Here is a 56,243-nt window from a genome sequence, read left to right on the forward strand (position 1 = left end):
GCTCCAGTTCCTTCATCCGCTGGGCCTCGCCGGTCGTGACGCCTTCACGCACGCCAGCATCGACCTCGGCACGCTTGACCCACTCGTTCAAGGTCTGTGGCACACATCCAATCTTCGGCGCGATGGACTCGATAGCCGCCCACAGCGACGGGTACTCCCCACGGTGCTCCTGCACCATCCTCACCGCGCGCTCACGCACCTCGGGTGAGAACTTGTTCGACTTGCTCATGGCTCAATCCTCTCAGAGTGTTGAGCCTCCTCAAAATCCGGGGCGATTCAACCATCAACCAGCCGACAAACGGCCGGGACTGCTCTCCAAACGCTCCCTCGCGAAACGCCACGTTCAAGTCATGCGAAGTGCCAAGGGCTTCTTCGGTCCGATTGTTGAAGTTGTTGCCAAAAGAAGGCCCAACCTGGCTCTTGAATTCGAGGGCCGCGATAAGGCGGCCACGATCCATCACCAATAGGTCCCACAGCTTCGTCGGTCGAAAATAGCCTGGTAAGGTCAGGGCTTTTCTCTTGAGGTGAATGTCTGCATGAGGTAGGCCGTTTGCCCTCACAATATCAATGGTCAACTCAGCAAAGGCATCCATGTTTTTGCCTGCCGTGACACCTGCACGCTCGCCTTGATCGGACTTGCCGGAGGCAGCCTGTTTGGCTTTTGCAGCCTCCCGACTGCTCCAAAAATTCTTGATAGCCTGCTTGGCCTTGTTTTCGTAGTCGCAAAGATCGAGCGGCATGATTCTCCTTTGGTGTCAGCCTTTGAGCTCCCTCATTTCCTCGTCTGAGAGCTTGTAAAGTTTAGCCGCCGCCGCATTGCACTCCGACAGATCCAACACTTCTGCAGCCCGGATCAAACTGGCCCGCAGTTCCTCGGAGACATCTGCCCAACGAGGGATCCGAATCCGCCTCAAGTATTGAGCTTGGAAGCGGAGGAAACCACCACGCATGGCTGTCGAATAGGATCGAATGAACTCCCTGGTGACGCAGGAGAGTAGAACAGCCTGCAATGCATGCAGGTTCCAATCTGTTGAGGTCACAAAATAGAGGTTGTGGTGGGGATAGAGATGGCCGGCATCGTAAGCAACCTGAGCCTCGCCCTTGATGTCAGGAATCAACAGTTTGGGCACAGCCGCAAGCGAAGGGGTGATTCGATCAATTGTGCGATACCAGCGATCTGGTGCTTTCTTCGCAACGTGGCGTTGCGAAATAGCGTCCCGATGTGTATCAAGGTGTTTGGCGAACTTGGGGTACCTCGCCAAATCAACCAACGTCCCATCATCTTCAAAAGGATTGATGACACCGAGTCCCTTCCAGACAACGTGCCCACTGGCAAGATCCTTGGTGGTGACCAATGGCAATTTTCGAGATGGCTCGACGTCGAGTTCGTCGAAGGGCGCAATAAACGCACGGTCAGCTCCAGTGGCAACTCCGATGCCCACCTTACACCCGACCTCTTCCAGCGTCGGCAGTTTCGCCTCAAGTCGTCGAATGATGTCGAGCTTGGTGCCCGAGGTCAGCAACCATGGAGAACTGCCTTGGACTGCGTTCGGAACGATTCGGACATACGGCAAGTCAACCTGCCCTCTTAAAGCTCCAGCCAACTCTGCCAACATCGGCGGTGAGATGGCAGGATTCTCCGCCACCATGGTCGGCTGTGTTGTCCTGCCTCGTTCGATCAAGGTGATGGCCGGGTAGGCAACCACATCGGTGTCAAAAGCTTGGGTCTCAGTCATATTGACAAAGGCTCGCAATGAGAACCCGCTGGAGACTTGGCACGCAGCGGACCGCCATACTTGTTCTTGGTCCAGCGATCGGCACAGATGAAGGTCATCTGTCCGCTCTCAGCCAGCAAGTTCAAAGATCGTTCAATGAAAGGCACATAGAGGTCGGCTCTGTCGTAGAGGGTAGAGAACCTGCGGCGATACTCCTCAAGCAAGGCCGCAGGAATCAATTCTTGGCGAACGTAGGGTGGGTTACCGACCACAAAATCAAATCGACCTGGTATCGGTGCAAGCAAGAAGTCGCCAAAGTGCAGCCACGCCTGCGTCAGTCTCGCGGCCTCAGCCGCCTCAAAGCCAAGCTCTTTAAGCTTAGCCCTGACCGACTCCCTGGTTGCCTCGAAGGTGCTTTGATGCAGCTCGACGGCATAGATGCACGCTGCCAGGTCCGCGACACATCCCCTCCTCTTCCAAGACTCCACAAGCCGAGCCACTGCTGCGACGACGAACTCGCCACCACCGAATGAAGGTTCTAACAACCTGGCAGAGGTTAGATCTTGGTCTGCACTGTAGCCAACGAGATCCAGCATGAAGTCAACGACTTCTTTGCGTGTGAAGATCGCGCCTCGCTCATCACGCCCCGAATCAGTAGCGAGTTGCTGCACAGCCTCTGCGATAGGACAAAGACCCGGCAGCGAGGTTTGCCCTACAAGAGCGATGTCGAGATCATTCATAGGGTTGAATTATCCTTCCTCACTCTGCTTTCAATCTGGCCGCCTATGCATGCGAAGTTCGATGTAGCAAGTGAACCCTGGCCTAAAGTCTATAGGCCTGTGCAAGCATCTCCCGTCCTGGCATTTCAGGGCGAGAAGTTCAGCTTGTCCTCGACTTGAGCCTAGCTTTTCACGCTCTCTGGCTCAATTCGGAACCTTCACTCGCATTTACCCCAAGGTGCGCATGCGCACCAGGTTGTAGGTTGCTTCAGTTGGCGTGTCAGACCCACCGTCTTCGCCCAACCAAAACCTTGTTCGATGAGCTTGTGCTTTCTCTGCGATTGAACTCAATCATCCTGCTTCGGGTCCAGCCCCGGAAACAGCACCTCGGTGAAGCCGAAGCGCGAGAAATCGCGCACCCGCATGGGGTAGAGCTTGCCAATCAGGTGGTCGCACTCGTGCTGCACCACCCGGGCGTGAAAGCCCTCCACCGTGCGTTCGATCGGGTCGCCATAGGGGTCCAGGCCGCGGTAGTGCAGGCGTTTGTAGCGGGGCACCACGCCGCGCAGGCCGGGCACCGACAGGCAGCCCTCCCAGTCGTGCTCTTCTTCGTTGCCCAGCGGGGTGAGCACCGGGTTGCACAGCACAGTGCGGGGGACAGGCGGGGCGTCGGGGTAGCGCGGGTTGGGGGCGTCGGTGCCGAAGATCACCAACTGCAGGTCCACACCGATCTGGGGTGCGGCCAGGCCGGCGCCGTTGACGGCGGCCATGGTCTCGAACATGTCGCGCACCAGCAGGTGCAGGGCGTCGCTGTCGAAGTCGGCCTCGGCCAGGGGTTGGGCGATGCGCAGCAGGCGCGGGTCGCCCATTTTCAGGATGTCTCGGATCGCCATGTTCAGTCTCCAGTCAGGGTGAAGGGCAGTTCGCCCTGGGGGGGCTCGGCGGAAGGGGGCGGCGCAGCATCCGCCACGGCGGGTGTCGCTGGTTTCGCTGGTGTTTTGGGCTCCGGCCCCGCCTCGGTCGGGGCCAGCAGGCTCAGCATGCCGGCCTCGTCAAGCACGGGCACGCCCAGGCTCAGGGCCTTGTCGAGCTTGCTCCCGGCCTCGGCGCCGGCCACCAGGTAGTCGGTCTTTTTGCTCACCGAGCCGGTCACCTTGGCGCCGGCGGCTTCCAGCAGATCCTTGGCCTGGTCGCGGCCCAGGGTGGGCAAGGTGCCGGTCAGCACCACGGTCTTGCCGGCCAGGGACGAGCGCGGGCCGGTGCTGGGGGCCGGCAAGGCGGCCAGCAGCTCGGCCCGGATCTGGTCCAGGGCCTGCAGCACGTCGGCCTGGCCGGGCTCGGCCACAAAGGCTTGCAGCGATTTGAGCACTTCGGACGGCAAATCGGCGGCGGTCTGCCAGGCGCCCTGCGGGTCCAGCAGATCGCCCAAGGCCTGCAGATGCGGGGCCAGCTGCTCAGCGCGCAGCGGTGTCAGCTTGGGCACCTTCAAGGCCCCCAGCAGGCTGGGCAGGCTGAGCTTGTCGGCCAGTGCCGGGTTGGGCAGGCCGGTGTCGGGCGGCACCACGCCTTGGTCGATCAGGGTGTCGATGACCTTGCGGTTGTGGTCTTCCTGCAAGAACTCATAGATCGAGGTGGCCACCACATCGCCCACGTCGGGCAGCACCCGCAGCAGGGGTAAAGGCGCGCGCCGCACCCAGGCCAGGCGACCCAGCCAGTCGGCCAGGGTCTTGCCGGTGGATTCGCCCACATGGCGGATGCCCAGGGCAAACAGAAAGCGGCCCAGCGGGCGCTGCTTGCTGGCGGCAATGCCGTCCAGGATGTTCTGCGCCCACTTGGTGGGCACCTCGTCACGGCCTTGCAGCTCGGCAGCCACGCCGTCGCGCTCGTCCACCCGGCGCTTCACGTCGAGAAACTGCTGCAGCGTGAGGCCGTACAGGTCGGCCACGCTGTGAATCTGGTCGTACTCGACCAGGTTGTCGATGTGGCGCTCGCCCAGGCCCTCGATGTCCATGGCGCGGCGGCTGGCAAAGTGGCGGATCGACTCCTTGCGCTGCGCCTTGCAGAACAGGCCCCCGGTGCAACGGGCCACCACCTCGCCCTCGTCGCGCATCACGTGCGAGCCGCACACAGGGCATTGGGTGGGCATCACAAAGCGCTTGTAGGGCTCGGGCAGCGGCTCGGCCGCCACGTCCAGCTCGGCCGGGCGGCGCTCGGTCACCACCGCCACCACCTGCGGAATCACGTCGCCGGCGCGGCGCACGATCACCGTGTCGCCCACCAGCAGGCCCAGGCGGGCGATCTCGTCCTGGTTGTGCAGGGTGACGTTGGACACCATCACGCCGCCCACAAACACCGGCTCCAGCCGGGCCACGGGGGTGATGGCCCCCGTGCGCCCCACCTGCACGTCGATGCCCAGCACGGTGGTCAGTTGCTCTTGCGCCGGGTACTTGTGGGCCACGGCCCAGCGGGGCTCGCGGGTGACAAAGCCCAGTCGGCGCTGCAGGGCCAGGCTGTTGACCTTGTAGACCACACCGTCGATGTCGTAGGGCAATTGGTCGCGCAAGGCGCCGATCTTCTGGTGGTAGGCCACCAGTTCGGCCGCGCCACGGGCCGTCTGGTCCAGCGCCTCGACCGGAAAGCCCCAGGACTTCAGGGTTTGCAGAATCTCGAAATGGGTCTGCCAACTCGGCCCGCCCTGCTCCGGCGGCGTGACCTCGCCCAGGCCATAGGCAAAAAAGCTCAGCGGCCGCTGCGCCGCGATGTTCGAATCCAGTTGCCGTACGGCCCCGGCCGCGGCATTGCGCGGGTTGACGAAGAGCTTGTCGCCACGGGCGCGCTGGGCCTCGTTCAGGCGTTCAAAGTCGGCGCGCCGCATGTAGACCTCACCGCGCACCTCCAGCACCGCGGGGGCGCTGGCTGGCAGGCGCAACGGAATCTGGCCGATGGTGCGGATGTTGCTGGTCACGTCCTCACCGAGTTCGCCATCGCCCCGGGTGGCGGCCTGCACCAGCACACCGGCTTCGTAGCGCAGGTTCATGGCCAGGCCGTCGAACTTGAGTTCGGCCACGTACTCGACGAGCTCGCCGCCCTCCCCCAGGCCCAGCTCGCGCCGGATGCGGGCGTCAAAGGCTTCGGCGCCACTGGCTTCGGTGTCGGTCTCGGTGCGGATGCTGAGCATGGGCACGGCATGGCGCACGCTGGCAAAGGCATCGAGCACACGCCCGCCCACGCGTTGGGTGGGCGAATCGGGCGTCAGCAGCTCGGGGTGGGCCGCCTCCAGGGCCTGCAGGGCCTGGAACAGACGGTCGTACTCGGCATCCGGGATCTCGGGTGCATCGAGCACGTAGTAGCGGTGGGCATGGTGGTGCAGCTGCTCGCGCAAGGCCTGGGCCTGCGCCACGGTGGCGGCGTCCGCGGGCGCCGTGGCAGCCCCGTTCGGGTCAAGGGTGGTCATGAAAAACGTCCGGCGGCGGGCCCAGACGCTGGGCCGCATGCGGCAAAAATTCTATACAAGATGGGGGCGGCTCAGGGCTTGGTGCCGGCTTGCCCGGCCACGGCTCAGGCCATCGCCCAAGCGGCCACCCATCCTAACGCAGCGGCGGGGCCTTCTTCCTGCCAAAGGCTTGTCAGCTCCTGTTCGATCAGCGCTGCCGGCTGCTGCGACAAGGCGGTGCGTTCATACAGCATCGAATCGATGCGCCCTCTCAAGGTGCGCACGCTCCAGCGTTCGGTGCAGGCCATCTGGGCGTAGAAATCACGTTGCAGCGGGTCTTTGAGGGGCAGCAAGGCAATGAAATGGGTCCAGCTCAATTGTCGTATCAGCGATACGACAATCTTTTCATCGCTGAACTGACTTGCAAACTGCACCATGCGGCGCAGGTTCTTTTCAGAAAAGCTCTGGCCATAGTCGCGCACCAACTGCAGGGCCAGTTTGGGCAGTACCTCCTGCCCGTATTCCGCACGTCGGCCCACCAGCACATGGGCATGGATTCTTTGCCCAACAGACCAATACAACAAAGTCAACTCGATGTTGACCGCTGCCGCAGCGCGTTGCCTGGAGCCATCGATCAGGTTTCTCAGGTCGGTGAGCAGGGAATCAGGCAGGTCGACCGATGTGGCTGAGGGGGTGGGCAAAGGCATGGAATGCGTCCTTCGGCAGGCGCCGCGGGCGCGGCGGGAAGAACAGCATGCAAGCCACCAGAGACCGGTGAGGGCCGGCCTGGCCAGAAGCTGCATCAATGCAGCCCTGCAATAGCCCGGCGGCAGGGCTGATCGGCTCAGCTGAAAGGACTTAGCTGAAAGGACTTAGCTGAAAGGACTTAGCTGAAAAGACGCCGCGCCTGGGGCGAGCCGGCGGCCAGGTCGCGGCTGTCGAGGGCGTCGTACAGCTGCTCCAGATCGACGCCGATGGCGTCCATGGCCTGGTCGGGGATCAGGTTGCCGTTCTGGTCGGTGACCACGCCGTCCATGGCTTCGGCCAGGGCCTGAGCCACCTGGCGCAGTTGGCGGAAAGGCTGCTCGCTGCGCGGCACCTGGGGCACGTCCAGGTGCAGCGAGATGTCGCGCAGGGCCGATTGTTCGGGGTCGTCGGCCATGGCGGCCTGGGCGTCGTAGGTCAGACCCAGCATGGGCGGCAGGCCAGCCACGGTCGAGGGCAACACCATGCGCCCCGGGATCACGCCGGGCACAAAGCCCAGGCGGGCCGCGTTCTGCTGCACATAGCCGGGGCTCCAGGCAGCCTGGCGGGCGCGCAGGCTGAAGGTCAGCTGGGCGTCGTGGTCGCTGGCGAACTGGTCCAGTTCGCGCCCGCGGGCCACCTCGTGCAGCATGTCGGGGAACTCGGGCAAGGCATTCACCGCATCGGCAAAGGCCTGGGCCTTCATCACGAACTCGGAGAACTCGATCTCGTTGAGCGCCCCGGTGCGGTTGGCCAGTTGCACGCCGGCCTGGAAGGCGCCATAGCGTTGGCCGGGCACGGGGGTTTCCCAGTGCTGGGTGGACTCGTTCAGGCCCTCGATGGCAAAGGGCTTGCTGCCGGCGCGGCGGGTGTGCGGCGAGGCGGCCAGCGCGGCATCGCCCGACACCACGCCCTCGAGCGTCATGGGGGCGATCACGTCGATCAGCGAATCCAGGCCGGGCTTGCGCTCGGGCACGGGCAGCGGCACGCCGAGGCCGGTCGGGGCTGCCCCTGCCTGGGCAGGCTCCAGCGGGTCGACCAGGGCCGCATCCAGGCCGGGCTCGCGGCGGGCCAGCGGGTCGGTCAGGTCGGTGCCGGCGTGCTGGCTGTCGGGTTCGGGCTCGGGCTTGCGCGGTTCGTTCTTTCGCGAAGTCCAGGTGTTGTAGGCCACCACCGCCGCCAGGATGGCGCCGCCGGCAATGGCCAGGCTGATTTGCAAATTGCTCATGGTTGCTTGGGGTTCCTGAGTCTCTGGGCGGGGTCAGGCGTGGTCGGCCATTGAGAGGGCCGACTCCATGTCGACCGCCACGATGCGCGAGACGCCCTGCTCCTGCATGGTCACGCCGATCAGTTGTTCGGCCATTTCCATCGCGATCTTGTTGTGGCTGATGAACAGGAACTGGGTTTCCTTGCTCATGCTGGCCACCAGTTTGGCATAGCGCTCGGTGTTGGCGTCGTCCAGCGGGGCGTCCACCTCGTCGAGCAGGCAGAACGGCGCGGGGTTGAGCTGGAAGATGGCAAACACCAGGGCGATGGCCGTCAGGGCCTTCTCGCCCCCCGACAGCAGGTGGATGGTCTGGTTCTTTTTGCCTGGCGGCTGGGCCAGCACCTGCACGCCCGAGTCGAGGATCTCCTCGCCGGTCATCATCAGCTTGGCATTGCCGCCGCCGAACAGCTCGGGGAACATGCGCCCGAAATGCTCGTTGACAGTGTTGAAAGTGCCGGCCAGCAGCTCGCGGGTTTCGCCATCGATCTTGCGGATGGCGTCTTCCAGCGTGTTCATGGCCTCGGTCAGGTCGGCCGACTGGGCGTCGAGGAAGGTCTTGCGCTCGCGCGCCACCGTCAGCTCTTCGAGCGCGGCCAGGTTGACCGCGCCCAGGGCGGCGATCTCGCGGTTCAGGCGGTCGATTTCGGACTGCAGGCCGGTCAGGCGCACGGCGCCCTGCTCGATCGAGGCGGCCACGGCAGCCAGATCGGCCCCGGCATCGGCCAGCAGGCCCTCGTACTGCTCGAAACCCAGGCGCGCGGCCTGCTCCTTGAGCTGGAACTCGGTGATGCGTTGGCGCAGCGGCTCGAGTTCGCGCTCCAGTTTCTGGCGCATTTCGTCGCTGGCACGCAGCTTGGTGGTCAGGTCGTCGTACTCGCTGCGCTTGGCCCCGAGGTTCTTCTCGCGCTCCAGCTTGAGGTGCAGGGCATCCTGCAGCCCGCCCTGGGCGGCGGCGTCGGACAGGCGGGCCAGTTCGTCGTGGGCACGCTGCTGCTCGGCCACCAGGCTTTCGGCCTGCTGGCGGGCGGTGTCGATGGTGCGCGAGAGCTCGCCGCGCCGCGCTTCGAGCGAGCGGCGGGCAAAGGTGGCTTCTTGGGCCTGGCGCTCCAGGGTGCGTTGCTGCTCGCGGCTTTCGGCCAGCTTGCGCTCGGCTTCGATCACACGTTCGTCGAGCTGGGCATGGCGCTCCTGGGTGTCGGCCAGTTGCAGGTCCAGCTCCTCGAAACGGGCCTCGGCGGTGATGCGGCGCTCCTGCAGTTCTTCCAGGGCGGCATCCACCTCGGCCAGGTCGGCCTGCAACTGCTCGCTGCGCTGGCGGGCCTGCTCGGCCTGCTGGCTCAGCCTCAGGGTTTCCACTTCGAGCTCGTGGCGGCGCCCCTGGGCCTCGGCGGCCTCGCGGCGCACGGCGACCAGGCGTTGCGAGGCATCGGCGTAGGCCGCCTCGGCACGCACCAGGGCGCTGCGGGCCTCTTCGCCCAGCAGCACCTGGGCACGCAGTTGTTTGTCGAGGTTTTCGATCTCCTGGGCCCGGGCCAGCAGGCCGGCCTGCTCGGAGTCGGGGGCATAGAAGGTGACGCCGTGGGCCGACACCGCGTGGCCACCGGCCACGTAGACCACCTCGCCCGGCTTCAGGCTGGCCCGCTGGGCCAGGGCTTCGTCCAGGCTGGGGGCGGTGTAGCAGCCGTGCAGCCAGTCGGCCAGCAAGGCGCTCAGGCCGGCATCGTTGAGGCGCAGCAGATCCGACAGGCGGGGCCAGGCACCGGCCGGTGCGGGCACGGCCGCGGTCGGCGGGCTGAAGAAGGCCAGGCGGGTGGGCGGCGCATCGGCCGGGCCCTGGCCCAGAAAGCCGCGCACCAGCTCCAGGCGTGAGACCTCCAGGGCGCCCAGGCGCTCGCGCAGGGCGGCTTCCAGGGCGTTTTCCCAGCCGGCTTCGATGTGCAGCCGGTTCCACAGGCCCTGCAGGTGGTCCAGCCCGTGTTTGGCCAGCCAGGGCTTGAGCTTGCCGTCGGTGCGCACCTTCTCCTGCAAGGCCTTGAGGGCCTCCAGGCGGGCCGACAGGTCGGCCTGGCGCGCGCTTTCGCTGTTCACGGCCTGCTGGCGGTGGCGCCGGTCTTCATCGAGGGCGGGCACGCTTTCCTGCAGCTCGTGCAGGCGGGCCTCGGCCTCTTCGGCCACGGCCTGGGCCTCTTCGAGTTCGGCGCGGCGGCTGTTCAGCAAGGCCTCGTCGGGCGCGGCCAGCGCCTTGCGGTCGGTGCTGAGCTTGTCGTGGCGCTGGTTCAGGCTGCGGCTTTGCTCATCGAGGCTGCGCTGCTCTGCGGCCAGCACCTGGATCTGCTGCTGCACCTGGCTGACCAACCCACGCTGTTCGTTGGCGCGCTGCTGGCTCAGGCGCAGGGCGTCTTCCAGCTCGGGCAGGCGCATGGCCTGCTCTTCAACCTGGGCGGCCAGCAGTTCGGCCTTTTCTTCGGCGCTGATGTCGTCCTCGGCCAGGGTTTCCAGTTGGGCTTCGGCGTCTTCACGGCGCAGCGACCACTGGCCGATCTGCTCGCGCAGCGTGGCCAGGCGCTGCTCCACCCGTTGGCGGCCTTCCACCACGAAACGGATCTCGGCCTCCAGGCGGCCGACTTCGGCACTGGCCTCGTACAGCGCGCCCTGGGCCTGGTTGACCTGGTCGCCCGCGGCGTAATGGGCCTGGCGGATGGTTTCCAGATCGGCTTCGATGTGGCGCAGGTCGGCGGTGCGCGATTCGAGGTCGTTCACGGCCTGGGCCGCGTCGGCCCGCACCTTGGCCTGATCGGCCTCGCTTTCGCGCCGCTTCAGAAACCACAGCTGGTGCTGCTTGAGGGTGACATCGCTCTGCAGCGCGTTGTACTTGCGCGCCACCTCGGCCTGCTTCTCCAGCTTGTCGAGGTTGGCGTTGAGCTCGCGCAGGATGTCTTCGACCCGGGTCAGGTTCTCGCGCGTGTCGGACAGGCGGTTTTCGGTCTCGCGGCGGCGTTCCTTGTACTTGGACACCCCGGCCGCCTCTTCGAGGAACAGGCGCAGTTCCTCGGGCTTGGATTCGATGATGCGGCTGATCGTGCCCTGGCCGATGATGGCGTAGGCGCGCGGCCCCAGGCCGGTGCCCAGGAACACGTCCTGCACATCCTTGCGCCGCACCGGCTGGTTGTTGATGTAGTAGCTGCTGTTGCCGTCGCGCGTCAGCACGCGCTTGACGGCAATCTCTTCGTACTGGTTCCACTGGCCGCCGGCGCGGTGGTCGATGTTGTCGAACACCAGCTCGACACTGGAGCGGCTGGCCGGCTTGCGCGTGGTCGTGCCGTTGAAGATCACGTCCTGCATCGATTCGCCGCGCAGCTCGCTGGCCTTGCTTTCGCCCAGCACCCAGCGCACGGCATCCATGATGTTGGACTTGCCGCAGCCGTTCGGGCCCACCACCCCCACCAACTGCCCGGGCAGCAGGAAGTTGGTCGGCTCGGCGAACGACTTGAACCCTGATAGCTTGATTGAATTGAGACGCACGAGAAACCCTGTTCGGCCTGTCGCCACGGGGGCGCCGCAGGCAGCTTGATGGCATGGGACCGACAGCACCCCGCAGGGCTTCGGTCCGGATGATCCGCGGGGCACGATGTTACCCGAGCGCACTCCTCTTCCACGGTGCAGCAGGCCACAGCGCCCATTTTTGCGCCCTCGCCCGCGTGATTTGGGTCACGGGCCCGCGTTTTTGCCCGGGGCCAGGCCCGGTGGCCTCGACCAAGGGCGCGTTGCAGCAGGCCACCGGCATCTCTAGCGCGCTCAGCTCATAAGCATATAAATATTGAATGATTGACCTGCATTAATGCGCAATGTAGATTCTTGGCATGGAAACTCGCCACCTCGAGGCCTTTTCGGCCGTCATGTCCAGCGGCAGCATCACCGGTGCTGCACGCTTGTTGGCGCGTTCGCAACCAGCCGTCACCCGGCTGATCCAGGAGCTGGAGGCCGAAATCGGCCACCCTCTCTTCCAGCGCCATGGCCCCCGCGTCACGCCCACCGAGCACGGTTTTGGCCTGCGCGGCGATGTGGAACGGGCCCTGGCCGGCCTGCGCCAGGTCGGTGAACGGGCGCGCCAGATCGCCAGCCGCGAGCTGCCGGCCCTGGAAGTGGCTGCCACCTCCGCCCTGGCCCTGGGCCTGCTGCCCCCCGCCCTGGCCCACCTGGAGCAAGGCCTGGGCCCCAGCCCGCTGCAATTGCGCACCAGCGTGCCCGAGCAGGTGCTGCAGGCGGTGCTGGGCGGCGAGGTCGATCTTGGCCTGTGCAGCCTGCCCCTGGAGCACCGGGGCCTGCAGGTGCACTGGATCGGGCAACTGCCCTGCGTGGCGGTGTTGCCGGCCGACGATGAGCTGGCCCGGCTCGCGGTGGTGCCCTTGCAAGCCTTGGGGCAGCGCCGGCTCATCACCATGGGCAACCCTTACCGGCTGCGCCATCGCCTGGAACACGCGCTGGGACCGACGCAGCAGCCTGCACTCATCGAAACCAATGCCTCGGCCAGCGCGCTGGCCCTGGTGCAGGCCGGGCTGGGCGTGGCCGTGCTGGAGCCGCTGACCCCGCACGGCCTGCAGTCGGCCGCCGTGGCCGTGCGCCCGCTGGACACAGAGGTGCCTTTCTTCTTTGGCGTGATCACCCTGCCGACCCGCCCGGTGGCACCGGCCCAGCAGCAGCGCACCGAAGCGCTGGTGCAGGCCCTGCTGGAGCAGGCCCGACGTCTGCCGGGCTTCCAGGAACACCCGCCCTCGGCCCACGCCCACCTCCTCGACGCGGACCATGGCCTGCCGGCCAGGACCACAGAGCCTGTTTCACTTTGACAAGAAGGTTTCAAATATGAGCACCTCAACCCCCTCTCTCGCCGGTTCCGGCGCAGCTTCACCCACCGGCCTGCCCGCCCTGGAGGCGCGCCTGAAGCAGGATCTGCAGTGGCTGTGCCTGCCCGCCAAGCCCTGGGTGCCCCAGCAGGCTGACCCCGAGGTGCTGGACGTGGCCATCATCGGCGGCGGCATGGCCGGCTTGGCCCTGTCGGCCTCGCTGCGCCACCTGGGCATCCGCAACCGCATCTATGACCAGTCGCCGGCCGGCTTCGAAGGCCCCTGGGCCACGACGGCGCGCATGGAAACCCTGCGCTCGCCCAAGGAGCTGACCGGCCCGGCGCTGGGCCTGCCCGCCCTGACCTTCCGCGCCTGGTTCGAGGCCCAGTTCGGCCTGGACGCCTGGAACGCACTCGACAAGATCCCGCGCCTGCAATGGGCCGACTACCTGCGCTGGTACCGCCAGGTGCTGGATCTGGAGGTGCTCAACCAGCACCGGGTGAGCGATGTGCTGCCGCAGGCCGACGGCACGGTGCAGATCGAACTGCAAGACCAACGCCAGACACCCGCCCGCGCCCTGACCGTGCGGGCCCGCCACCTGGTGCTGGCCACCGGGCGTGACGGCCTGGGCGGCGCCTGGGTGCCGGCCTGGGCGCACCAGGTGCCGCGCGACCGCTGGGTGCACTCCTCCGACGTCTGGGACGGCGAGCGCATGCGCGGCCTGCGCGTGGCCGTGGTGGGCGGCGGCTCGTCGGCCATGGACGTGGCCGCCACGGCGCTGGAATCGGGCGCACAGCGGGTCGACCTGCTGATCCGCCGCGCTGATCTGCCCCGCATCAACAAGGGCAAGGGCGCCGGCCACCCGGGCATGGTGCATGGCTACCCAAGCCTGCCGGACGAGTGGAAGTGGCGCTTTCGCCACTACATCAATGTGCAGCAGGTGCCGCCGCCGCACGGCAGCACGCTGCGGGTGTCGCGCCACGCCAACGCCCACTTCCACCTGGGCACGCCCATCCAGGGCGTGAGCCAGCGCAGCGACGGTTCGCTGCGGGTGGACACGGCCAAGGGCCCGCTGGCGGCCGATGTGCTGATCTTCAGCACCGGTTTCCGCACCGACTGGAGCCTGCGCCCCGAGTACGCCCGCCTGGCGCCCCATGTGCGCACCTGGCAAGACCGTTTCACCGCCCCGGCTGGGCAGGAAGACAGCGAACTTGACCAATCGCCCGACCTGGGCCCGCTGTTCGAGTTCCAGCAACGCACGCCGGGCAGCCTGCCGGGCCTGGAGCGGGTGCACTGCTTCTGCTATGCGGCTGCGCTGTCGCAAGGCGCGGGCGCGGGCGACATCCCACAGATCAGCGAAGGCGCCCAGCGCCTGGCGCGCGGCCTGGCCGCGCAGTTGCTGAGCGAAGACGCCGCGCAACACTTTGCCACCATGGAGGCCTTTGCCGACCCCGAGCTGGACGGCCAGGAATGGACCCCGGCCCCTGCCCTGCCCCCGTATGAAGAGGTGGACAGCGCGGCCGCCCCCAGCGCGCCTTCAGCCTCGGCGATCCCGGCATGAGCGGCTGGCTGCTGCGCCGCGTCGGCCAGGCCGCCTTGGTGGTGCTGGCCATGACGGTGATCGTGTTCGTGGGCCTGCACGCCGTGGGCAACCCGGTCGACATCCTGATCGGTGACGACCTGAACCAGCAGGAACGCCTGCAGGCCATCGCCCGCCTGGGCCTGGACCAGCCGCTGTGGCGGCAGTACCTGGCCTTTGTCGACGGCGCCCTGCATGGCAGCCTGGGGCGCAGCTTTGTGTACCAGGAAGACGCCTTCCACCTGATCCTGCAGCGCCTGCCCGCCACCCTGGAGCTGGCAGTGTCGGCCTTGCTGCTGGCGGTGCTGATCGGTGTGCCCCTGGGGCTGGTGGCCGGCATGTGGCCCGAGCACCCGCTCTCCAAGGCCTTGATGGCGGGCTCGATCGTGGGCTTTTCGCTGCCCGCCTTCTGGGTGGCGCTGATGCTGATCATGGTGTTCAGCGTGCAACTGGGCTGGCTGCCGGCCAGCGGCCGCGGGGCCACCCGGGAGTGGCTGGGGGTGGCCTGGTCCTGGCTCACGCTGGACGGGCTGCAGCACCTGGTGCTGCCGGCTGTCAACCTGGCGCTGTTCAAGATCTCGCTGGTGCTGCGCCTGACCCGGGCCGGCGTGCGCGAGGTGCTGCCGCAGGATTTTGTGAAATTTGCCCGCGCCAAGGGCCTGTCGCCCGCCCGGGTGCTGGTGTGGCACGTGCTGCGCAATACCCTGATCCCGCTGGTGACGGTGCTGGGCCTGGAGTTGGGCTCGACCATCGCGTACGCGGTGGTCACCGAAAGCATTTTTGCCTGGCCCGGCGCCGGCAAGCTGATCCTGGACAGCATCAACTCGCTGGACCGCCCCGTGGTGGTGGCCTACCTGATGGTGGTGGTGCTGATCTTCGTCACCCTGAACCTGCTGGTGGACGTGCTCTACAAGCTGCTGGACCCGCGCGTGCGGCTGGAGGGCGCGGCATGAGCCTCATCACACGCCAAGTCACCTCAACATCGGCCAGCCCACGGCGCGAGCACTCGATCTGGTGCCGCATGGCCGCCGACTTTGCCCGCTCGCGCATCGCCCTGGCCGGCCTGCTGTTGCTCGCCGCCGTGCTGCTGGTGGCCCTGGTGGCCCCCTGGATCACGCCGCAGAACCCCTACGACCTGATGCAGCTCGACGTGCTGGACGCCCGCCTGCCCCCGGGCAGCCCGCAGGGCAGCGGCCAGTACACCTACTGGCTGGGCACCGACGGCCAGGGGCGCGACCTGTACTCGGCCATCGTCTACGGCCTGCGCATCAGCCTGCTGGTGGGCGTGGGCTCGGCGGCCGTGGCGGCGGTGGTGGGCACGCTGATGGGCCTGCTGGCCGCTTACGCGGGTGGGCGCATCGACGCGCTCATCATGCGCCTGGTCGACCTGCTGCTGTCTTTCCCCACCCTGCTGATGGCCTTGATGATCCTGGCCTGGACCGGCAAGGGCGTGGGCAATGTGGTGCTGACCTTGGTGCTGCTCGAATGGGCCTATTACGCCCGCACCGCGCGCGGCCAGGCACTGGTGGAGGCGCGGCGCGACTACGTGGAGGCGGCGCGCGGCCTGGGCCTGCCCGACTGGCGCATCCTGCTGGGCCACATCCTGCCCAACTGCCTGCCACCCCTGCTGGTGATCGGTGCGCTGCAGGTGGCTCGCGCCATCACGCTGGAGGCCACCTTGTCCTTTCTGGGCCTGGGGGTGCCGATCACCGAGCCCTCGCTGGGGCTGCTGATCTCCAACGGCTACCAGTACCTGCTGTCCAATGAATACTGGATCAGCGTGTTTCCGGGCCTGGCCCTGCTGGCCACCATCGTGGCCATCAACCTGGTGGGGGATCAGTTGCGCGATGTGCTCAACCCCCGCCTCATGAAGTGAACGCCATGGCTTCCAATCATTCGACAGACGCCGGCGACATCACGCTGGAGGTGCGCGACCTGCACACCTGTTTCCACACCCGCGAAGGGGTGCTGCCGGTGGTGGACGGGGTGTCCTTCACGCTGCGGCGCGGCCAGGTGCTGGGCCTGGTGGGCGAATCGGGCTCGGGCAAGTCGGTCACCGGCTTTTCCATCATGGGCCTGATCGACCCGCCCGGCCGGGTGGAAAGCGGGCAGTTGCTGTTCCAGGGCCGCGAATTGCGCGCGCTGAGCCCGCGCGAGCGGCGCAGCCTGCAGGGCGACCGCATGGCCATGATCTTTCAAGACCCCATGGCCACGCTGAACCCGGTGCTGGACATCGCCACCCAGATGATCGAGGCAGTGCAGGCGCACCGCCGCGTGAGCCGGGCCCAGGCGCGGCAACTGGCCCGCGACACCCTGGCCAGCATGGGCATTCCCAGCCCCGACGAACGCCTGGACGCCTACCCGCACCAGCTCTCGGGCGGCATGCGCCAACGCGTGGCGATTGCCATCGCGCTGCTGCACGGGCCCGACCTGATCATTGCCGACGAACCCACCACCGCCCTGGATGTGACCCTGCAGGCGCAAATCCTGTCCGAGGTGCAGGCCCTGGTGCGCGAGCGCGGCACGGCGCTGATCTGGATCAGCCACGACCTGTCGGTGGTGGCCGGCCTGGCCGACCAGATCGCGGTGATGTACGCCGGGCGCATCGTGGAGCACGGCACGGTCGACCAGGTGCTGGACCACCCCCAGCACCCCTACACCCAGGGCCTGATCGGCAGCCTGCCCAGCGCCAACCAGCGCGGCACACGGCTGCGCCAGATCAGCGGCATGGCCCCCAGCCTGCTCGACATGCCCGCCGGCTGCGCCTTTGCCCCACGCTGCCCCCGAGCCAGCGCCACCTGCCAGCAAGCCCGGCCTGACATCAGCCAGCCGCGCCCCGAGGCGGCGGACCACGCCGTGCGTTGCCACCACCCAGGCGCCGCCCCTGCGGCCAGCCTCTCTCCCGAGGTCGCTGCATGAGCACACCGTCATTCAACATGCCTCTTGAGACTCCGCCGCCCCTGGTCGCCCTGCGCGACATCCGTCAGCACTTCGGCCAGCGCGCCCCGCGCGGCTGGCTGGGGCGTGGCCTGGACCGCCTGCTGCCGCCCGCGCCGCCCCGCATCACCCGCGCCGTCGATGGCGTGAGCCTGAGCGTGCAGGCCGGCGAGGTGGTGGGCGTGGTGGGTGAATCGGGCTGCGGTAAATCCACCCTGGGCCGCATCGCGGCCGGCCTGCTGCGGCCCACGGCCGGCGAGGTGCAGGTGCTTGGGCAATCGCTGGAGGCCCTGAACCCAGCCGAGCGCCTGGCCGCCCGGCTGCGCGTGCAGATGGTGTTCCAGGACCCCAACGCCAGCCTGAACCCGCGCCTGCGCGTGTCGCGCATCGTGGGCGAGGCGCCGCGCCACCACGGCCTGACCGATGCCGCCGGGCTGGACGACTATGTGTGCGCCCAGTTGCAGCGCGCAGGTCTTGACCCCAGCCTGCGCCACCGCTACCCGCACCAGTTCAGCGGCGGGCAGCGCCAGCGCATCGGCATCGCCCGCGCCCTGGCGGTGCAGCCGGCCATGCTGGTGTGCGATGAGGCGGTGGCCGCGCTGGATGTGTCGATCCAGGCCCAGATCCTGAACCTGTTCATGGACCTGCGCGACCAGCTGGGCCTGGCCTACCTGTTCATCAGCCACGATCTGGGCGTGATTCACCACCTGTGCGACCGGGTGGTGGTGATGTACCTGGGCCGGGTGGTCGAGACCGCCTCGGCCGAAGAGCTGTTTGCCCGGCCGGCCCACCCCTACACCCAGGCCCTGCTGGCCGAAATCCCTGACGTCGCCCAGCGGCGCACCCGCTTCACCGCCCTGGCTGGCGAAATCCCCAGCCCGCTGGCACCGCCGCCGGGCTGCCATTTCCACCCGCGCTGCCCCCAGGCCACCGAGCGCTGCCGCACCGAAGCGCCCACGCTGCGGGGCATTGCGGTGCGCCATGAGGTGGCCTGCCACCTGCACGACACGGTCTGAACCACCCACCCCACCCGGAAAGACGCCCATGAAAACCACCCTCACCGCCTTGGCCCTGGCCGCCAGCCTGGCCGGCCCCCTGGCCGGCGCGCAAACCCTGTCGATCGGCTATGCCGACCCGCTGTCGTCGCTGGACCCGCAGCTCAACAACCACGCGGGCGACCGCTCGCTGGCGCTGCACTTCTGGGATTCGATCATCAACTCGCGTGATGGCGGCAAGCTGGAGCCCGCCCTGGCCAGCAGCTGGAAGAGCCTGGACGAGCGCACCTGGGAGTTCAAGCTGCGCACCGACATCAAGTGGCAGGACGGCACGCCCTTCACGGCCGACGACATCGTGTTCTCGTTCCAGCGCGCCCGCAACGTGCCGGGCAGCGTGGCCTCGTACACCGGGGCGCTGCGCTCGGTCGAATCGGCCACGGCCCGCGATGCCCACACCGTGGTCATCAAGACCACCACCCCCAACCCCATGCTGCCGCTGGAGATCGCCTCGGTCTACATCGTGAGCAAGCACGTGGGCGAGAAATCCAAGACCGAGGACTACAACGCCGGCCGCGCCATGGTGGGCACGGGGCCGTACAAATGGGTCTCGCACGTGCCGGGCGACCGCACGGTGTTCGAGCGCAGCCCCAGCTACTGGGGCCCCAAGCCTGAGTGGGAGAAGGTGAACTACCGCTTCATCAACAACGGGGCGGCACGCACGGCCGCCCTGCTGGCCGGCGATGTGGACGTGATCGACAAGGTGGCCGTCACCGATGTCGAGAAGCTGCGCAAGAACCCGGGCTTCAGCGTCTACACCTACCCGGGCCTGCGGGTGCTGCTGGTGCAGCCCAGCTTCCGCGCCGGCCCCAATGAGTTCATCACCGACAACGCCGGCAAGCCGCTGGCACAGAACCCGCTGCTCGATGTGCGGGTGCGCCAGGCCCTGTCGCTGGCCATCAACCGCAAGGCGATTGCCGACCGCATCCTGCAAGGCACGGTGACAGTGGCCAACCAGTGGATGCCCAAGGGCAGCTTCGGCTTCAACCCCGACATCCCCGAGATCGCCAATGACCCCGAGCAGGCCAAGAAGCTGCTGGCCGCGGCCGGCTTTCCGCAGGGCTTCCAGATCAGCATCCATGTGCCTGGCGACCGCTACCCGCAAGGCCCCGAGACCGCCCAGGCGGTGGCCCAGTTCTGGAGCCGCATCGGCGTCAAGACCAAGGTCGAGGTGGTGCCCTGGTCGGTGTACGCCGGCAAGGCCAACAAGAACGAGTACGCGGTGAGCGTGCTGGCCTGGGGCAACGGCACTGGCGAAGCCAGCTACGGCCTGCTGAACGCCTTTGCCAGTGCGGACGCCAAGCGCGGCCGTGGCGCCTCGAACTGGGGCCGTTACAGCAATGAATCGGTCGACAAGTCGCTCGATGCCGCCACGGTCGAATTCGACGCCCGGCGCCGCGAAGCCATCCTGCGCCATTCGGCCAAGCTGGTGACCGACGATGTGGGCGCCATCCCGCTGTTCCACTACCAGAACATCTGGGCCGCCAAGAAGGGCCTGAAGGTGGTGCCGCTGCTGAGCGACCGCACCACCGCCATGCAGGTCAGCCGCGTGGGCAAGTAAGCCATGAGCGCCCCCGCCTGCCTCCACATCAGCCCGGCCGAGGCGCTGATCGACGTGCCGCGCCAGATCCAGGTGCAGGGCCTGCGGCCCGGCGAAGCCATCACGCTGCAAAGCCGCACCGTGCGCGGACCGGGTGTGGCCTGGGTGGCCACGGCACGCTACCAGGCCGATGCCGCCGGCCAGGTCGACCTGGGCCGCGATGCCCCGCTGCCCGGTTCGGCCTATGAAGGCGTGGACCCCATGGGCCTGATCTGGGCCCAGGCGCCCGAGCAGCCCGGCGCCTCGCGCGAGGTGTTTGGCACCGAGCCCGGGGCCGCGCTGCACACCCGCATCACCCTGCTGCGCGAAGGCCAGCCGGCCCTTGAGGCCTCTCTGGTGCAGCAGTTGGCGGCCCCCGGCGTGCAACGCCGCGAGATCCGCGAGCAAGGCCTGGTGGGCAGCCTGTGGACGCCCGCCGGCCCGGGGCCGCACCCGGCGGTGCTGGTGCTCAACGGCTCGGGCGGCGGCATCAACGAAGCCCGGGGGGCGCTGTACGCCTCGCGCGGCTACACCGCCCTGGCGCTGGGCTACTTCAAGGCGCCGGGCCTGTCGGACTACATCTCGAACACCCCGCTGGAGTACTTCGAGACCGCCCTGCACTGGATGCATCGCACGCTGCAGCCGGCCCACGGCTTTGTGGCCTTGAGCGGCCAGTCGCGCGGCGGTGAGCTGGTGTTGCTGTTGGGTTCGATGTTCCCGGATCTGGTGTCGGCCGTGGTCGGCTATGTGCCCTCGGCCGTGGTGAACTGCGCCCAGAACGCCTGCGACCCCGCCCTGGGGCGCGAAGGCTGGGCCTGGCTGTACCAGGGCCGCCCGATACCCCATGTGTGGGAGAGCAACCGCCATGCCACTTGGGCCCCCTGGGACGAGGGCCCCGAGCCGCGTCGCCACACGAACGCCTTGCTGACCTCGCTGCGCGACGCCGAGGCCGTGGAACGCGCACGCATCCGGGTGGAACGCATCCAGGGCCCGGTGTTGCTGCTGACCGCGGGCGACGATGGCTCCTGGCCCTCCAGCCTGTATGGGCGCATGGTGGTGGATCACCTGGCCCAGGCCGGGCACCCCTGGCCGGTGCAACAACTGGACTGGCCCGGTGCGGGCCACAGTGTGCTGTTTCCGACCGTGCCCACCACCCAGTTGGTCTATGCCCACCCGGTGTCGGGCCGGCTCAGCACCACCGGCGGCAGCCCGGCCGCCAATGCGCAGGCCGACCAGGCCTCCTGGGCCGGCGTGCTGGCCTTTTTACAACAAGCCGTGGCGGCCCAGGCCGACCACGCCCACCCCTGAGAAAGCCCCCTATGAGCACTGATCTGATCGACACCCTGGTCCCCCTGGCCCCCCAAGAGGCCCTGCACACCACCCGCCACCAGCGCGACAAGGTGGTGGCCGCCACCCAGGGCAGCCACGAGGCCTTGTTCGACCCTGCCCTGCCCGGCCTGAGCCTGGGCGAGCGCCTGCACGTGGCCTTGTCCATGGCCCAGACGGTGGGCCATGAGGGCCTGACGGCCCACTACGCCCAGGCCTTGCGTCAGCACGGCCCGGTGCAGGACTCGGGCCGCCTGGCCGCCGCACGTGCCTTTGCCCACACCCTGACCGTGAACCCGGTGGCCGGTGACCGCGGGGCCCTGCTGAGCCTGCCGGCGGCGGGGTTTTCGACGCCGGAAGCCATTGCGCTGGCCCAACTGATCGCCTATGTGAGCTACCAGGTGCGCGTGCTGGCCGGCCTGCAGGCCATGAAGGCCCTGGGCGCCACCGAGGCCCAGCCCCCGGCGGCCGACGAGGCCCCCTTTGTGCACCCGGCCAACCTGCCGGCCCCGGGCGAACCGCTGAACATCAAGGGCTTCACCAGCGCCACCCTGGGCTGGAAGGCCTGGCTGCCGGTGCTGGACCTGGCCCAGGCCACACCCGAGCAGCTGGCCGTGCTCGACAGCAGCCACCCCAAGGCACGCAGCTCCGACTACTACCTGCTGCTGAGCCAGCAGCCGCGCATCCTGCAGGAACGCTCCACGGTGTTCAACGCCATCATGTACGCCCCGGGTGGCTTGTCGCGGGCCGAACGCGAGCTGGCCAGCGCCGTGGTGTCACGCGTGAACGGTTGCGTCTACTGCGCCTCGGTGCATGCCCAGCGCTTTGAGCAGCTGACCAAGCGCAACGACGTGATCGCCCAGGTGTTCGAAGACCCCGACACCGCCGGCACCACACCGCGCGAGCGCGCCATCGTGCGCGCCTCGATCGCCCTGACCCGCGCCCCCGCCGATTTCGGCCCGGCCGCCATCCAGTCGCTGCGCGACCAGGGCCTGAGCGATCTGGAGGTGCTGGACATGCTGCACGCGGTGGCCATCTTTGCCTGGGCCAACCGGCTGATGCTGAATTTGGGGGAGCCGGTATGAGGGGGCGGTGAGTCTCGCTGTCGCGAGCTCACGCCGAGTGCGTTTCAGCGGCCACTGAATGCCGCTGGATGCTGGCCAGCACATCGGCCATGTCTTGCCGGGCAAGCGTCAGGTCGTGATCCGTCTGCAGATGGATCCAGCTTTGGGCATCGGTGCCAAAGAACACCGCCAACCTCAAGGCCATGTCGACCGTGATGCCACGCAAGCCCCTGACGATCTCATTGATGCGGCGAGGGGGCACGCCAATCGCCTTGGCCAGGGCATATGGGTTGATGCCCTTCGGCTCCAGATAGTCATGCAAAAGAATCTCACCCGGATGGGGCCAGGGAATCTCACGGGCCATGGCTGGCAATCCTTTCAGTGATCGTCCACGATCTCGACAGCACGGGCATCGCCATTGCACCAGATGACACTAAGCCTTCACTGATTGTTGATCCGAAACCAGATTCACGCCACCCGTTTAGCCCCCACCGCGGCCTCCAGCGGCACGCTGGGCGCGCGGCTGTATTCGTTGTTGCCGTCCACCAGCACCTTCAGCATCTCCATGAACTGCCCCCGTTGCTCAGGCGGCAGGGGCTCGAGCATGCGGGCCTGGGCGCGCAGCATGCCGGGCTGCACCTCGGCCAGCAGGGTACTGCCCTCCGGGGTGAGCGTCAGCAGGCGCACGCGGCGGTCGGTGGGTGAGGCGTTGCGCAGCATCAGGCCACGGGCTTCCAGCCGGTCGATCACGCTGCCGATGGTGGAGGTGTCAAAGCCGATGGTGCGGGCCAGCGTGCGCTGATCCAGCTCGGGTTGGCGCTGCACGGCGGCCATGGCCGCGTACTGCACCGGGGTCAGGCCGTGCTCTTGCGTCTCTTCAAGAAACACCGCCACGGCGATCTGCTGCAGGCGGCGGATGTGGAAGCCGGGCAGGTCTTCCAGGTCGGGACGGGGGCTGGGCTGGGCAGCGGGCATCGGGAGAGGTACCTAGGGTTTGCACGAATGATCTGCGTCAAATTCTAACCCTACACTTTTCGTCAGCACACTGTTTATCAGTATGCATTTGAAATAGTTGCGGCCTCTTGAAAACAGGCCGCCCACCTGCCCTGCCCGGAACCCGCCATGAATGAACTTGGACGCCTGGAAGACCTGCCCCAGGACTACCGCGACGCGCTGAAAGCGCAAAACCTGGTACCCCTGTGGCCCAGCCTGCGGGCCGTGCTGCCACCGGGCAAGCCCAGGCCCCAGACCCGCGCCACGGCCTGGTCTTACCAGGCCCTGCGGCCGCTGCTGCTGCAGGCGGGCGAACTGACGCCGATCGAAAAGGCCGAGCGCCGCGTGCTGGTGCTGGCCAACCCGGGGCATGGTCTGGAAAAAATGCAGGCCAGTGCCGCCATGTACCTGGGCATGCAGCTGCTGCTGCCCGGCGAATGGGCCCCCTCGCACCGCCACACGCCGAACGCGGTGCGCATGATCGTTGAGGGCGAAGGCGCCTACACCACGGTCGATGGCGAAAAATGCCCCATGAGCCGGGGCGATCTGATCCTGACGCCCACCGGCCTGTGGCACGAGCATGGCCACGACGGCGACCAACCGGTGGTGTGGCTCGATGTGCTGGACCTTCCGCTGGTCTACTACATGGAGGCCTCCTACCACGTGGATGGCCCACGCCAGGCGGTGAAGCCGGGCCACGGCGAGCGCACCCATGCCCGCGGCGGCCTGCTGCCCACCCCCGTGTTTGAACGCAGCAGCAAGGCCTACCCCATGCTGCGCTACCCCTGGGTCGAAGCGCGTGCCGCGCTGCTGGCCCTGGCCGACGACCAGCCGGCACTCGAGGCCGTGCAGCTCACCTACACCAACCCCGCCACCGGGGGCCATGCCGAGAACATCCTGGGCTTTTACGCCCTGATGCTGCGCCCAGGCCAGACCCTGGCTTTGCCGGCACGTTCACCGGCCAGCGTGTTCCATGTGATTGAAGGCGCGCTGGAGGTGCAGGTGGAAGACCCGCACGCCCCCCAGCACTTCCAGCTGGCCGAGGCCGACACCTGCTGCGCGCCGGGCTACACCCCCATCACCCTGATCAACCCCCGGGCCGATGCCCCGGCCTTTGTCTTCATGGCCGACGAGTCGCCCCTGCACCAGAAGCTGGGCGTCTACGAGGTGCGTTGAACACGCCCTTCATCTACTTCACGCAACACACCCACCCAACGATCCGCCATGAGCTCCAATCCCTCCTACCTCTGGAACCCACCTCCCGTGATGTCCCTGCCCGTGCAGGGCAGCACCCAGCGCCTGCCGATCAACCGCCTGTTCTTCGTGGGCCGCAACTACCACGCCCATGCGGTGGAAATGGGCAAGCCGGTCGACAAGCGCGTGGAGCGCCCTTTCTACTTCACCAAGGCTCCGCAGACCCTGGTGCAAAGCGGCGCCACCGTGGCCTACCCACCCGGCACGGCCAACTACCATTTCGAGATGGAACTGGTGCTGGCCATCGGCAAGCCGGGCTTTCGGGTGAAGGCGGAAGACGCCCATGAGCTGATCTATGGCTACGCCCCGGGCCTGGACATGACGCGCCGCGATCTGCAACTGGTGGCGCGTGACAAGGGCCGCCCCTGGGACCTGGGCAAGGACGTCGAAGACTCCTCGGTGTGTGGCGAGATCGTGCCCCGGCCGGGCCAGGTGATCGAGCGCGGTGAAATCGCCCTGAGCGTGAACGGCGAGAGCAAGCAGCAATCCGACGTGGACAAGCTGATCTGGAACCTGCGCGAAATCATCGCCGACCTGTCGCAGTTCTACCACCTGCAGCCGGGCGATCTGATCTACACCGGCACCCCCGAGGGCGTGGGCGCCGTGCTGCCGGGCGACCGCATCGAGGGCCATGTGGCCGGCGTGGGCCGCGTCGCCCTGACCGTCGGCCCCGCCGCCTGAGCGAGCGCACATGAAGCTCTACAACTTCTTTCGCAGCGGCACCTCGCATCGCCTGCGCATTGCACTGAACCTGAAGGGCCTGAAGCCCGACTACGTGGCTGTGGACCTGCGCCGTGAGGCGCACCTGGCCCCGGCTTTCAAGGCCCTGAACCCGCAGGGCCTGGTGCCAGCCCTGGTGCTGGACGACGAGCAGGTGCTGATCCAGTCGCCCGCCATCATCGAGTGGCTGGAAGAAACCCACCCCAAGCCGCCACTGCTGCCGGCCGACGCTGCCGGCCGGGCCCGTGTGAGGGCCCTGGCAGCCATCGTGGGCTGCGACATCCACCCGGTGAACAACCGCCGCATCCTCGAAGCCCTGCGCCACCGCTTCGGGGCCGACGAGGCCGCCATCAACACCTGGTGCGGCACCTGGATCGCCGATGGCTTTGACGCGCTGGAAGCCCTGCTGGCGGCCGACACGCGGCGCGGCCGTTTCTGCCATGGCGACGCGCCCACACTGGCCGATGTCTACCTGATTCCGCAGATCGAAAGCGCGCGCCGCTTTCAGGTGGACCTGACGCGCTGGCCCCTGATCAGCGCCATCGACGCCGCCTGCGCACCGCTGGCAGCCTTTGCCGAGGCGGTGCCGGGCCGCCAGCCTGATGCCGGCTGATTCCGGCTGAAGCCGGCCAGCCCGTCCCCACATCCCAGACACAAGAAAAGAGACAAACATGACCCGCTCCACCTCACTCGCCCTTTCACGCCGCAGCGCCCTGGGCGCGACGCTGGCCTTGACCGGCCTGTGCCTGAACGCACCGGCAGCCGCCCAAAGCGGCACGGACTTCCCGAGCAAGCCCGTCACCGTGTTCACCGCCTTCGCCGTGGGCAGCGGCCCCGACGCGGTGCTGCGCCTGGTGGCCAACCGGCTTTCCATCCAATGGAAGCAAAGCGTCACGGTGGACAACCGGCCCGGTGGCGGCGGCTTCATCGCCATCGAGGCGGCGCGCCGTGCCGCGCCCGATGGCTACAGCCTGGTGCAGCTCGACAGCGAACACCTGGCCGCCCTGCCCTACCTCTACAAGTCGCGCAACTTCGACACCCTCAAGGCCTTCGACCCGGTGGCGCCGCTGTTTCGCACGCCGTTCATGGTGGCCGTGTCCGCCCAGTCGCCCTGGAAGAACATGAGCGACCTGCTGGCCGCCGCCAAGGCCAAGCCCGGGGCGGTCAGTTACGGGTCATGGGGGGTGGGCAGCCCGGGCCACCTGGGGGCCGAGTGGCTGGAGTCGCTGACCGATGTCCAGATGGTGCATGCCCCCTACAAGGAGGTCAGCCAGCTCTACACCTCGGTGGCCAACGGCGATGTGGCCTGGAGCTTGGCCAGCATCCCGTCGAGCCAGGGCGTGTACAAGGCCGGCAAGCTGCGCTACCTGGCGGTGGCCGCGCCCAAGCGCATCCCCCAACTGCCCGAGGTGCCCACGGTGGCCGAAGCCGGCGGCCCGGCGGGCCTGGACGTGAACTCCTTTGTCAGCCTGCTCAGCCCCAAGGGGGTGCCGGCCGCCGTGCGCGCCAAGATCCATGCCGATGTGCTCAAGGTGCTGGCCGAGCCCGAGGTGCGCGAGCGCTTCAACACCTTTGCCTTTGAGCCACTCAACTGGTCGGTGGAAGAGATCCTGAAGAACGCCGAGGCCAAGTCACAGCAATACCAGGCCCTGATCAAGAAGGCCAACATCAGCCTGGATTGACCCCATCGCCCAGGCGGCGCTACAGGCCCGCCGGCAGGTGCTGCTGCAGGGCCTCCTGCATCACACGGGCCATCAGTTGCTGGCGGGCCTTGGGCAGGCGGGCCAGGGTGGTGGCCACGCTGATGCCGGCCACGGGCTCGCCCAGGGCATTGCGCACCGCACAGCCCACGGCCAGCACACCGCGCGTGGCGTGGTTGCCCACCACCGACCAGCCACGCTCGCGGCTGGCGGCCACCAGCAGGCGCAGACGCTCGGGGCTCATGCCGCCATAGGCCGGCAACTGGTCGGCATTGGCCGCGATGCAGGCCTCCACCTCGGCCTCGGGCAAGGCCGCCAGCAGCGCCAGACCGGCCGCCCCCACGCCCAGCGGCTGGGCGGTGCCCACCTGGATCACCAGGATCTGCACCGGGTGGGTGCCCACATGGCGGGCAATGCAGCGTGACTGGGCCCCCTCACGCACGATGGCAAAGGTGGCATCGCCGCCACTGGCACTGACCTGGGCCAGCACCGGCTCCAGGCGCACGGCCCAGTTGGCGCTGCCGGGCTGCGGCTGCAACGGCGCCAGGCGCAACCCGGGCTGGTAGCGGTAGCGGCCCTGCCGGGCCACATAACCTGCATCGATCAAGGGCCCCAGCAAACGGTAGAGCGTGGCCCGCTCCAGGCCGGTGGCACGGCACAGGTCCACCACCCGAACACCTTCCCGCACGCCTTCACGGCTGGCCGCCAGCACCTGGTCCAGCACCTGCAGGCCTCGCCGCAGCGTGCGGTTGCCCACCTCTTCGGACAGGGTGCCACCCGGCCCTTCAGCAGGGGCTGGGCCGGTCATTTCGTCCGCTGGGTGTACTTTTTCATGCGTGCGTTTGGTGGACATTCAGAACAATCCGGTGTTGAACCCAGCCGCGCAGTGTGCCCCAGACACGCCAGCGGCCCCTTTGACCCCTTGGAGACAAACCATGAAACCCCAGCCCTCCCGACGTCTGGCGATCGGCCTCATTGTTCAGGCCAGCCTGGCCAGTCTGGCCCTTGCCCAACCGGGCTCCCCCAGTCCCGCCTCGGCCTGGCCCGTCAAACCCATCCGCCTGGTGGTGGGCTATTCGGCCGGTGGGGCCACCGACCTGATCGCACGCCAGGTGGGCATGCGCCTGAGCGAGCAGCTGGGCCAGCCGGTGACCATCGACAACCGCACCGGCGCCAACAGCAATGTGGGGGCCGAGGTGGTCAGCCACGCCCCGCCCGATGGCTACACCCTGTACGTCTTCACCATCGCCAACACCATCAACGCCTCGCTGTACCCGCGCCTGGGCTACGAGCCACAGAAAGACTTTGAGCCCATCGGCCTGATCGCCAGCATTCCCAACGTGCTGGTGGTCAACCCCAGCCTGCCGATCAAGTCGGTGGAGGACTACCAGCGCTTTGCCAAGGCGAACAAGGACGGCATCACCTTTGCCTCCTCGGGCAGCGGCTCGTCGATCCACCTGTCGGGCGAAATCTTCAAGATGCAAAGCCGGCTGAACCTGCTGCATGTGCCCTACCGGGGCAGCGCCCCCGCCATCAGTGACCTGATCGGGGGGCAGGTGCAGTCGATGTTCGACAACATGCCCTCGGCCCTGCCCCATGTGCGCGCCGGCCGGCTGAGGGCCATTGCCGTCACCAGCGCCCAGCGCTCCCCCCTGCTGCCCGACGTGCCCACGCTGGCCGAATCGGGTTACCCCGGCTTCGAGGTGCAGTCGTGGTTCGGCCTGGCCGCGCCCGCCGGCACCCCGGCCACCGTGCTGGAGCGCCTGAACCAGGCCCTGAACAAATCGCTGGCCCAGCCCGAGCTGCGCCAGCGCCTGCAGGAGATGGCGGCCACGCCCCTGCCGGGCACGCCGGAGCAGATGCGCAACACCATCGCCAGCGAAATCAAGCGCTGGCGCGACGTGGTCAAGGCCTCCGGGGCCAAGGCCGACTGAGCCCCGTTCATCGATCCCTGTTCACGAGAACCCAATATGTACCCCATCGATTTTTTCTGGCGCGCTGCCCGGCGCTGGCCCGAGCGCATCGCCATCGACACCCCGGATGAGCGCATCGCCTATGCCGAGCTGGCCCGCCGTGTGCGCGCCCTGGCCGCGGCCCTGCAGGCCGCCGACCCGCAGGAGCAAAGCCGGGTGGCGATCTGCGCGCACAACAGCGCCGCGCACATCGTGGCCTTGCTGGCGGTGCTGGCCAGCGGCAAGACCTGGGTGCCCCTGAACCCCAAGAGCACCGCCCCCGAGATCCGCCGCATCGTGGACGCCACCGAGCCCAGCGTGCTGGTGCTGGACGAAGCCGGCACCGCGCTGCTGGGGGACGCGCCGGGCCAGCGCATCGCCTTGGACGGGCCTGAGCTGGCCACCTTGATCCAGCGCCATGCCCAGGCTGCCGAGCCGCGCTTCACCCAGCCCGAGCAGGCCACCCAGGCCATCAAGTTCACCGGGGGCACCACGGGCCTGCCCAAGGGCGTGATGCAGCCCTACCGCGCCTGGATGGCCAACATCGTCAACCAGATCCAGGCCTGGGGCTTTGACGAGCACACCCGCTATGTGGTGGCCGCCCCGATCACCCACGGCACCTCCACCTACCTGCTGCCGGTGCTGGCCCAGGGCGGCTGCCACGTGCTGCTGGCCCAGGGCGGGGCCGAGGCGGTGCGCCAGGCCTTTCGCGAGCGCGGCGGCACGGTGTGCTTCATGCCGCCCACCCTGGTCTACATGCTGATGGCCCTGCCCGGCAGCAGCCGGGCCGACTACCCGCAGCTGCGCCAGCTGATCTATGGCGGCGCCCCCATGCCGCCCGAGAAGATCCGCGCGGTGCGCCAGTTCTTCGGCCCGGTGCTGGGCACCACCTATGGGCAGACCGAGGCACCCCAGATCCTGACGGTGATGCGCCCCGACGACTTTGAAGACGAGCGCCACTGGGCGGCCGTCGGGCGCACGGCCTGGTTCAGCGACGTGGCCATCATGTCGCCCAGCGGCGAGATCCTGCCGCCTGGCGAGATCGGCGAGGTGGTGGCGCGCGGCGACCTGCTGATGAGCGGCTACTGGCGCCTGCCCGACAAGACGGCTGAAACCCTGGTGGACGGCTGGCTGCACACCGGCGACCGGGGCCTGATCGATGAGCAGGGCTACCTGTTCCTGAAAGACCGGCTGCGCGACGTGGTGATCACCGGCGGCTTCAATGTCTACCCGGTGGACGTCGAAAACGCCCTGGGCCAGCACCCGGCCGTGCACGAGTGCGTGGTGTTTGGCGTGCCGGACGACAAATGGGGCGAATCGGTGCAGGCCGCGGTGCAACTGCGCCCCGAAGCCGGCCCCCCGCCCGCCGAGGCCGAGCTGATCGCCTTTGTGCGCGAGCGCCTGGGCCCGGTGCAGACGCCCAAACGCATCCACTTCCATGCCAGCCTGCCGCGCTCGCCCGTGGGCAAGGTGCTCAAGACCGAGGTGCGCCAGCAAGCGCTGAGCCCCACCCCCTGAAACATTTGCCCAAGGAGACCCCATGACGAACCCCACTGCACAGAACACCCCGACCACCCACCTGTGCCGCCACACCCTGACCAGCCTGCACTACCGCGAAGCCGATCTGGTGCAAGACCTGATGGGCCGCAAAGGCTTCACCGAGGTGATGCTGATGCAGATCCTGGGGCGGCCGCTGCGCCCCGTGGATGTGCGCATCACCGACGTGGTGCTGGTGGTGCTGATGGAGCACGGCCTGACCCCCAGCGCCATCGCCACCCGCCTGATCTACATGAGCGCGCCTGAGAACCTGCAAGGCGCCGTGGCCGCCGGGCTGCTGGCCGTGGGCAGCTCTTTTGTGGGCACCATGGAAAACGGCTCGCGCCTGCTGGACCGCATCCTGGCCGCCCCCGACGCCCAGGCCGAAGCGCTGGCCATCGCCCGCGAGCACCGCGCGCGCAAACAGGCCGTGCCTGGCTTTGGCCACCACCTGCACAAGCCGGTGGACCCGCGCGCCTACAAGCTGATCGAGCTGGGCCGGGCCGAGCCCGAGCTCAAAGGCGCCCACCTGGACGCGCTGATGAACTTGTCCCAAGCGGTGGACGAGGTCTGGGGCCGCCCGGTCACGATCAACGCCACCGGCGCCGTGGCCGCCCTGCTGGGCGAGCTGGGTGTGCCCACCGCCGTGATGCGTGGCTTTGCCGTGATCTCACGCGCCGCCGGTCTGGTGGCCCACATCGTGGAGGAGCAGAAGTCGCCCTCAGGCCGCTTCATCTGGGACACGGTGGAGCACGCCATCCCCTTTGTTCACGAGGAAGCCGGGCCTGGCGTCTGATCTGCGGCAGGGGAGCCCGCGCCGGCCTCAGGCTCTGGCTCGTTGAGGATGGCCAGGGCGCGCTCTGAGAACTCGCACCACATCGATTCCATCAGGATGCCCGCCTGCAGCACCAAGTGTTGCAGGCGCTGGGCCCGCTGGTCGTTGCCGGGCGCAAAGTCACGCTGCTCGATGGCCTGGTACACCGCCAACTGAGCCTGGTGCAGGGCCAGCCGGCGGGTGATTTCGTGCTGCAGGCCACAGGGGCCAACCGCCGCATCGGCCCGCAGGCGCACCATCAGTTCCTCACGCAGCGGCCGCGGGTCGGCCGGCTCGGCCACCCAGCGGCGCAATTCCTCGCGCCCGGCCGCCAGCACCTCATAGACCTTGCGCCCGCCCCGGGCGCTTTCATCGGCACTCGACTGTACCCAGCCCGCCTCTTCGAGCCGCGCCAGTTCGCGGTAGATCTGCTGGTGGGAGGCCTGCCAGAAATAGGCCATGGATTTGTCAAAACGCGCGGCCAGGTCAAAGCCCGAACTGGGGCGCTCGATCAGGGCGGTGAGCAAGGCGTGGGGCAGCGACATGGGGAAGATTCTGCCTCAAGCCGGCCAGGGCCTTGGGTTTGCAAGCATTTGTGCAACCGGTTGCATAAAACTCGGTTTTGCCTCTAGAATTTTATGCAACCAGTTGCAATTAAAACGGAGACACCCGATGAGCCCCCCCTATCCCCACCTGCTGCAGCCCCTGGACCTGGGCTTCACCACCCTCAAGAACCGCGTGCTGATGGGCTCGATGCACGTGGGCCTCGAAGAAGTGCCGAACGGCTTTGAGCGCATGGCCGCCTTCTATGCCGAGCGCGCGCGCGGCGGCGTGGCCCTGATGGTGACGGGGGGGATTGCCCCGAACGAGGCCGGCCGCCCCATGAAGGGCGGGGCCAAGCTCAGCACCGAAGCCGAAGCCCTGCAGCACCGCACGGTGACCGAGGCGGTGCACGCCGCCGGCGGCAAGATCGCGATGCAGATCCTGCACTTTGGCCGCTACTCGTACCAAAAGAACCTGGTGGCCCCCAGCGCACTGCAGGCCCCCATCAACCCTTTTGTGCCGCAGGCCCTGACGGGTGAAGAAGTCGAACAGACCATTGCCGACTTTGTGAACTGTGCCGCGCTGGCCCAGCTGGCCGGTTACGACGGGGTCGAGATCATGGGCTCGGAGGGCTACCTGATCAACGAATTCATCGCCGCCCGCACCAACCACCGCACGGACGAATGGGGGGGCGCCTACGAAAACCGCATCCGCTTCGCCGTCGAGATCGTGCGGAGGGTGCGTGAGCGCGTGGGCCCGAACTTCATCATCATCTACCGCCTGTCGGCACTCGACCTGGTGGAAGGCGGCTCCACGCTGGCCGAGGTGATCACCCTGGCCCAGGCCATCGAGGCTGCCGGCGCCACGATCCTCAACACCGGCATCGGCTGGCATGAGGCCCGCATCCCCACCATCGCCACCAAGGTGCCGCGCGCGGCCTACGCCTGGGTGACCGGCAAGCTCAAGGGCCATGTGGGCATTCCGCTGGTGGCCACCAACCGCATCAACACGCCCGAGGTGGGCGAGCAACTGCTGGCCGAGGGCTGCTGCGACATGGTCTCGATGGCCCGCCCCCTGCTGGCCGACCCCTTCTTTGTGCAAAAGGCGGCCGACAACCGCGCCGACGAAATCAACACCTGCATCGGCTGCAACCAGGCCTGCCTGGACCACACTTTTGGCGGCAAGATCACCTCCTGCCTGGTCAACCCCCGGGCCTGCCACGAGACCGAGCTGCTCATCACCCCCAGTGCCCAGCCGCAGAAGATTGCTGTCGTGGGCGCCGGCCCGGCCGGGCTGAGCTTTGCCGTCACGGCCACCGAACGCGGGCACCAGGTCACCTTGTTCGATGCGGCAGCCGAGATCGGCGGCCAGTTCAACATCGCCAAGCAGGTGCCGGGCAAGGAAGAGTTCCACGAGACCCTGCGCTACTTCAAGCGCCAGCTCGAGCTGAAGAAAGTGGACCTGCGCCTGAACACCCGCGTCGACGTGGCCGGCTTGCAGGCGGGCGGCTTCGATCAGATCGTGCTGGCCACCGGCGTGGTGCCGCGCACCCCGGCGATCGAGGGCATCACCCACCCCAAGGTGCTGGGTTACCTGGACGTGCTGCGCGATCACCGCCCGGTGGGCCGCTCGGTGGCCGTGATCGGGGCCGGGGGCATCGGCTTTGATGTGTCCGAGGTGCTGACCCATTCGGGCGACAGCGCCAGCCAGAACCCGGCCAAGTTCTATGCCGAATGGGGCATCGACCCCAGCTATGCCCAGGCCGGCGGCCTGGCCCGACCGCAGGTCGAGCCCTCGCCCCGCCAGGTGCACCTGCTGCAGCGCAAGGACAGCAAGGTGGGCGACCAACTGGGCAAGACCACGGGCTGGATCCACCGCAGCGCCTTGAAGGCGCGCCGCGTGGCCATGACGAATTCGGTGGCCTACCAGAAGATCGACGACGCCGGCCTGCACATCACCGTAGATGGCCAGCCCCAGCTGCTGGCGGTGGACAACGTGGTGGTCTGCGCCGGCCAGGAGCCCCAGCGCGAGCTGCTCGAAGGCCTGCAGGCCGCCGGCTGCCGCGTGCACCTGATCGGGGGCGCCGATGTGGCCGCCGAACTGGATGCCAAGCGCGCCATCCACCAGGGCACCACCCTGGCGGCCCAGATCTGATGCCAGAAACACCCCCACGAAGGAGACACCGATGATCAACACCCTGACCCACCTGAACCCCGCCGTGCAAGCCTCTCTGGCCCGCTGGCACACCATGGTGCAAGCCAAAAACCTCAGCGGCCTGAGCGCCCTGCTGCACCCCGACGCGGTGTTCCGCTCGCCCATGGCGCACACGCCCTACGGCCCGGCGGCCGCCCTGGAGCTGATCCTGGGCACGGTGATGCAGGTGTTTGAAGACTTCACTTACCACCGCGAACTGGCCAGCGACGATGGCCTGAGCGTGGTGCTGGAGTTCAGCGCCAACGTGAGCGGCAAGGCGCTCAAGGGCATCGACCTGATCCAGTTCGACGCCCAGGGGCTGATCACCGAGTTCGAGGTGATGGTGCGCCCGCTCAGCGGCCTGCAGGCCCTGGGCGCGGAGATGGGGGCGCGACTGGCGGCGCACTTGCCGGCGCACAAACTGAAGACCTGAGTCACTGAAGAGCCGACGGGCGGAGGGCACCTTAGCCACCTCGACAGTCACCTGCCGATAAACTATGACCCTTCTGGTCAGATCACAAGGAGGCGCCCATGTCTGTCTGGCAAGTACAAGAAGCCAAAGCCCGCTTTTCCGAAGTCGTCAAGAAAGCCGAAACCGAAGGCCCGCAAGACATCACCTTGCATGGGCGGCCGGTGGCGGTGCTGCTGTCGCAAAAGCAGTACGAATCGCTCTCAGGCCGCGATCAGTCCCTGGTCGAGTTCATGCGGCAGGCCCCGTTTCCCGACCTTGAGCTGGATCTGACACGGCAACAAGACACGGTGCCGGAGACCCCCTGGTGAGTTACCTGCTCGACACCAACGTGCTGTCCGAATTGCGGCGGAAAACCCCAGAGCCGGCCGTTGCCGCCTGGATGTCACAGCGCCCTGCCCGCTCGCTGTTCCTGAGCGTGCTCACGCTGGGGGAAATCCGCAAAGGCATTGACAGCCTGCAGGACATTCCGAAACGGCAGGTCTTGAGCGACTGGCTTGAAGCCGACCTCCCCGCCTACTTTCAAGGGCGCATCCTGCCCGTTGATCAGTCCGTCTGCGAACGGTGGGGCCGCTTGCTGGCAAGGGCCGGTTGCCCCTTGCCGACCATCGACTCGCTGCTGGCAGCCACCGCGGCCACCCATGGCCTGTGCATGGTGACCCGCAACACCCGGGATTTCGAAGGCCTGGGGGTGGATCTGTTCAACCCCTGGCAAAGCCCGGCCTGAGCCCACCTCAGCAGTGAAAATGCCCCACCGTGCCGGTCAGCCGCTGTGCCTGATCCTGCAGGCTGGCGGCAGCGGCGGAGCTCTGCTCCACCAGGGCGGCGTTCTGCTGGGTCATCTGGTCCAGCTGCGACACCGCGCTGCCGATCTCGCCCAGGCTGCGGCTTTGCTGGGCGCCAGCCTCGGAGATGTCCTGGATCATGGTGCTGACCTGCCCCACCGCACGCACGATGTCGTCCATGGTGCTGCCCGCCTGTTGCACCAGCTGGGTGCCGTTCTCGACCCGGCTGCCCGAGTCGGCGATCAGGGCCTTGATCTCACGGGCCGCCTGGGCACTGCGGCCGGCCAGGCTGCGCACCTCGCTGGCCACCACCGCAAAGCCGCGCCCTTGCTCACCGGCCCGGGCAGCCTCGACCGCGGCGTTGAGGGCCAGGATGTTGGTCTGGAAGGCAATGCCGTCGATGACGCCGATGATGTCCCCGATGCGGCGCGACGAATCGTTGATATCGGCCATGGTGCTCACCACCTGGGCCATCACCGTGCCGCCCCGAGTGGCCACGTCGCTGGCCTGCAGCGCCAACTGGCGGGCCTGTTGGGCAGCCTCGGCGTTGTGCTGCACGTTGTCGGTCAACTGCTCCATCGATGAAGCGCTCTCCTCCAGGCTGGCCGCCGCCTGTTCGGTGCGGTTGGACAGGTCCAGGCTCCCCTGGGCCACCTCATCGGCCGCCTGGCGGATGGTGGATGCCCCTTGCTGAACCTCTTGCACCACCTCGCGCAAGGAGCGCTGCATGGTCTGCATCTGGCCCAGCAGGCTTTCGGCCGGGCCATCGAGCACGATGGGCTGATCCAGCCGGCCGGAGGCGATGCCCTGGGCAATGGTGGCCGCGTAATCCGGCTCGCCACCAAGCTGCCGCTGCAGCACGCGGTGGGTGCGCCAGCCCAGGCCCAGCAACACCGCCAGCACCAGCCCGCTCAGACCCAGAAAGCGCAACAGGTAGCTGCGGTAGAGCGCGTCGATGTCATCGATGAACACCCCGTTGCCGATGACCCAGCCCCAACGCTCGTCCAGGATGGCCCCCAGCAGCTTGGGCACCTCGCTCTTGTCGGTGGCGGAAGGCCGGGCCACATAGGCGGTCATGAACACCTGGCGGGCTTTGCTGAGGCCATCGCGGTAGATCTCCGAGGTCAAGCGGCCGTCTTCAGTGCGTGAACCCTTGTCGACCTGGCCCACACGCTTGGGATCGGCATGCACCAACATCACGTTGTCGAGCGTGCGCACAAACAGGTAGTCGTCCTGAAAGCGCATGCCTGACAAGGCCTCACGGGCCTGCGCCTGGGCCTGCTCGCGGCTCAGCTTGCCCGCGCCTTCCAATTGCTGGTAGTGCGCCACCACCCCCTGGGCCAGGCGGGCTACCTTCAGGATCTGCTCCTGCTTGCCCTCCACCAGGGTCTGGCGCAAGGCCTGCAGACTCATCGCACTGATCAAGGCCATGCCCAGCAGCGAGGCCAGGCTCATGAGAAGGATTCTCTGGCGGGTTTTCATGGCCGAGGTTCCTGTCTTCTTTTGGGGTGACACGCGCCGCAACACCGCGGCGCGTTGTCACAAGATGTCACGACCGAGGCCGCCTGTCCACTAGAGGCAAACCCTCACAGAGCGTCCACACAGCGGTCTTCAACAGCGCAAGCCCTACGCTGTGAACACTTCGCGCAGTGTGGACAACACTTGGGCCAAGGTCTCGGGCGACACGGCGCCCAGCCGCTTGACCAGACGCAGCTTGTCCACCGTGCGCAATTGATCCAGCACGATCAAGCCCTGGGTGCCGGCGTGGACCAGCGGCACCCGAAACGGCGCAGCAAACCCCTTGGAAGTCATCGGTGCCACGATGACGGTGCGCAGGTGGTCGTTCAACTCGGCGGGGGACACCACCACACAGGGGCGGGATTTCTGGATCTCACTGCCCACCGTCGGATCGAGGTTCACCAGCCAGATGTCGCCGCGCTTCACCAGTCCAGCTCCGCGTCTTGCGCGTTGCCGAACTCCCCCATGAGCAGTGAGTCATCGCCATGGGCTGCCACTGCCGCTGCGGCCTCCGACCAGCCTGCACGAACCGCCTTGGCCGGCTTGCGCAGGACGATGGCCCCGTTTTCCACCTCGATGCTGGCGGTGGCCAGGCCTTCCAGGCCCGCCTGGATCAACAAGGGCTTGGGCAAGACCACGCCTTTGCTGTTGCCGATGTTGCGTATGGTGACTTCCATGTGCTTCTCCCGCCTTTGTTCACCGCGTCTGTTCACCGCTTCAATTCAGTTGCAACAATGTTATTCCTTGGGCCACCCTGCGTCCAGACGCGGCATCGACAGCCAGCAGCCATGGATCGGGATCAGAACACCGTCAGGAAGGATTGATCCAATCCTGCAAACCCTGCACCGTGTCGCGCAAAAAAGCCCAGGTGGCCTGCATGCGCGCCTGGTGCTTGGCCTCGGCGGGCATGGACATCCAGAAGGTGCGGGTGAAACGCGCCTGCCCCGGCAGCACAGGCACCAGCGCCGGGTCGCGTGCGGCCACAAAGGCAGGCAGCACGGCCAGGCCGGCGCCGGCCTTCACCGCCTCGTACTGGGTCAGGATGCTGGTACTGCGCAGGGCAAAGCGCTCGGGGCGGTACAGCTCATCGAGCAACTGCAGCTCTTTGGTGAACAGAAGGTCGTCCACATAGCTGATGAAGGTGTGCGAGCGCAGGTCATCGCGGCTTTCGATGGCCGGCTGACGGGCCAGGTAGTCGCGCGAACCGTAGAGCTGCAGCACGTAGTCGGTCAGCTTGGTCACCACCACCGGGCCCCGCTTGGGCCGCTCCAGCGAGATCACGATGTCGGCCTCGCGCCGCGACAGGTGCACCAGGCGCGGCAGGGCCAGCAGGTCGATCGACAAGGCCGGGTACTGCCGGCTGAGCCGCGCCAGTTGGGGCGCCAGCACCACGGTGCCAAAGCCTTCGGTGGTGCCCAGCCGCACCTGACCCGAAGGGCCTTCGGCCGCCGACAGCGAGGCGCGCTCCACCTGGGCCACGGCCGCCTCCATGGCCTCGACCTGGGGCAGCAGTTGCCGGCCGGCCTCGGTCAGCCGGTGGCCGCCGGCCTCGCGGGCAAACAAGGGCGTGCCCACCTCTTTTTCAAGCGCCTGCAGGCGCCGCGCCACCGTGGTGTGGTCCACCTCCAGTCGCCGCGCGGCATTCACCAGGGTGCCGGTGCGGGCCAGTTCGAGGAAATAACGCAGGTTGTTCCAGTCCATGGTGCGATTGTCATCCGCTGACAGGATGACAGAACCCAGCTCACTTCTGGAAATAGCGCGGCGCCCGTCTTTGGTGACGCACCAGGAGGATCAGCAGCCCTTCGTCGGTACCTCGGTAAACCACGGAATAAGGGAAGAAGCGAAGCGGAAAGATCCGGCGTCCTTGCAGCAAGGGTGTGCCCAGCGCAGGATGCTCAACCAGCAATCGGGCCACACGCTCAAATTCGTCAAGAAAGCGACTGGCCAGCGCAGCGCCCGCTTTGCGTCGGTAAAAAGACGCAGCCTCGGTGAGGTCCGTGGCCGCGTCCGGGTGGAGTGAATAGCTCACGAGCTCAATTGAGCACGAATCTTCTGCAGGGTCTGAGGACCATCCAGAACGCCGACCTGACCCGCCGCCCATTCAGCATCGCGCCTCTCAGCCTCCCGCTCCCATGCCTGCTCGCCATCAAGGTCAGGCTCCAAATCACCCATCAAGCGCTCAAGCAGCCGAATGCGATCGGCGGGATCCAGTTTCATGGCTTCTGCATGGACGAGTTCCAGATCTACCGGCATGGTGGGCTCCTCTGCGATGGCACAAGGCCGCTAGCTTGCCACAACGCCTGAGCCGGCTCAATGGACCTCCAGAACGGCGCCCGTACAGCCTGATATTGATCTGCATAAATGCAATAGAAGAATGCATTTTTATCTATTGCATCAACAATTTCGCACACATAACATGAGCCCGATTCCATCAGACCCCCCAGGAGACACTCAACCATGACCGCCCCCACCGTCAAGCTGCTGATCAACGGCGAATTCGTCGAATCCAAGACCACCCAGTGGCGCAATGTGGTCAACCCGGCCACCCAAGAGGTGCTGGCCCGCGTGCCCTTTGCCACGCCCGACGAGATCAACGCCGCCGTGGCCAGCGCCAAGACCGCGTTCAAGACCTGGCGCAAGACGGCCATCGGGGCTCGGGCCCGCATCTTCCTGAAGTACCAGCAGCTGATCCGCGAGAACATGGCCGAGCTGGCCGCCATCCTGACCGCCGAGCAAGGTAAGACCCTGCCCGACGCCGAGGGCGATGTGTTCCGTGGCCTGGAGGTGGTGGAGCACGCGGCCGGCATCGGCAACCTGCAGCTGGGCGAACTGGCCAACAACGTGGCCGGTGGCGTGGACACCTACACCCTGCTGCAGCCGCTGGGCGTGTGCGCCGGCATCACCCCGTTCAACTTCCCGGCCATGATCCCGCTGTGGATGTTCCCGATGGCGATTGCCACCGGCAACACCTTCATCCTCAAGCCCTCCGAGCAAGACCCGATGGTCACCATGCGCCTGTGCGAGCTGGCCCTGCAGGCCGGCATCCCGGCCGGTGTGCTGAACGTGGTGCACGGCGGCGAAGAGGTGGTCAACGCGATTTGTGATCACCCCGACATCAAGGCCATCAGCTTCGTGGGCTCGACCAAGGTGGGCACCCATGTGTACAACCGGGCCAGCCTGGCCGGCAAGCGGGTGCAGTGCATGATGGGCGCCAAGAACCACGCCATCGTGATGCCCGATGCCAACAAGGAGCAGACCCTGAACGCGATTGCCGGTGCCAGCTTCGGCGCCGCCGGCCAGCGCTGCATGGCCCTGTCGGTGGTGGTGCTGGTGGGCGAAGCCCGCCAGTGGGTGAACGACCTGGCCGACAAGGCCAAGACCCTGAAGGTCAACGCCGGCACCGAAAAAGGCACCGATGTGGGCCCGCTGGTGTCGTGTGCCGCCCGCGACCGGGTAGAGAGCCTGATCGAACGCGGTGTGGCCGACGGCGCCACCCTGGTGCTGGACGGCCGCAAGCCCCTGGTGCCCGGCTTCGAGCAAGGCAACTTCGTGGGCCCGACCATTTTTGACGGTGTGAAGCCCGGCATGAGCATCTACGACCAGGAGATCTTTGGCCCGGTGCTGTGCCTGGCCGGGGCCGACACCCTGGACGAGGCCATCGAACTGATCAACAGCAACCCGAATGGCAACGGCACGGCCATCTTCACGCAAAGCGGTGCTGCGGCGCGCAAGTTCCAGGAAGACATCGACGTGGGCCAGGTGGGCATCAACGTGCCGATCCCGGTGCCCGTGCCCATGTTCTCGTTCACCGGCTCGCGCGCCTCCAAGCTGGGCGATCTGGGCCCCTACGGCAAGCAGGTGGTGCTGTTCTACACCCAGACCAAGACCATCACCGCGCGCTGGTTCGACGACAGCACGGTGAGCCAGGGCGTCAACACCACCATCAGCTTGAAGTGAGACCACCCTGTTGGAACTTCCTCACAGGAAAACGCCGGGCCGCCCCAAGTTTTCCTGTCCCCCTCGGGGTAAAACCGTATTTTGGGTTTTGAAAGTCTTCCATGGATTTTGAACTGAGCGAAGAGCAGCGCGCTTTCGCGCAAACCGCGCGTGACTTTGCCGAAGCCGAGTTCGCGCCGCACGCGGCGCACTGGGACGAGGCCGGCATCTTTCCCAAAGAGGCCATCGCCAAGGCCGGTGAGCTGGGCTTTTGCGGCCTTTATGCCCCCGAGGCGGCGGGCGGCTTGGCCCTGCCCCGGCTTGATGCCACCCTGGTGTTCGAAGAGATGGCCGCGGTCGACCCGTCCACCACGGCCTTCATCAGCATCCACAACATGGCCACCTGGATGCTGGGCACCTGGGCCACGCCCGCGGTGCGCGAGCACTGGGGGCCCCTGCTGTGCAGCGGCCAGAAGCTGGCCTCTTACTGCCTGACCGAACCCGGCGCCGGCTCCGACGCCGCCTCGCTCAAGACACGGGCCGAGCGGGTGGGCTTCGAGTATGTGATCAACGGCGGCAAGGCCTTCATCTCGGGGGCGGGCAGCACCGACGTGCTGGTGCTGATGGCCCGCACGGGCGGGCCCGGCGCGGGTGGCGTGTCGGCCTTTGTGGTGCCTGCCGATGCCCCAGGCATCAGCTACGGCAAGAAGGAGCACAAGATGGGCTGGAACAGCCAGCCCACGCGCACCATCAGCTTTGACAACGTGCGCATCCCCACCGACAACCTGCTGGGCGCCGAGGGCGAGGGCTTCAAGATCGCCATGAAGGGCCTGGACGGTGGGCGCATCAACATCGCCACCTGTTCGGTCGGTGCGGCCCAGGGGGCCCTGGCCCAGGCCCAGCGCTACATGCAGGAGCGCCAGCAGTTCGGCAAGCCGATTGCCAGCTTCCAGGCCCTGCAGTTCAAGCTGGCCGACATGGCCACCGAGCTGGTGGCCGCACGCCAGATGGTGCGGCTGGCCGCCTTCAAGCTCGACACCGGCGCCCCCGACGCCACCACCTACTGCGCCATGGCCAAGCGCTTTGCCACCGATGTGGGCTTCACGGTCTGCAACGAGGCCTTGCAACTGCATGGCGGCTACGGCTACATCCGCGAATACCCGCTGGAACGCCTGCTGCGCGACGCCCGGGTGCACCAGATCCTCGAAGGCACCAACGAAATCATGCGCGTGATCATCTCGCGCCGCATGCTCGACGGCGACGCGCCCGACGCCATCCGCTGAGCCCCCCTTTTTCACCCCAAGGAGACAAGAACATGAACATCGCCTTCATCGGCCTGGGCAACATGGGCGGCCCGATGGCCCTGAACCTGAAGAAAGCCGGCCACGACGTGCAGGCCTTCGACCTGTCCAAGCCCGCCTGCGACAAGTTTGCGGCAGAGGGTTTGACGATTGCGGCCAGCGCCGCCGAGGCCGTGCGCGGGGCGCAGGCCGTGATCAGCATGCTGCCCGCCAGCCAGCATGTCGAGTCGCTGTACCTGGGCGAGGCCGGCCTGCTGAAGCTGTTGAGCCCCGGCACGCTGGTGATCGACTGCTCGACCATTGCCGCCGCCAGCGCACAAAAGGTGGCCCAGGCGGCCACGGCGCTGGGCCTGCCAAGCATTGACGCCCCCGTGTCGGGTGGTACTGGCGGCGCCATTGCTGGCACCTTGACCTTCATGGTGGGCGGCGACGATGCGGCGCTGGCCCAGGCCCGGCCCCTGCTCGAAAAAATGGGCGCCAACATCTTCCACGCAGGTGCGGCGGGTGCGGGCCAGACGGCCAAGATTTGCAACAACATGCTGCTGGGCATCCTGATGATCGGCACCAGCGAGGCCCTGGCCCTGGGCGTGGCCAACGGGCTGGACCCCAAGGTGCTGTCCGAGATCATGCGGCGCAGCTCGGGCGGCAACTGGGCCCTGGAGAAGTACAACCCCATGCCCGGCGTGATGGACACGGCCCCCGCCTCCAAAGGCTACGCGGGCGGCTTCGGCACCGACCTGATGCTCAAGGACCTGGGCCTGGCGCAGGAAAACGCCACCGCCGTCAAGGCCAGCACCCCCCTGGGCGGCCTGGCACGCAGCCTGTACGCCGCCCACAGCCTGGGCGGCCAGGGAGCGCTCGATTTTTCGAGCGTGATCCGGCTGTTCCAGAAGGGCTGACGCGCCCGCGGGGGCCCTCCCCCGCGCCCCCCTCCGCCTTCTATCGCCACGGTGCGGGCCACCTCACCCTTGATCGCACAGAGGATCTGGCCCCGTGTTTTCCCTAGCGGGAAAAAGAGGTCTTGCGCGCAGAATTAATTAATATATTCAATATTGACTTGCCTCGCAGACGAGTCTCACCGTGCGATCCCACCTTTTCTCCACCGATGCCGACTACGCGCCGCAACAGGCGGGTTATTGGCATGAGGCGATTTCCCGCTACTTTGGTCATCTCGATGCGCACTGCGACGCGCCGGATGCCTTCGAAGCGCAGATGCAGGCCTATGAGGTGGGGATGCTGCGCGTGTTCACCATCAGCTCTTCGGGCAATGACATCGAGCGCTCCCCCCGGCACCTGGACGACCACGGCTCGGACTACTACAAGCTGTTGCTGCAGCTCGAGGGCCGCAGCGAAATCGTCCAACGCGATGACCGCGTGGCCCTTCTGAGCACCGACTGGAGCCTTTACGACCCGCGCCAGCCCTATGTGATCCAGAGCCCCGGCCCCTACAGGCACCTGGTGGTGCAGATTCCCCGCGCCAACCTGCAAGGCCTGCCCATACCCAACCTGCACACCTCGCAGATCGCCAACCCCCAGATGCAAGGCCTGTTCCGTCTGCTGGCCTCGTTCCTCGAATCGCTCTCCGTGCAACTGCCGCACCTGCCCGAGGCCTGTGCCGCCCCCCTGTCGGAAACCCTGATCGGCCTGCTGAGCTCCACCCTCGCCTCGCTGCGCCAAAGCCAGGGGGATCACCAGGGCCTGCCCGCCGTGCTGCGCGCCCGTGTCAAGCAGCATGTGCAGTCCTGCCTGACGGACCCAGGCCTGTCGCTGGATCAGATTGCGCAGCAGATGCGCTGTTCCAAACGCTATTTGCACCGGATCTTTGAAGAAGAAGGCATCACCCTGGACCGCTACATCTGGCAGAGCCGGTTGGAGCGTTGCAAGGCCGAGCTCGAAGCCCGCCACGACGGCCCCGAACAGGCCGGCGGCACCATCTCCGAAATCGCCTTCCGCTGGGGTTTCAACAGCACCGCGCATTTCAGCCGGGTGTTCAAGAGCCGCTATGGCCTGACCCCGCGCGAATGCGCCAGCCGCGCGCTTCAGCACGGCGCATCCCCTCAGCACTCCACGCAGCACCACTGAGGCCTGCCGCCTCGCGCTCGCGCTGCGCATCGCTCAAAAGCGCCTTCATGTTGAATTCAGCCGGAGGCACCCAACGCCAAGGCCTGTGGCTGCTCAACCCGCGGCCAGATAGCTGCCATGCAGGATGTCGGGCCGCTCCTGCAGTTCAGCAGCAGTGCCGGCATAGGCCACCCGCCCCCGCTCCAGCACAAAGGCCTGCTGCGCCACGGCCAGTGCCACGGTGGTGAACTGCTCGATCAGCAGCACCCCGGCCCCCTGCGCCACCACCTGTTGCAGCACCGCCACCAGGCGCTTGACCACCATCGGTGCCAGCCCCAGCGACAGCTCGTCAACAATCAAAAAACGGGGCTGCACGATCAAGGCCTGGGCCACGCAGACCATCTGCTTCTGCCCCCCGGAGAGCGCGCGCCCGGGAAGGGCCAGCTTGGGAATCGGTTCCGGGAAGATGCCCAGCACCTGTTCCAGCGCGGCGGGCAGGCGTGCGCCGGGCAAGGCCGTGGCGGCGGCCAGCAGGTTGTCGCGCACACTCAGATCGCCCAGCACCCGATGGCCTTCGGGTACCACCGCAATGCCGGCAGCGCGCACCTGCTCGGCGCGTACTGCCGCCAGCGGCACACCGTCCAGCAGGGTTTGGCCCGCAATCCGGGGCAGCAGACCGGCCAAGGCCATCACTGTGCTCGATTTGCCTGCCCCATTGGGCCCCACCAGGGCGGTGATCTCTCCGCGCCGCACGGAGAGGCTGACCCCGTGCAGCACCCGCTTGCCGCCGCGATCCAGCACCAGCTCGTCGAGTTTCAGTTCTTGGGCCGTGGTTGGATTCATTCCGAAACTCCCAGGTAGGCGGCCTGGACCGCCGGGTCTTGCAACACTTCGCGTGTGGGCCCGAGGGCGAGCCGCCGGCCAAAGTCCAGCACCAGGGTCTGGCTGCAGGTGGCGGCGATCAGGTCGACATCGTGGTCGATCAGCAGCACCTGGGCGCCGCAGAAATCAGGAATGCCACACAGCAGCTCGCGCAAGCGCGCCGCCTCGTGTTCGGTGAGTCCGGCACCGGGCTCGTCCAGGAGCAAGAGCCTGGGTTGTCCGACCAGGGCCTTGCCGATCTCGACCAGGCGCCGCTCAAACAGGTTCAGGCGCAAGCCCATCCGGGTGGCCACCGGCAGCAGGCCGACATAGTCGAGCACCCGGGCCAACTGCTCCAGGCGCGGGCCTGAACCGGCAGGGACATGGTCCAGCACCGCCTGCAGGTTGTCCCAGACGCTCAGGTCCTCCACCACCTGCTCGGTCTGGAAAGACCGGCGCAGGCCGAAGCGCACCCGTTGCAAGGGGCTCTTTTTCAGCAGATCGCTGCCGTCCACCCTCACCGTCCCGCTGCGCGGCTGGACCAGGCCGCTGAGCACATTCACCAGGGTGGTCTTGCCCGCCCCGTTGGGCCCGATCAGGCCGCAGACCGGCGCATCCAGGGTGGCCGACAGCGCATCGATCGCCCGCACGCCACCGAACTGCACGCAAAGCTTGTCCATCTCGATCATGCGGTGCCTCCGCGCTGCAAGCGCCACCGGCCCAGGGCCCCCAGGGCGTCCTGGATCTGGCCGATCACCCCCCCCGGGGCCGTGATCAGCGCGTGCAACAAGGCCGCGCCAAAGACCATCTGAGCGACAAAACCGTTCACGCCCCAATCGGTCAGCAGCGAAGGTACCGCCCTCAGCAGCAGGCCGGCCACCAGGGCGCCGCCCCAGTGGTAGGCCCCGCCCACCACCGTCAGCGCAAACACCATCACCGAGTCGCTCGCACCAAAGCCCCTGCCATCGAGCTGGCCCACTGCACCGGCCAGCAAGGCCCCGCCCACCCCCGCGCAGAAGCCAGCCAGGCCAAAGGCCCAGGTCTGGTAGAGCAGCACGTTCACCCCCGCCCCCAGGGCCGCGGCCTCGCCCCGCCGGATCAAAGCCCAGGAGCGGCCAGCCCGGGTGCGCCGGTGCAACTCGATCAAGGCCAGCACGGCAGCCAGCCAGGCGGCGGAGTAGGCCAGGTAGGCGCCATCGCCAGAGGCCCAACCGGGCCGGGCCATCAACAGGCGTTCGCTGCCCATCATCCGGCCCAGCCATCCGGGGCCGCCATCCGGGAAGCCGATGGCGGTGATCAGCACCTGAAAGCCGCCCGCCATCATCAAGGTCACCAGGGCCAGGTACAGGCCCTTGAGGCGCAAGGCCGGCAGCCCGGCCAGCATGCCGACCAGGGCGGCGCTCAGCCCCCCAGCCAGCACGCAAAGTTCAAAGGGCCAATGCCAACCATGGCTGACCCGCAGGGCCACCCAGCCCCCCGCGCCCAGCAGGGCGTATTGGCACAGGCTGACCAGGCCCAGTTGCCCATACAGCAGGGCCACGCCCGCCACCGCCGTCGACAGGGCCAGGGCCGAGGTCAGCGTTTTCACCCAATAGGCATTGGCCAGCCAAGGCAACAGCGCGGCGAGCAGCAGCACCAGTGCCACCATCAGCCACAAAGAGCGGCGGCGCTGAGCGGCCATTTCAGCCAGGGCCAGGCGCACAGCGCCCAGGTCCGGGCCCGACGACCCGGCAGAGACAACAAGGGACATGGATCAAGCCTTGCGAGTGGTGTTGCGAAAGAAAAGACAGGCCAGCAAAGCCACCAGAAACGGGGTGGCACTGCGGTAGGGGGCGTAGCCGGGCCAGGTGATGGACACCGCCTCCAGCACGCCGATCGCCAGCCCCGCCAGCACGGTGAGGGGCAAGGAACTGAGCCGGCCCAGGATGGCGGCGGCAAAGGCCGGGATGACCAGAAAGGTCAGCAGGGTGGCCTGCAGGCGCACCATATTGGCCAGCAACAGGCCGCAGACGCCAGCAAAAGCGCCACTCAACAGCCAGGCCACGCCATCGACCTGCAACACGCGGATGCCCAGCAAGGCGCTGAGTTCGCGGTCATTGGCCAGGGCGCGCATCTTGAGGCCGATGCGGGTGCGTGACAGCAGCAGCCCGATGCCCAGCATCATCAGGGCCGCCAGCGCCAGGCTGAGCAGGCGCGTGGTGGTCAGGCGCACATCGCCGATGGCGGTGCTGAACTCCAGCCCACCGGCATCGGTGGGCAGGTTCAGGCGGCGCGGCTGCTCGTCCCAGAGCCAGTCGGTGAGGCCCATCACTACCAGGGCAAAGCCCAGGGTGGCGATGCTGCGGATGCTCGGGTCACGGTGCGCCAGGCGCGGGGCCAGCAGTCGCCCATAGCCCAGCGACAGGGCCATGGCCGTGGCCACGGCCGCCAGGCAGGCCCAGCTCAGGCCGAGGCCCTGCTGCAGCACCGACCAGGCCACGTAGGCGCCCATGGCCCCGATGGCCCCGAAGGCAAAGTTCAGCACCCCGGAAGAGCGGTACAGCAGCACCAGGCCCATGCCCGACAGCGCATACACCGCCCCCAGGCCCAGGCCCGAGACCAGAAAAGGAAGCAAGGTGTCCAAGCGGCGCTCCAGCTTATTTCTGGCCCAGCTTCTGGGCGTCGGCTCGCACATCGGCGAGTTCGGGGTCATCGGCCTGCAAGCAGGGCTCGGTGGGCGTCCAGCCGGCCCCGTTGGAGCGGGCCATCGGGCCGCTGTTGTTGGCGTTGTGGCGTTGACCGGCACCGATGTGGAAGGGCTTGCACAGGATGTCACTGCGGAAGTCGGCCACCTGCCGCAAGGCTTCGGTGACCGAGGCGCGCTCGATCTTCTGCGGGTCCATCTTCAGCAGGGTCTCGGTGAGCAGCCGCGCGGCCAGGTAGCCGGCCTGCGAGAAGGTGTCACGGGGGTCGTCCTTCTTGCCGTATTTGTCCATCACCGCCAGCCAGTTCTGGTTGTCCGGCCCCTTGGACTCCAGAGGCTGGAACTCCAGGTTGGTGTCGAAGTTGTCCTTCCAGTAGGCGCCAATGGACTTGGGCACCTCGACGTTGTAGGCCGGTGCGGCCGACAGAAAACGGATCTTGCGGCCCAGGCCCTGCTGCTCGGCGGCCCCCAGCATGGGCACCAGCAGGCCTTTGGGCACGTCGAACAGGATCGCATCAGGCTTTTGCGCGGCCGCCTGCAGCACCACCGAGGTGGGATCGGCCGAGCCCGGGTCGATGGTCAGGGTCTGTACCTCGACGCCGTTCTTGCGGCCCCACTCCTTGGGGCCCTCGCAGGCCCAGTTGCCCAGGCTGGGGATGTTGGGGATCACGCAGACGATCTTCTTCGCCTTGTACTGCCGGGCGGCGTACATGGTTGCGATGGTGGCCGAGACCCGGGGGCCGGCGTTCAGCGGCACATAGTTGCGCGCAAAAAAGCATTCGCGCGGTACCCCGGTCCCGGCCACGACCATGACGTTTTCCTGGGCATACAGGCGGGCGTTGGCCCCGCATTCGACAAAGCTGGTGTTGCCCGCCATGGCCACCACCTTGCGATCCTTGACCAATTTGGAGGCCACCTGGGCAGCCACCTCGGGGTTCCATTGGTCATCGGCAACCTGGTAGTCGACGGGGCGGCCGTGGATGCCGCCGTTGCTGTTCACACAATTGAAGTAGGCGGCCGCGGCACCGGCTGAGGCGCTGAAGTCGTCCGGGCCGGTTTTGCCGACCACGGCGCCGACCGGGATCGGCTGCCCCGTGGCTTTCTTGCCGTTGTTGAGACCGCAAGACTGCGCCTGGGCACTGACACCGCAGAGCGAGGCGGCGAGGCCCAGCGCCGTCAGCGCCAAGGCGCGGGTACGGGTACGGGTACGGGTACGGGAAGGGGTCTTGAAAGAGGTCATGGGGTGTCTCCGTTTTTGCTTTGGTTGGGGGCTCGGGGTCGACGGCCGCTCAGTAAGCGATGCAGACCGACTTCAACTCGGTGAATTGCTCGATGGCGCTGCGGCCCAGGTCACGGCCATAGCCCGACTGCTTGACGCCGCCGAAAGGCAGGTTGTTGTCCAGCATGTTGTGGGTGTTGACCCAGACAATGCCCGCCTGCAGGCGGGGCACCACCCGGTGCACCAGGGACAGGTCGTTGGACCAGACGCTGGCGGCCAGCCCGTAATCGCTGGCATTGGCCAGGGACACCGCTTCGTCGACGGTGTCGAACGGCATCACGCAGACCACCGGCCCGAAGACCTCCTCGCGCACGATGTGCATGCCGGCGTGGGTGTTGGCAAACACCGTCGGTTGCATGAAGAAGCCGCTGTCCCGCCCGCGCTGGCCGCCCGCCACCAGTTGGGCGCCCTCCTCACAGGCCTGGGCCACATGGGCCTGCACCCGCTGCAAATGCCGCGCCGAGATCAGGGGGCCGATCTGGGTCTCCGGGTCAAAGCCCGATCCGAGCTTCATCTGCCCTGCCAGCGTGCCCAGGGCTTCGACCACCGCCCCATAGTGGCGGCGCTGCACATAGACGCGGGAGCCGGCCGTGCAGACCTGCCCCTGGTTGAAAAAGATGCCCATGGCCGCGCCCTGCGCAGCTCGCCAGGGGTCCATGTCATCCAAGATGATCAGCGGCGACTTGCCGCCCAGCTCCAGGCTGAAGCGGGCCATGCGGTCGAGGGCGCTGTGCCCGATGGAGCGCCCCACGGCGGTCGAGCCCGTGAAACTGATCTTGCGCACCCCCGTGTGGGCTACCAGGGCGGCACCCGCCGCCGGCCCGCCGGTGACCACGTTCAGCACCCCGGCCGGCAGGCCGGCCAGCTGAGCCAGTTCGGCCAGGCGCAGCGCCGTCAACGGGGTTTCCTGGGCGGGCTTGAGCACCACAGTGCAGCCACAGGTCAGCGCCGGCGCCACCTTCCAAAGCGCGATGGCCAGCGGAAAGTTCCAGGGCACGATGGCCGCCACCACCCCCACCGGCTCCCGCCAGGTCGAGGTTTGGTAGGCCACGCCGGGCGGCCCGCCGATCGAAGACGCCAGCGTGCTGCCCTCGATCTTGGTGGCCCAGCCGGCCATGTAGCGCACGTGCTCGGCGCCCGCGTCCACATCAATGGCACGGGCGATGCTGAGCGGCTTGCCGGTCTCCAGGGTTTCCAGCGCCGCCAGTTCGTCGCCATGGGCTTCGATCAGATCGGCCAGCCGGCACAGCATGCGTTCACGGTCGGCCGGGCGCAGCCCGGCCCACTCGGCCGATTGAAACGCACGTTGTGCCGCCGCCACGGCCAGGGCCACGTCGGCGGCGTCGCTGTCCGCCACCTCGGCCACCACCAGCTCGATGGCGGGGTCGCGGACCGGCGAATAGCGCCCACCCACGGGGGCAACGCTCTCGCCGCCGATCCAGTTGGCCAGCGGGCCACGGTCCAGCAGGCTCAGTGTGCGCAGGCGGTCTTGGTTCAGGGAGCTCAAATTCATGGTGCTCTTCTCGTGAAGGTGAGGGGCTCAGCGCGTCATGGCCTGGTGCACGAGCAGGGTGTCGGTGAACTGCTCAAAAGCAACGATGCGCCCCTGCTCGACCTGCCAGACATGGGCCACCCGGGCCTGGAAGGATTGGCCGGTGGCACGGCAGGTGCCGGCGTAGTCCCCCGTGGCCACCACGGTGGCCCCGGCGTCGTACAGCTTGCCGAGCCGGAAGGTGTAGCCGTCCCATTCGGTGGCCAGGCGCTGGAAGACCTGCTCGACCACCGCCTGCGGACCGATGTGGGTCCCGGCACAGGGGAAGCCGGCCATCTCGGTCCAGCGCACCTGGGGCGAGACGTCGGCCAGCATCGCGGCCAGGTCTTGCTGGTCCGAAGCGGCATAGTGTTCGGCAACGATTTGGAAAGGGGTTCTCATAGGGCTCCAGGTTTCAGACAGGTTGCAAGCCATCGGGGTAGACGCTGCGCGACAGCTCGCGCATGAAGGCCCCGGCGGGTCGGTTGGACACCGCGCCCGCTCCCGTCAAGCCCAGGAACTTGCCGGTGGAGCGCATGTCCGCGAAATTGAAGAAGAAGGTCGAGGCGACCGGGATCAGGAACTCGCGGAAGGTGAACAGGTACTGCTGCTCGGCGAAGCGGTAGACGGTGATCAGGTCCACATCCCCGTGGCCGCGCTGTTCGCCGTGCAGGCATTGCCAGGCGTAGCGGGTGCTGCTGAGGTAGGTGTGCTCGTAACAATGGTTGGGGCTGTAGGTCTGCAGCGTGCGCAAGCCAATCAGGTCGCGCGACGGGGCTGGCACCTCGCCTTGCGCGGCAGCGGGCTCATCACCGAGGGTGCCAACCGAAAAATCCTGCGTGACGCGGGGCTCGGCGCCGGCCTCCTCCACCGGGCGCACCCGGGCTGGCACGGCGAGCACCCGCAGGGTGCGCCTGTTGAGCACCAGGCTGAGCGCCTCCAACGGCCGGTGAGCGAACACCAAATCGACAAAAAACGTGTCGGGAGCCACCTCAATAGCTTCGGCCTCGTCGTGCCCCTCTTCGCCACGCCACTGCCAGCGCGCCCTGTCCGGGCCCGTGAACTCAAGCCGCAAATCACCCTCTGGCAGTTGCAGATGCAAGGCCTGGCCCAGCAGAGCAAGGCTGCGCGGCAACCGGTTGGTGTCGATGCCCGCCGCAAAGTCTTCGTAGTTCTTCCAGCCGGCCGGCCGGGCTTGAGGGGTGTTCATCGGGGTGTCTCCCAAGGGATTCAAGAGGTTCAAGAAGCAAAATCAAGAGGCAAAAGCCAGGGTCGGCAAGTCCACCGCACTGGCCCCGCCATCGACCAGCAGCGAGGTGCCGGTGACCATGCGCGCCTGCGCCGAGGCGAGAAACAGCACGCCATCGGCCACATCGCCGGGGTCGGCCGGGCGTTGCAGGGGCACATCGCGGCTCACCAGGCGGTAAGCCTCGTCCACGCTGCTCAGGCCTTTGACGCGGCACAGGGCCTGCATCTGCTCATCGGCCATGTCGGTGCGCACCCAGCCAGGGCAGACCGCGTTGACGCGCACGCCCTGCCGGCCATAGTCACGCGCCAAGGAACGGGTCAATCCGATCAAGGCGTGCTTCATGGTCACGTAGCCCACCACATCGGGCCCGGCAAAATGCCCGGCCAGCGAAGAGAGGATGACGATGTTGCCGCGGCGCTCGATCAGACCCGGCAGCAGTTCGCGGGCGCAGACGAAGGCGGTGTCAAGGTTCAGCCGGGTGGCCAGAGCCCAGGAGGCGTCATCGGTCTGCAAGGCATTGCCGATGCCATGCCCCCCCGCATTCGCGACCAGCACATCCACCCCACCCCAGGCCTGCTGCACCACCTGCAGCGCGCGCTGAACATCGGCCGCCACCGAGGCGTCCCCGGTCAGCACCAGGCCGCCCAGACCGGCCGCCACCGCCTGCAGCGGCTCGGCGCGTCGGCCCATCAGGGCCACCCGACCGCCTTCGGCCACAAACCCGGCGGCCACCGCGGCACCGATGCCGGTGCCACCGCCGGTGATCAGGGCCACCTTGCCTTCAAAACGCTTCATTTCACAGGTCTCCTTGCTGCTTGATCAGGATTGCCCTGCCAGCACGAACTCCGCGCAACGCTCGGCGATCATGATGGTGGGCGCATTGGTATTGGCCGAGATGAGGCGCGGCATGACCGAGGCGTCGGCGACACGCAGCCGCCCCACCCCGCGCACCCGCAGCTGCAGGTCGACCACCGACGCCTCGTCGCCGCCCAGGCGGCATGTGCCCGCGGGGTGGTAGACCGTCTTGGCAAACTGGCGCACGTGCTCCTCCAATGCGGTGTCGGGCAAATCGGCCTGAGGCCCGGGCAACAGTTCGCCGCTCAGCACCTGCTGCAAGGCCGGTGCGCGCAGGATGCGGCGGGCCAGCTTGAGGCCACGCACGAGGGTGTCCACATCCTCCTGGGCCTGCAGGTAGCCGCCGTCAAAATCGATCGGTGTTGCCGCTTGCGCGTCCCGCAGCCGCACCCGGCCCCGAGATTGAGGCCGCAAAAAGCAGGGGTTCAGTGAGATGCCATGCCCCGGCAAGGGCTCGCGATGGACATCGCCCACCAGCACCGGTAACACATGGAACTGCACGTCGGGGCGGCCACTGCCCGAGGTGTCGAAGAAACCACCGCTTTCCACCACGGTGGAGGTGAGCAGGCCGCTCTTGAAGCATTCGTACTCCAGCCCATGGCGCAACGCGCTCAGGCCTTCGTCCTGCCCCAGCAGGCTGATGGGCTCTCGGCACCGGCCGTAAACGCTGACCTCCAGGTGGTCCTGGAAATTGGCGCCGACCTCGGCGGCGTGGGCTCGCACCGGCAGCCCCAGTGACTGCAAATGGTCCGCCGGCCCGATGCCCGACAGCATCAGCAGCTTGGGGCTGGCCAGGGCCCCGGCACTCAGCAGCACCTCGCAGCGGGCCAGCGCATGCCCCTGGCTGCCATCGGCGGCCTGGTAACTCACGCCCACCGCGTTCCCCTGCTCGATCAGCACCTGCTGCACCAGCACCCCGGTCAGCACTTTCAGCAAGGGGGAAGACCGCACCGCAGCCAGGTAGGTCGCGGCCGTGCTGCCACGGCGGCCCTCGAAGGTCGTGCTCTGGTAGAAGCCCACGCCTTCCTGGCGGCGGCCGTTGAAGTCATCGTTGTAGGGCAGGCCGATTTGCTGGGCTGCCTTCACAAAGGCCAGCGACAGCGGGTGACGGTGGCAGGCATCGCTGACGCGCAGCGGCCCTTCGTTGCCATGCAGGGGCCCGGCCAGGCGCTGGTTGTCCTCAGCCTTGCGGAAGGCAGGCAGCACATCCGACCAGGCCCAGCCTGCACAACCGGCCTGGGCCCAGTCGTCGTAATCGGCGGGTGTGCCGCGGGTGTAGACCATGGCATTCACCGAACTGCCGCCCCCCAGGGTGCGCCCCTGGGGAACATGCATGACCCGGCCCGCGGCAGCCGCCTGGGGGCTGGTTTCGTAAAGCCAGGTGCGTTCGGTGCCAATGACGCGCACAAACGTGGCCGGCATGTGCACAAAACGGCTGTTGTCAGCCGGGCCAGCCTCCAGCAGCAACACGCTGCGCCCCGCCTGAACCAGGCGGCAGGCCAGCACGCAACCGGCCGAGCCAGCCCCGACAACGATGTAGTCAAAGCTGCCCGCGCTGGCGCCAGGGCGATGGGACTTGTTGGGGTCGCTTGTTTGCATGGCCACGAGTCTCGGGCCCGTGGGCCTGGACGCGACGGCCAGGACGCTCCGAGTCAATTGAATGTGCGCACGCAGTTAAAGCCCATGTCGCCACCGGACAGCGTCATCGACTCAACGGCCTGCCGACACATCCCACCCCACGCGATATCAGCAAACGAAACCAAGCGATGGGTTGTGGAATGCCCAACCGGCAGGGTGCGCTCCCCCGGGCGTTGGGATCATTGTTCAATAACAGCAAAAGGCAGTGCGGTCATCGAGCGTCCACTTCTAAAGTGGGCCCTCCTTCATTGCGCCGCCTCATGTCCGATCTGCCCCCCCAACTCCAGCCCGAGGCTGACATCGCCCGCCAGGACACGGTCCTGATGATCTGGATCACCGGCTTGCTGATGGTCTCGTCCTGCCTGGCCATGAGCTATGTGTACGACACCCGCTTCTTTGAAGAGGTGGTCCGCATCCGACTGGCCATCCTGCTGGTTCTGCCAAGCTGCCTGTTGCTGGTCACAGTGGGCCGTGTGCGGACGGCCGCTCATGTGCTGATCTGGGGCCAATGGTTGATCTCACTCGAGGTGGTCTTCAACAACGGCGGCCTGAACGGGCCTCTGATCCTGTCGCTGCCCATCCAGGTAGCCAGCGCCGCATGGCTGCTGGGGCCCCGCAGTGCCCTGGCGGTGGCAGCACTCAACACAGCCTACATGCTGGCCCTGCCGTGGTTCGAAGCCCAGGGGTGGATGCCCCAGGCCCGCTTCCAGCGGGAATACGCCCCGCATCTGGTGGTGCTCACCAACATGGCTGTGGCATTGAGCATCGCTTTGCTGTCGCGCTGCAGCTATCAGCGCCAATTGGTGCGGGTTCAGGCCACCTTGACGGCTTGGCAAGCACAAGATGAAGAACTTCACAAACTGGTCAGCCTGATCGAGCAATGCCCGATCGGCATCGTGATCACCGACACCCAGCGGCGCATCGAGTATGTCAATCCCGCCTTCATTGGCCGAGCCGGCCTGAATGCGGCCGCCTTTCTCAACCTGCCCGCGGACCTGCTGTCCACCCCGGGCCTGAGCGCCCAGCAACGCAGCAGCCTGCAAGAGGCCATGGCCCAGGGCCAAACCTGGCGGGGTGAGCAATCCGTGCTGCTGCCCGATGGTCGCCGGGTGGTCGAAGACATCGAGATCGGCCCCATCCGACGCGCCAATGGCGACATCACGCATTGGTTCGAGCTCAAGAAGGACATCACGGCCAGCCGCTGGGCAGCCGACCAGATCGAGCGCCTGGTGTATGTGGACACCCTGACCGGTCTGCCCAACCGCGCCGCCCTGCAAGATCGCCTCCTGCTCCAGGCGGCGCAGGGCCGAGGCTGGAACCTGCTGATGCTGAAGCTCGATGGTCTGGGCCAGCTCAATGAACTGCGCGGCCCGCAAGCGGGCGATGCCTGCTTGAAGCAACTCGGTCAGGCCTTGCGCCAGCACCTGCCCGAGGCGGGCTCTGATGTGTTTCGCCTGGGCGGCAGCGAATTCGTGGCCCTGCTGCCTGCCCACCTGACAACGCATGAGGTCGAAGCCTGCGCCGGGCGTGTGCACCAGAGCTTGACGGGCTACACCGGCCAGCCCATGCACCCCCTGAGCGAGGTCCGACTGCTGTTGGCGGCCACCGTGCTGGTCGGCGATGACGAAGACCCACTGACCCAAGGCCTGCGCCGCACCAGTCTGGCCGTGCGCCAGGCCCGCCATGAAGCACCGGGCCGCCCCTGCTGGTATCGACCCGGGCTGGGCCAGCAGGCCAGGCAAAGGCTGCTCGCCCGCAGTGATCTGGGCCTCGCGGCCCTGGCCCCCCTGCTGAGGCTGGACCTGCGTCATCGCCAAAGGCCCGACGGCCAGGGCTGCGGCCACTGGGCCGCGCTGTGCTGGGCCCCCGGATCGGGCCCGCGCGCACCCCTGCAAGAGGTGGCGCGCCGGGCCGATCTGAGCTTTGAGCTCGACGAGGAGTTGATCGCCCAGCTGGGCCGATGGCAGCAGCACCAGGGGGCCCCGGTCACGGGCGCCCCCGGTGCATCGCCGCTGACACTGGCCTTGCTCACCCCCCTGCTGCGCCAGGACAACGCGGCGCAGTGGCTGCAGGACTGCCTGCAGCGCCACCCGATCCAGCGGCAGGCGCTGGGCCT

54 protein-coding genes and 1 pseudogene (1 of these 55 running past the window's edge) are annotated in these 56,243 nt (G+C 67.3%); 25 read left to right on the forward strand and 30 right to left on the reverse strand.

What is annotated here, in order from left to right; genetic code table 11:
* From F624_RS0122105 to smc, 10 genes and pseudogenes are all read right to left on the reverse strand, one after another.
* Positions 1-229 (reverse strand): transposase (locus F624_RS0122105; RefSeq protein WP_031255849.1); only part of this gene is annotated, 229 nt, incomplete at its 3' end.
* Positions 192-740: a PaeR7I family type II restriction endonuclease gene (locus F624_RS0122110; protein ID WP_019576548.1), complete on the reverse strand. Its 549-nt coding sequence runs from the start codon at positions 738-740 to the stop codon at positions 192-194. The genes F624_RS0122105 and F624_RS0122110, both read right to left, overlap by 38 nt.
* A gap of 15 nt (positions 741-755) precedes the next feature.
* Entirely contained in the window at positions 756-1,736 is a 981-nt protein-coding gene (locus tag F624_RS35935; protein ID WP_245573702.1) for a TaqI-like C-terminal specificity domain-containing protein, read from the reverse strand.
* On the reverse strand, positions 1,733-2,455 hold the full coding sequence (locus tag F624_RS35940; protein WP_245573703.1) for an Eco57I restriction-modification methylase domain-containing protein: 723 nt from the start codon (positions 2,453-2,455) through the stop codon (positions 1,733-1,735). Before F624_RS35940 ends, F624_RS35935 begins: the two co-directional genes overlap by 4 nt.
* Positions 2,456-2,662: 207 nt before the next feature.
* Positions 2,663-2,775, reverse strand: a pseudogene (locus F624_RS34955) (IS5/IS1182 family transposase); the annotation flags it as partial.
* Between the two features lie 6 nt (positions 2,776-2,781).
* A complete protein-coding gene (locus tag F624_RS0122120) occupies positions 2,782-3,327 on the reverse strand; it encodes a peptide deformylase (protein ID WP_019576549.1) in 546 nt (181 codons plus the stop codon).
* A gap of 2 nt (positions 3,328-3,329) precedes the next feature.
* Positions 3,330-5,888: an NAD-dependent DNA ligase LigA gene (gene ligA, locus F624_RS0122125; RefSeq protein ID WP_084679606.1), complete on the reverse strand. Its 2,559-nt coding sequence runs from the start codon at positions 5,886-5,888 to the stop codon at positions 3,330-3,332.
* Positions 5,889-5,992: 104 nt separating this feature from the next.
* On the reverse strand, positions 5,993-6,574 hold the full coding sequence (locus F624_RS0122130; RefSeq protein WP_019576551.1) for a DUF1016 N-terminal domain-containing protein: 582 nt from the start codon (positions 6,572-6,574) through the stop codon (positions 5,993-5,995).
* Positions 6,575-6,753: 179 nt separating this feature from the next.
* Entirely contained in the window at positions 6,754-7,839 is a 1,086-nt protein-coding gene (locus F624_RS0122135; RefSeq protein ID WP_019576552.1) for a cell division protein ZipA C-terminal FtsZ-binding domain-containing protein, read from the reverse strand.
* A 33-nt stretch (positions 7,840-7,872) separates the two neighbouring features.
* Positions 7,873-11,400, reverse strand: coding sequence for a chromosome segregation protein SMC (gene smc / locus F624_RS0122140; protein ID WP_019576553.1), 3,528 nt, complete (start codon positions 11,398-11,400; stop codon positions 7,873-7,875).
* A gap of 338 nt (positions 11,401-11,738) precedes the next feature.
* Here smc and F624_RS0122145 point away from each other — a divergent pair, with 338 nt between their 5' ends.
* Genes F624_RS0122145 through F624_RS34225 form a run of 9 tightly spaced genes read left to right on the forward strand, consistent with a single transcriptional unit; the run spans position 11,739 to position 22,277 of the window.
* Positions 11,739-12,722 (forward strand): LysR family transcriptional regulator, encoded by a 984-nt coding sequence (locus tag F624_RS0122145; RefSeq protein WP_019576554.1) that lies wholly within the window; start codon positions 11,739-11,741, stop codon positions 12,720-12,722.
* A 16-nt stretch (positions 12,723-12,738) separates the two neighbouring features.
* Positions 12,739-14,280, forward strand: coding sequence for a SidA/IucD/PvdA family monooxygenase (locus tag F624_RS0122150; RefSeq protein ID WP_019576555.1), 1,542 nt, complete (start codon positions 12,739-12,741; stop codon positions 14,278-14,280).
* Positions 14,277-15,251, forward strand: a complete 975-nt coding sequence (locus tag F624_RS0122155; protein ID WP_019576556.1) for an ABC transporter permease — start codon at positions 14,277-14,279, stop codon at positions 15,249-15,251. Before F624_RS0122150 ends, F624_RS0122155 begins: the two co-directional genes overlap by 4 nt.
* A complete protein-coding gene (locus F624_RS0122160) occupies positions 15,248-16,174 on the forward strand; it encodes an ABC transporter permease (RefSeq protein WP_031255856.1) in 927 nt (308 codons plus the stop codon). Before F624_RS0122155 ends, F624_RS0122160 begins: the two co-directional genes overlap by 4 nt.
* A 5-nt stretch (positions 16,175-16,179) precedes the next feature.
* Positions 16,180-17,217: an ABC transporter ATP-binding protein gene (locus F624_RS0122165; RefSeq protein WP_031255858.1), complete on the forward strand. Its 1,038-nt coding sequence runs from the start codon at positions 16,180-16,182 to the stop codon at positions 17,215-17,217.
* Positions 17,214-18,251 (forward strand): ABC transporter ATP-binding protein, encoded by a 1,038-nt coding sequence (locus tag F624_RS0122170; protein ID WP_245573704.1) that lies wholly within the window; start codon positions 17,214-17,216, stop codon positions 18,249-18,251. The genes F624_RS0122165 and F624_RS0122170 overlap by 4 nt, the downstream gene beginning before the upstream one ends.
* Before the next feature lie 28 nt (positions 18,252-18,279).
* Complete coding sequence (locus F624_RS0122175) at positions 18,280-19,848, forward strand: ABC transporter substrate-binding protein (RefSeq protein WP_019576560.1); 1,569 nt, start codon at positions 18,280-18,282, stop codon at positions 19,846-19,848.
* Between the two features lie 3 nt (positions 19,849-19,851).
* Positions 19,852-21,174, forward strand: coding sequence for an acyl-CoA thioesterase/bile acid-CoA:amino acid N-acyltransferase family protein (locus tag F624_RS0122180; protein ID WP_019576561.1), 1,323 nt, complete (start codon positions 19,852-19,854; stop codon positions 21,172-21,174).
* An 11-nt stretch (positions 21,175-21,185) separates the two neighbouring features.
* Entirely contained in the window at positions 21,186-22,277 is a 1,092-nt protein-coding gene (locus tag F624_RS34225) for a CMD domain-containing protein (RefSeq protein ID WP_019576562.1), read from the forward strand.
* A 28-nt stretch (positions 22,278-22,305) separates the two neighbouring features.
* On the opposite strand, the gene F624_RS0122190 is transcribed toward F624_RS34225, so the two are convergent.
* Together F624_RS0122190 and F624_RS0122195 are read right to left on the reverse strand one after the other, a co-directional pair.
* Positions 22,306-22,620 carry a HigA family addiction module antitoxin gene (locus tag F624_RS0122190; protein ID WP_019576563.1) on the reverse strand — a complete coding sequence of 105 codons (315 nt, stop codon included), beginning with the start codon at positions 22,618-22,620 and terminating at the stop codon, positions 22,306-22,308.
* A 104-nt stretch (positions 22,621-22,724) separates the two neighbouring features.
* Entirely contained in the window at positions 22,725-23,231 is a 507-nt protein-coding gene (locus F624_RS0122195; RefSeq protein ID WP_019576564.1) for a MarR family winged helix-turn-helix transcriptional regulator, read from the reverse strand.
* Between the two features lie 147 nt (positions 23,232-23,378).
* Between F624_RS0122195 and F624_RS0122200 the strand changes: the two genes are divergently transcribed.
* Genes F624_RS0122200 through F624_RS0122215 form a run of 4 tightly spaced genes read left to right on the forward strand, consistent with a single transcriptional unit; the run spans position 23,379 to position 26,905 of the window.
* Positions 23,379-24,425 carry a cupin domain-containing protein gene (locus F624_RS0122200; protein ID WP_019576565.1) on the forward strand — a complete coding sequence of 349 codons (1,047 nt, stop codon included), beginning with the start codon at positions 23,379-23,381 and terminating at the stop codon, positions 24,423-24,425.
* Between the two features lie 48 nt (positions 24,426-24,473).
* Positions 24,474-25,184, forward strand: coding sequence for a fumarylacetoacetate hydrolase family protein (locus F624_RS0122205; protein WP_031255861.1), 711 nt, complete (start codon positions 24,474-24,476; stop codon positions 25,182-25,184).
* Positions 25,185-25,194: 10 nt separating this feature from the next.
* Entirely contained in the window at positions 25,195-25,836 is a 642-nt protein-coding gene (maiA, locus tag F624_RS0122210; RefSeq protein ID WP_019576567.1) for a maleylacetoacetate isomerase, read from the forward strand.
* Positions 25,837-25,894: 58 nt separating this feature from the next.
* Positions 25,895-26,905: a Bug family tripartite tricarboxylate transporter substrate binding protein gene (locus F624_RS0122215; RefSeq protein WP_019576568.1), complete on the forward strand. Its 1,011-nt coding sequence runs from the start codon at positions 25,895-25,897 to the stop codon at positions 26,903-26,905.
* Positions 26,906-26,924: 19 nt separating this feature from the next.
* Here the strand turns inward: F624_RS0122215 and F624_RS0122220 are convergent, their stop codons facing one another.
* A complete protein-coding gene (locus F624_RS0122220) occupies positions 26,925-27,776 on the reverse strand; it encodes an IclR family transcriptional regulator (RefSeq protein ID WP_031255864.1) in 852 nt (283 codons plus the stop codon).
* 82 nt (positions 27,777-27,858) lie between these two features.
* On the opposite strand from F624_RS0122220, the gene F624_RS0122225 reads away from it, so the two are divergent.
* The 3 genes from F624_RS0122225 to F624_RS0122235 are packed head-to-tail and all read left to right on the forward strand — an operon-like array spanning position 27,859 to position 31,207.
* Positions 27,859-28,857 (forward strand): Bug family tripartite tricarboxylate transporter substrate binding protein, encoded by a 999-nt coding sequence (locus tag F624_RS0122225; RefSeq protein ID WP_019576570.1) that lies wholly within the window; start codon positions 27,859-27,861, stop codon positions 28,855-28,857.
* Between the two features lie 36 nt (positions 28,858-28,893).
* Positions 28,894-30,393 carry a class I adenylate-forming enzyme family protein gene (locus F624_RS0122230; RefSeq protein WP_019576571.1) on the forward strand — a complete coding sequence of 500 codons (1,500 nt, stop codon included), beginning with the start codon at positions 28,894-28,896 and terminating at the stop codon, positions 30,391-30,393.
* 22 nt (positions 30,394-30,415) lie between these two features.
* On the forward strand, positions 30,416-31,207 hold the full coding sequence (locus F624_RS0122235; RefSeq protein WP_019576572.1) for a citryl-CoA lyase: 792 nt from the start codon (positions 30,416-30,418) through the stop codon (positions 31,205-31,207).
* Here F624_RS0122235 and F624_RS0122240 read toward each other — a convergent pair.
* Positions 31,180-31,770 (reverse strand): PadR family transcriptional regulator, encoded by a 591-nt coding sequence (locus tag F624_RS0122240; RefSeq protein ID WP_019576573.1) that lies wholly within the window; start codon positions 31,768-31,770, stop codon positions 31,180-31,182. The two genes, F624_RS0122235 and F624_RS0122240, sit on opposite strands and share 28 nt — an antisense overlap.
* 127 nt (positions 31,771-31,897) lie before the next feature.
* On the opposite strand from F624_RS0122240, the gene F624_RS0122245 reads away from it, so the two are divergent.
* The 4 genes from F624_RS0122245 (at position 31,898) to F624_RS0122260 (ending at position 35,157) form a co-directional block, all read left to right on the forward strand.
* Positions 31,898-33,922 carry an NADPH-dependent 2,4-dienoyl-CoA reductase gene (locus F624_RS0122245; protein ID WP_019576574.1) on the forward strand — a complete coding sequence of 675 codons (2,025 nt, stop codon included), beginning with the start codon at positions 31,898-31,900 and terminating at the stop codon, positions 33,920-33,922.
* 31 nt (positions 33,923-33,953) lie between these two features.
* Positions 33,954-34,394: a nuclear transport factor 2 family protein gene (locus tag F624_RS0122250; protein ID WP_019576575.1), complete on the forward strand. Its 441-nt coding sequence runs from the start codon at positions 33,954-33,956 to the stop codon at positions 34,392-34,394.
* A gap of 98 nt (positions 34,395-34,492) precedes the next feature.
* Positions 34,493-34,741, forward strand: coding sequence for a type II toxin-antitoxin system Phd/YefM family antitoxin (locus F624_RS0122255; protein WP_019576576.1), 249 nt, complete (start codon positions 34,493-34,495; stop codon positions 34,739-34,741).
* Positions 34,738-35,157, forward strand: a complete 420-nt coding sequence (locus F624_RS0122260; RefSeq protein WP_019576577.1) for a type II toxin-antitoxin system VapC family toxin — start codon at positions 34,738-34,740, stop codon at positions 35,155-35,157. The genes F624_RS0122255 and F624_RS0122260 overlap by 4 nt, the downstream gene beginning before the upstream one ends.
* 7 nt (positions 35,158-35,164) lie before the next feature.
* On the opposite strand, the gene F624_RS36280 is transcribed toward F624_RS0122260, so the two are convergent.
* The 6 genes from F624_RS36280 to F624_RS34235 form a co-directional block, all read right to left on the reverse strand.
* Entirely contained in the window at positions 35,165-36,697 is a 1,533-nt protein-coding gene (locus tag F624_RS36280; protein WP_043426462.1) for a methyl-accepting chemotaxis protein, read from the reverse strand.
* 144 nt (positions 36,698-36,841) lie between these two features.
* Complete coding sequence (locus tag F624_RS0122270) at positions 36,842-37,162, reverse strand: type II toxin-antitoxin system PemK/MazF family toxin (protein WP_031255866.1); 321 nt, start codon at positions 37,160-37,162, stop codon at positions 36,842-36,844.
* The gene (locus F624_RS0122275) at positions 37,156-37,410 is read right to left on the reverse strand and encodes an AbrB/MazE/SpoVT family DNA-binding domain-containing protein (protein ID WP_019576580.1); all 255 of its coding nucleotides are present in this window, start codon (positions 37,408-37,410) and stop codon (positions 37,156-37,158) included. The genes F624_RS0122270 and F624_RS0122275 overlap by 7 nt, the downstream gene beginning before the upstream one ends.
* A gap of 133 nt (positions 37,411-37,543) precedes the next feature.
* Positions 37,544-38,434 (reverse strand): LysR family transcriptional regulator, encoded by an 891-nt coding sequence (locus F624_RS0122280; protein WP_019576581.1) that lies wholly within the window; start codon positions 38,432-38,434, stop codon positions 37,544-37,546.
* Positions 38,435-38,474: 40 nt separating this feature from the next.
* Positions 38,475-38,762 (reverse strand): type II toxin-antitoxin system RelE/ParE family toxin, encoded by a 288-nt coding sequence (locus tag F624_RS34230; protein ID WP_084679598.1) that lies wholly within the window; start codon positions 38,760-38,762, stop codon positions 38,475-38,477.
* The gene (locus tag F624_RS34235; protein WP_084679599.1) at positions 38,759-38,986 is read right to left on the reverse strand and encodes an addiction module protein; all 228 of its coding nucleotides are present in this window, start codon (positions 38,984-38,986) and stop codon (positions 38,759-38,761) included. Before F624_RS34235 ends, F624_RS34230 begins: the two co-directional genes overlap by 4 nt.
* A gap of 204 nt (positions 38,987-39,190) precedes the next feature.
* On the opposite strand from F624_RS34235, the gene F624_RS0122295 reads away from it, so the two are divergent.
* The 4 genes from F624_RS0122295 (at position 39,191) to F624_RS0122310 (ending at position 44,052) form a co-directional block, all read left to right on the forward strand.
* Positions 39,191-40,690, forward strand: a complete 1,500-nt coding sequence (locus tag F624_RS0122295) for a CoA-acylating methylmalonate-semialdehyde dehydrogenase (RefSeq protein ID WP_019576584.1) — start codon at positions 39,191-39,193, stop codon at positions 40,688-40,690.
* Positions 40,691-40,791: 101 nt separating this feature from the next.
* Positions 40,792-41,952, forward strand: a complete 1,161-nt coding sequence (locus F624_RS0122300; protein ID WP_019576585.1) for an acyl-CoA dehydrogenase family protein — start codon at positions 40,792-40,794, stop codon at positions 41,950-41,952.
* A 32-nt stretch (positions 41,953-41,984) separates the two neighbouring features.
* A complete protein-coding gene (gene mmsB / locus F624_RS0122305) occupies positions 41,985-42,869 on the forward strand; it encodes a 3-hydroxyisobutyrate dehydrogenase (protein WP_019576586.1) in 885 nt (294 codons plus the stop codon).
* A 181-nt stretch (positions 42,870-43,050) separates the two neighbouring features.
* Positions 43,051-44,052 (forward strand): AraC-like ligand-binding domain-containing protein, encoded by a 1,002-nt coding sequence (locus F624_RS0122310; RefSeq protein WP_019576587.1) that lies wholly within the window; start codon positions 43,051-43,053, stop codon positions 44,050-44,052.
* A gap of 93 nt (positions 44,053-44,145) precedes the next feature.
* Here F624_RS0122310 and F624_RS0122315 read toward each other — a convergent pair whose 3' ends face one another.
* The 10 genes from F624_RS0122315 to F624_RS0122360 all read right to left on the reverse strand — a co-directional run bounded on the left by F624_RS0122315 (position 44,146) and on the right by F624_RS0122360 (position 54,088).
* On the reverse strand, positions 44,146-44,874 hold the full coding sequence (locus F624_RS0122315) for an ABC transporter ATP-binding protein (protein ID WP_019576588.1): 729 nt from the start codon (positions 44,872-44,874) through the stop codon (positions 44,146-44,148).
* Positions 44,871-45,581: an ABC transporter ATP-binding protein gene (locus tag F624_RS0122320; protein WP_019576589.1), complete on the reverse strand. Its 711-nt coding sequence runs from the start codon at positions 45,579-45,581 to the stop codon at positions 44,871-44,873. Before F624_RS0122320 ends, F624_RS0122315 begins: the two co-directional genes overlap by 4 nt.
* Positions 45,578-46,573, reverse strand: coding sequence for an ABC transporter permease subunit (locus F624_RS0122325; protein WP_157443572.1), 996 nt, complete (start codon positions 46,571-46,573; stop codon positions 45,578-45,580). The genes F624_RS0122320 and F624_RS0122325 overlap by 4 nt, the downstream gene beginning before the upstream one ends.
* 72 nt (positions 46,574-46,645) lie before the next feature.
* A complete protein-coding gene (locus tag F624_RS0122330) occupies positions 46,646-47,515 on the reverse strand; it encodes a branched-chain amino acid ABC transporter permease (protein WP_019576591.1) in 870 nt (289 codons plus the stop codon).
* Positions 47,516-47,528: 13 nt separating this feature from the next.
* Positions 47,529-48,815 carry an ABC transporter substrate-binding protein gene (locus tag F624_RS0122335; protein WP_051107485.1) on the reverse strand — a complete coding sequence of 429 codons (1,287 nt, stop codon included), beginning with the start codon at positions 48,813-48,815 and terminating at the stop codon, positions 47,529-47,531.
* A 49-nt stretch (positions 48,816-48,864) separates the two neighbouring features.
* On the reverse strand, positions 48,865-50,367 hold the full coding sequence (locus F624_RS0122340) for an aldehyde dehydrogenase family protein (protein WP_019576593.1): 1,503 nt from the start codon (positions 50,365-50,367) through the stop codon (positions 48,865-48,867).
* Positions 50,368-50,394: 27 nt separating this feature from the next.
* Entirely contained in the window at positions 50,395-50,787 is a 393-nt protein-coding gene (locus F624_RS0122345) for a nuclear transport factor 2 family protein (RefSeq protein WP_019576594.1), read from the reverse strand.
* A 13-nt stretch (positions 50,788-50,800) separates the two neighbouring features.
* A complete protein-coding gene (locus F624_RS0122350; RefSeq protein WP_019576595.1) occupies positions 50,801-51,595 on the reverse strand; it encodes a MoaF C-terminal domain-containing protein in 795 nt (264 codons plus the stop codon).
* Positions 51,596-51,637: 42 nt separating this feature from the next.
* The gene (locus F624_RS0122355) at positions 51,638-52,429 is read right to left on the reverse strand and encodes an SDR family NAD(P)-dependent oxidoreductase (RefSeq protein WP_019576596.1); all 792 of its coding nucleotides are present in this window, start codon (positions 52,427-52,429) and stop codon (positions 51,638-51,640) included.
* A gap of 24 nt (positions 52,430-52,453) precedes the next feature.
* Positions 52,454-54,088 carry a GMC family oxidoreductase gene (locus F624_RS0122360; RefSeq protein ID WP_051107486.1) on the reverse strand — a complete coding sequence of 545 codons (1,635 nt, stop codon included), beginning with the start codon at positions 54,086-54,088 and terminating at the stop codon, positions 52,454-52,456.
* A 299-nt stretch (positions 54,089-54,387) separates the two neighbouring features.
* Here F624_RS0122360 and F624_RS32730 point away from each other — a divergent pair, with 299 nt between their 5' ends.
* Positions 54,388-56,243: the 5' portion of a diguanylate cyclase domain-containing protein gene (locus tag F624_RS32730; RefSeq protein WP_019576598.1), read on the forward strand. 358 nt of this gene lie beyond the right edge of the window; only the first 1,856 of its 2,214 coding nucleotides appear in the window; the start codon lies at positions 54,388-54,390; its stop codon lies off the right edge, out of view.

The sequence above is a fragment of the Curvibacter lanceolatus ATCC 14669 genome, assembly GCF_000381265.1.
In the GTDB taxonomy this organism is placed as follows: domain Bacteria; phylum Pseudomonadota; class Gammaproteobacteria; order Burkholderiales; family Burkholderiaceae_C; genus Curvibacter; species Curvibacter lanceolatus.

Coding starts and splice junctions, on each gene's coding strand:
- F624_RS0122250 (WP_019576575.1), top strand. CDS start 33,954: ATGATCAACACCCTGACCCACCTGAACCCCGCCGTGCAAGCCTCTCTG.
- F624_RS0122155 (WP_019576556.1), top strand. CDS start 14,277: ATGAGCGGCTGGCTGCTGCGCCGCGTCGGCCAGGCCGCCTTGGTGGTG.
- F624_RS0122150 (WP_019576555.1), top strand. CDS start 12,739: ATGAGCACCTCAACCCCCTCTCTCGCCGGTTCCGGCGCAGCTTCACCC.
- F624_RS0122175 (WP_019576560.1), top strand. CDS start 18,280: ATGAAAACCACCCTCACCGCCTTGGCCCTGGCCGCCAGCCTGGCCGGC.
- F624_RS0122205 (WP_031255861.1), top strand. CDS start 24,474: ATGAGCTCCAATCCCTCCTACCTCTGGAACCCACCTCCCGTGATGTCC.
- F624_RS0122225 (WP_019576570.1), top strand. CDS start 27,859: ATGAAACCCCAGCCCTCCCGACGTCTGGCGATCGGCCTCATTGTTCAG.
- F624_RS0122200 (WP_019576565.1), top strand. CDS start 23,379: ATGAATGAACTTGGACGCCTGGAAGACCTGCCCCAGGACTACCGCGAC.
- F624_RS0122160 (WP_031255856.1), top strand. CDS start 15,248: ATGAGCCTCATCACACGCCAAGTCACCTCAACATCGGCCAGCCCACGG.
- F624_RS0122230 (WP_019576571.1), top strand. CDS start 28,894: ATGTACCCCATCGATTTTTTCTGGCGCGCTGCCCGGCGCTGGCCCGAG.
- F624_RS0122240 (WP_019576573.1), bottom strand. CDS start 31,770: ATGTCGCTGCCCCACGCCTTGCTCACCGCCCTGATCGAGCGCCCCAGT.
- F624_RS0122235 (WP_019576572.1), top strand. CDS start 30,416: ATGACGAACCCCACTGCACAGAACACCCCGACCACCCACCTGTGCCGC.
- F624_RS34225 (WP_019576562.1), top strand. CDS start 21,186: ATGAGCACTGATCTGATCGACACCCTGGTCCCCCTGGCCCCCCAAGAG.
- F624_RS0122190 (WP_019576563.1), bottom strand. CDS start 22,620: ATGGCCCGTGAGATTCCCTGGCCCCATCCGGGTGAGATTCTTTTGCAT.
- F624_RS0122220 (WP_031255864.1), bottom strand. CDS start 27,776: ATGTCCACCAAACGCACGCATGAAAAAGTACACCCAGCGGACGAAATG.
- F624_RS0122180 (WP_019576561.1), top strand. CDS start 19,852: ATGAGCGCCCCCGCCTGCCTCCACATCAGCCCGGCCGAGGCGCTGATC.
- F624_RS0122135 (WP_019576552.1), bottom strand. CDS start 7,839: ATGAGCAATTTGCAAATCAGCCTGGCCATTGCCGGCGGCGCCATCCTG.
- F624_RS35940 (WP_245573703.1), bottom strand. CDS start 2,455: ATGAATGATCTCGACATCGCTCTTGTAGGGCAAACCTCGCTGCCGGGT.
- F624_RS0122295 (WP_019576584.1), top strand. CDS start 39,191: ATGACCGCCCCCACCGTCAAGCTGCTGATCAACGGCGAATTCGTCGAA.
- F624_RS0122345 (WP_019576594.1), bottom strand. CDS start 50,787: ATGAGAACCCCTTTCCAAATCGTTGCCGAACACTATGCCGCTTCGGAC.
- F624_RS0122120 (WP_019576549.1), bottom strand. CDS start 3,327: ATGGCGATCCGAGACATCCTGAAAATGGGCGACCCGCGCCTGCTGCGC.
- F624_RS0122335 (WP_051107485.1), bottom strand. CDS start 48,815: ATGACCTCTTTCAAGACCCCTTCCCGTACCCGTACCCGTACCCGTACC.
- F624_RS0122170 (WP_245573704.1), top strand. CDS start 17,214: ATGAGCACACCGTCATTCAACATGCCTCTTGAGACTCCGCCGCCCCTG.
- F624_RS0122340 (WP_019576593.1), bottom strand. CDS start 50,367: ATGAATTTGAGCTCCCTGAACCAAGACCGCCTGCGCACACTGAGCCTG.
- maiA (WP_019576567.1), top strand. CDS start 25,195: ATGAAGCTCTACAACTTCTTTCGCAGCGGCACCTCGCATCGCCTGCGC.
- F624_RS0122255 (WP_019576576.1), top strand. CDS start 34,493: ATGTCTGTCTGGCAAGTACAAGAAGCCAAAGCCCGCTTTTCCGAAGTC.
- F624_RS35935 (WP_245573702.1), bottom strand. CDS start 1,736: ATGACTGAGACCCAAGCTTTTGACACCGATGTGGTTGCCTACCCGGCC.
- F624_RS0122320 (WP_019576589.1), bottom strand. CDS start 45,581: ATGATCGAGATGGACAAGCTTTGCGTGCAGTTCGGTGGCGTGCGGGCG.
- F624_RS0122165 (WP_031255858.1), top strand. CDS start 16,180: ATGGCTTCCAATCATTCGACAGACGCCGGCGACATCACGCTGGAGGTG.
- F624_RS0122145 (WP_019576554.1), top strand. CDS start 11,739: ATGGAAACTCGCCACCTCGAGGCCTTTTCGGCCGTCATGTCCAGCGGC.
- mmsB (WP_019576586.1), top strand. CDS start 41,985: ATGAACATCGCCTTCATCGGCCTGGGCAACATGGGCGGCCCGATGGCC.
- F624_RS0122315 (WP_019576588.1), bottom strand. CDS start 44,874: ATGAATCCAACCACGGCCCAAGAACTGAAACTCGACGAGCTGGTGCTG.
- F624_RS0122300 (WP_019576585.1), top strand. CDS start 40,792: ATGGATTTTGAACTGAGCGAAGAGCAGCGCGCTTTCGCGCAAACCGCG.
- F624_RS0122110 (WP_019576548.1), bottom strand. CDS start 740: ATGCCGCTCGATCTTTGCGACTACGAAAACAAGGCCAAGCAGGCTATC.
- F624_RS0122360 (WP_051107486.1), bottom strand. CDS start 54,088: ATGCAAACAAGCGACCCCAACAAGTCCCATCGCCCTGGCGCCAGCGCG.
- F624_RS34235 (WP_084679599.1), bottom strand. CDS start 38,986: ATGCCGGTAGATCTGGAACTCGTCCATGCAGAAGCCATGAAACTGGAT.
- ligA (WP_084679606.1), bottom strand. CDS start 5,888: ATGACCACCCTTGACCCGAACGGGGCTGCCACGGCGCCCGCGGACGCC.
- F624_RS0122215 (WP_019576568.1), top strand. CDS start 25,895: ATGACCCGCTCCACCTCACTCGCCCTTTCACGCCGCAGCGCCCTGGGC.
- F624_RS36280 (WP_043426462.1), bottom strand. CDS start 36,697: ATGAAAACCCGCCAGAGAATCCTTCTCATGAGCCTGGCCTCGCTGCTG.
- F624_RS0122275 (WP_019576580.1), bottom strand. CDS start 37,410: ATGGAAGTCACCATACGCAACATCGGCAACAGCAAAGGCGTGGTCTTG.
- F624_RS0122280 (WP_019576581.1), bottom strand. CDS start 38,434: ATGGACTGGAACAACCTGCGTTATTTCCTCGAACTGGCCCGCACCGGC.
- F624_RS0122245 (WP_019576574.1), top strand. CDS start 31,898: ATGAGCCCCCCCTATCCCCACCTGCTGCAGCCCCTGGACCTGGGCTTC.
- F624_RS0122355 (WP_019576596.1), bottom strand. CDS start 52,429: ATGAAGCGTTTTGAAGGCAAGGTGGCCCTGATCACCGGCGGTGGCACC.
- F624_RS0122325 (WP_157443572.1), bottom strand. CDS start 46,573: ATGGCCGCTCAGCGCCGCCGCTCTTTGTGGCTGATGGTGGCACTGGTG.
- F624_RS0122350 (WP_019576595.1), bottom strand. CDS start 51,595: ATGAACACCCCTCAAGCCCGGCCGGCCGGCTGGAAGAACTACGAAGAC.
- F624_RS0122195 (WP_019576564.1), bottom strand. CDS start 23,231: ATGCCCGCTGCCCAGCCCAGCCCCCGTCCCGACCTGGAAGACCTGCCC.
- F624_RS0122130 (WP_019576551.1), bottom strand. CDS start 6,574: ATGCCTTTGCCCACCCCCTCAGCCACATCGGTCGACCTGCCTGATTCC.